Genomic DNA, 48521 nt, shown 5'->3' with positions numbered 1-48521 from the left:
CCCGCCTCAGCCGAGACGGGCCGAGCGTTACCGTCCGGCTTCACCGTCCACGATGACGAGACGGTCTACGTCGTCGCCGATGCGAGTGGGGTGCCGCGCGAAACGGTCGTGATCGACTGGTTGCGCGTCGATGGCGACGGAACGGTGGAGGTTTTCGATCCTGGCACCGTCACGTCACCGGAAGCGCTCGAAGACTCGCTCGAGCCGCGCGTGTCCACAGACGGCGTCACCTGGACCCTCGACGTCAACAGCCGCCGTGACTTCTTCTACCGCGCAACGACCCAAGAGCAACTCCCCATCGAGATCGACGCCGTCTACTACCTCGATGGCCGACGCACAACACCAGGAGATCTTGCGGGCGCGAGCGGACGGGTCCGCATCGAGGTGACGGTCACCAACCGTCTTCGGGTGGAAGAAGAAGTCACCTACACCGGTGCCGACGGCCTCATCCGCTCAGGACAAGCCGAGTACTGGGTGCCAATGCTCGCGCCGGTCATGATCGAAGTTGACGGCACGCGCTTTACAGATATCGTCGCTGACGCGGAGATCGTAAGTGTCTCCGGCTCCACGGTGAGCCACACATTCATGGCGTTCCCGCAGCCCGAAACCACCGTGGTGATCGAGATGACCGGTGATGACATCGAAATCGAACCGATAGTCGTATCCGTGTTCCCGAAGATGGCAGGTTCACCCGATTTCTCGGTGACCGATCAACTTGCCGAGTTGCGTGACGGACTCGGCGGCCTCAAGCAGCTGTCGGAAGGACATCACCACATCCTCGGTGGTATGGCAGATGGGATCGATCCCGCCCAGTATGCCGGAATCGGAGACGCGGCGGCTGGTTTCGAACGGCTCGCCGCGGGATCGCGCGATCTTGGCGCCGGCGTTTCCGGACTCGCCAACCTGCTCGACGCACAGATCGCGTACCTCAACTCTGTCATCGCTCAACTGCGCGGACACGACCACCGGCCTATAGCCGAGATTCCCGCCGCGATTAAGGCGCTCGGCGGTGATGTCCGGGAGACGAAGGCGGACGTGGACGGCATGGTAGAACTCCTCGACGGGCAAATCGCGTACCTAGACGCCATCGCCGCATCGAACGCCGGACTTGAGACAAGCGCGTGGGCGCTCGCCGACGCGTCCGCAGACACAACCCACACCGCGGCGGCGGTCGAGATAGCAACCGGGCTATCCGCACAGTCGCAGATGCTCACCGCGTTGCGCGACGGCGACGACGCGATGGGCATGCCGCTTGGCCTGACTGGAACCCGTAGCGCGCTCACTGAGCTTTCCTCAAGCCTCACCCGGATCGCTGACTCGCTCGACGCGCTCGCTGCGGGCACCGCTCCGCTTATCGCGTTGCCGGGTCAGTTCAACTCACTTGCGGTCGCGCTTGAGACTCTGCGCGATGGAGGCCCCGTGCCCGGTGGGCAGCGCATGCCCGGCCTGACGGCAAGCCGCGACGGCCTGGCAGACGCAGCGCGCGGTCTCGAGGGCGTAAGCTCCGGGATAGTGCTGGCAGCGGACGCGCTTGAGCCGCTCGAAGAGCTGCCCGGAATGCTCGGCCAGCTCCGCGACGCACTCCTCGCGGTGCGTGACGGAGGCACGCTTGCGGGCGCCAAGGTCCCTGGCGTCTCGACCACCACGCTTGCGCTGAGCGAAATCTCCACCAAACTCGGAGAAGGGATCGACGAGTCGAACCTTGGGGAGGTGGTCGTCTCACGGATGGAAGAAGCGGCGGAGGCGTACGACACGTTCCTCGGCAAGCCGGACGGCGCGACAGGCGACGTGCGCTTCATCTTCAAGCTCGATGGGATCGCGGCTGACGGGGAGTAAGCCCGCACGATAGGTACGTCTGGACTGCGCGGCTGATTCTGAGCCGGTCTCGCCGAGACTACCGGCCGCCGCGCCTCCCCGCACGTCCCTTGCCGCCCCGGCGACCGCTGCGGCCACTGTGCGCCACGGCGCGGGCCTCATGCCTGCGCGGATCGGGAAGCGTTCGCTCCTTGTACTCGAATCCCGCAAGATCCTCACACGCAAGCACGGTATCGAGGTGCCGCTCGATCGCGAGCAACGTGTCATGTTCCTCGGCGGCAAGGAAGCTCACAGCCAAACCGCTCGCCCCCGCGCGCGCGGTACGGCCGATGCGGTGAATGTAGTCTTCCGTGGTGTTGGGCATGTCGTAATTGATGACCCGGCCGATGCCATCGATATCGATGCCGCGGGAGACGACATCCGTTGCGACGAGCACCTTCGAGCGCCCCGAACGGAACGCCTCGAGGGCGCGTTCGCGCTGCCCCTGCGAGCGGTCACCGTGAATCGCCTCGCTCATGATTCCACGGCGGATCAGTTGTCTGCTCAGACGGTCAGCCCGGTGCTTCGTGCGGGTGAAGACGAGCGTGCGTGTGCGATCGCGCTCAGCGGCGAGCAATTCAACGAGCAGATCGGTCTTCTGCGTCCCGCACACGGGATACACCGATTGCCCGATCCGCTCGACCGGGGTGCTCGGCGGAGCCACCTCGACGCGTACCGGGTCGGTAAGCACCGAATCGACAACCTTGACTACCTCGGCGGCCATCGTCGCGCTAAAGAGCAGGTTCTGACGGCGCGCCGGAAGCAGTGCGAGGATGCGCCGTACATCGGGCCAGAATCCCATGTCGAGCATGCGATCCGCCTCATCGAGAACCACGATCTCGACGCCAGACAGATCGACAGCTCTGCGAGAGTGCAAGTCGAGCAACCGGCCTGGGCACGCGATGACGACGTCGACTCCTCGACGCAACGTAGATACCTGGGCCTGGATCCCCACACCGCCAAATACGACCGCCGTCCGGTGCCCTGTCGTGCGTGCAACCGTACGTGTCACGTCCGCGATCTGAGAAGCGAGCTCACGGGTAGGTGTTACCACGAGCGCGCGCACGCCTCGCTTCACGGGCGTGCGCTGCAACATCGGCAGCACGAAAGCGGCGGTCTTTCCGGTCCCTGTTTGAGCGACGCCGACTACATCACGCCCGGCAAGAACGTGCGGAATCGCCTGGGACTGAATGGGCGTGGGCACCGTGTACCCCATGCGAGTCACGGCGGCAAGAAGGCGCGGCTCTAAGCCGAGCGGTTCGAACGACATATTGGTTGTCTCCTTCGGGCGTGCCTGCCCAATCCGGGCGGCACCGCGTTGCAGACGCAGTTGATCCGAAGGCGATCGCGCAGGTTAGCGCATCGAGGACAACCGGGTCTTAGGTACTAAGCCTGCGGAGTGTAGCACGCCGCGTAGCGGAATGCACGCCGGCCTCCTCGCGCGCCGTCCACCCCGCACGCCACGACCGCCGAGAAACCCAGCGACCGCTACCGCTGCTCGAGCGGGATGTACTCCCGCCTTGGACCGACCGCCTTGTATGCGGGCCGGATGATCTTGCCGCCGGTGGCGATCTCCTCGATACGATGCGCGCACCACCCCGCAACACGGGAGATCGCGAAGAGTGGGGTGAAGAGCTCCTTGGGTATCCCAAGCATCTCGCAGACGAAGCCGGAGTAGAAATCGACGTTGGCGCTCACGCCCTTCTGCATCGTCCTGACCTTCGCGATGACCTCGGGCGCGAGACGCTCGATCCGCTCGTAGAAGCGGAACTCCATCTCTCGGCCCTTCTCGACGGCGAGCATCTCGGCGTAACGCTTCAGGATGAGGGCGCGCGGGTCCGATATCGAGTAGACGGGGTGCCCCATCCCGTAGATGAGCCCAGAGCGATCGAACTCCTGCTTGTCGAGAATCCGGTCGAGATAGGCGGCGATCTCGTCCTCGTCTTCCCAGTCACGAACACGCTCCTCGGCGTCTGCGAGCATCTCCAGCGCCTTGATGTTCGCACCTCCGTGACGCGGTCCTTTCAGCGAACCGAGCGCGGCAGCGATGACTGAGTACGTGTCGGTCATTGTCGACGTGACCACGTGCGTCGTGAACGTTGAGTTGTTTCCGCCCCCGTGCTCGGCGTGCACAACAAGCGAAAGATCGAGCAGCGTCGCCTCAAGCTGGGTGTACTTTGAGTCAGAGCGGAGCATGTGCAAGAAGTTCTCAGCGGTTGAAAGCTCGCGCACCGGCCGGTGGATGACAAGACTCTTGCCGAGGGAATCATCGAGATGCGCCTGATAGGCATAGACGGACAGCATCGGAAGCTTGGCGATCAGATGGAGACTCTGTCGCAAGACATTCGCGATGGAAGTATCGTCCGCTCGATCGTCGAGCGTGTATAGCGACAGCACCGTACGCGCGAGCGCGTTCATGATGTCCCGGCTCGGCATGTCCAAGATGCCGTGGTGCACAAACTGTCGCGGCAGTTTGCGGTACGAAGCGAGCACGTCCTCGAACTCGGCAAGCTCATCGGCGTTTGGCAATTCGCCAAAGAGAAGCAGGTACGCAGTCTCCTCGTACCCCCGACGGCCTGCCGAAGTGAAGCCTTCCACAATTTCGTTGATGTCGATGCCGCGGTAGATGAGTTCCCCAGGAGACGGATGGCTCGTGCCTGTGTCGGTGTAGTAGCCGATGACATCACCCACCTGCGTCAGACCGGCGACCACACCTCGACCGGACTCATCACGCAGACCCCGCTTGACGTCGTACTTCTCGAAGAGTTCCGGCGCGAATACGCTGTTCGCCTCTGCGAGCTTGCTCCACCGTGTGAGATTCACGTCGTTCTTGGGCATCGATTTTCCCCGTCGTGTCAGCGCGCGCGAATTGAGGACGTACCGAAGACCGTTGCCGAGCAGCCTGGGGTGAACCGGAGCGTTCGCGCCTGAGCACTGCGACGGCACTCTCACGATACGTAACGTCTCGTGGCCTTTCGGGACGATAGTATACCCGAGCCTTACTGATGACGCTTCAGCCCTGGGCGAAGAGTGCGATCTCCACACTCGTCAGCCAAGCAGGAACTACCCGCTCATTACAGCAGGCTGGGAAGCTCGAGCTTGAATACTGTGCCCTTACCAGGCTGGCTCGCCACCGTGATTCGCCCTCCGAGAAGCGCCGCGTTTTCCTGGGACAGGGCCAGCCCCAGGCCGGTGCCTTTTGCCTTAGCTTCACCGGATTGTTCAAGCTGCACGAAGGGCTCGAAGATGTGCTCGAGGTCTTCCGCCGAGATTCCCGGTCCGGTGTCTTCGACCTCGATCCAGATACCTCCGTACGGCCGACCTCCGAACCGTACCTCCACATGCCCTTCAGAAGTGAACTTGACGGCGTTTCCCACAAGGTTTAAGAGAATTTGCCTGAACTTCCCGAGATCCGTTGAGGCCTCGATAGGGATCGTTGGTCCGACATGCCGCAACTCGATGGCCTTCTGTTTGGCAATCGGAGCCATCATCTCGATGATCCCTGACACGGCATCATGAAGGCCGAATCGCTCAGGAGTCACATCGAATCCGCCAGCTTCGATTCTCGCAATATCGAGAACATCATCGATGAGCGCGAGTAGATGCCGCCCCGACGTGTGCACCATCTCAACCTGCTTCATCTGCTCCGGATTGAGAGGGCCCGCCAACTCCTGCTTGAGCACGCCGGAGAATCCGATGATCGCGTTGAGCGGCGTCCGTAGCTCGTGACTCATGCTGGCAAGGAATGCATTCTTGACCGAGTTCGCCTGCTCCAGTTCGCGGTTGAGATACTCAAGCGTCTCGGCCTTGGAATCAGCATGCTTGATAGTTGCCAATGCGATTTCATGCTTGTGCCTACTTGAGCGCCAGAGTAAGTGCATACCGAGCGAGACAGCTACCACCCACGCCGCCATGGAAGCCGCAACGGTGAGAAGGTGGTTCCTAACAGGTGCGTAGACCTCTGATCTATCGAGTTTCGCCTGTATGTACCAGGGTGTCCCAGCAACCGGAGCGAGTGCCGCCTCGACCTCGACGCCCCGATAGTCTCTGACAGAGAACGGTCTCCTGTCCCCGAAGTCATCACCTGTGACGCCTTCGCCGGATGCGACCTGAAGTAGAGGGCCGGTATCTTCCACCGTGCCAAACCGCCGTGGGCTGAGTATCGTGTATCCGGCATGTGCTGGCGAGACGAGCAGGATCTCCCCGCTCTGGTTGACCCCGGGCCACCTCTCCAGCTGCGTGAAGACCGTCTGTTCCATGTCGAGGTGGAACACACAGACCGCGATCACTTCCAAACCGTCAACGCCCGGTGCCGAAAGCGGCGCGGTGACGGCCAACTCAACCTCACCTTCGGGTGTCACCCGTACGTCACCCAGCTCGACCGCGCCCGGTGAACGGAGCGCCCGGCTCACGGCATCGGTATCGACGGCACGGGGTGTAGCCGTGTCAGGCACACCCATCCGTTGCGTCAGGTCGGAAGCGACAAGCTGAAGGTATGCGTAGTTGCGATGCTTGTGCTCGGCGAGAAGCCGCGAGCTCACCGCCATAGCATTGACAGCATCCCCAGGATCGTCGAAGAAGTCTCTCACGCGAAGGGCGTACCCGAAGTTCTCCGACATCAGGCGCGCGTCACTTATCCGGTCCGTGATTACTTTTTCAACCCGATTCGCAGCCAGCTCAGCAACGACCAGTATGGCTACACGCTGCTCGTTGATGTGGGCTTGACGGAATCGGTAGTGTGTAACGCTTCCCGCCACTACGGCGACAGCCAGAAGCGCCACCCACGCCACGATGAAGCCGCGCCGCCTCGGTGGCCGCAGGTCACCGCCGCTTCTGCGCGTTTCAGACTCACCCGCTGATGACTCCCGCACGGTCGGCCTGTTCCATCCGGGGCACCCTACGGCCTGGGACTCTCACGACCTTCCCATCCACGTGTCCATTCTGCCACGAAATGTCGCCGCGGTGGACGGAGCACGTGAATCGTCGGATTGAAACCGCCGCCCTCACACCGTACCCGTCGTGAACCCGTCACGGATGAGCGCAGCGACCTCATGCGGCGGAAGCGCACGACTGAATACGTGACCCTGGACACCGCCACTGCGCCCCCTCGCCGCCTCGCGCAGCTGCCTCTCGTCTTCGACACACTCGACGACGGTGTTGAGCGCAAGCCCGTCGGCAAGCGCAAGTATCGCCGAGGAGACCTTCGACCCCGCTTCAGCGTCGAGCTCCGAACCCTGACACCGGTGAATCTTCAGGGTATCAACCGGCACCCCGTGCACGTAGCCCCGGACCAAGTAGCCCTCACCGAATCCGCTAACCGCGAGCCTCACTCCTCGCTCACGCAGCGCTCCGAGGGTACGCCGGACCGTCTCGTTTGCCCGCACGATGTCCATCTCATTGAGCTCGAGCTCGAGGTAGCGAGCGTCCATGCCCGTCTCGGCAAGCGCGGCTTCAACCACGTCAACGAGCCCGGGCTGCAGCATTTGACGATAGGAGATGTTCACCGCGATGCGAACCGCCGGAAGTCCCGAATCGAGCCACTCACTATGTTGCCTACACGCCGTGCGAATCACCCACCGGCCGAGGGCGCCGCTCTGTCCGGACTCCTCTGCGAGTGCAACAAAACGGTCGGGCATGATCAAGCCGCGAACAGGATGATCCCACCTGATGAGCGCTTCAACGCACTCGACACGGCCATCAGAGAGAATGACTTGCGGCTGGTAGTAGAGGACGAGTTCGTCGCGATTGATCGCTCGAGCGATCTGGCCTTCGAGCTCGTAGCCGTCCAAAGGGCTCTCGGCCCGTTTGGGCACGTGGAGTGCGTATGCGTTTCGCGATCCGGACTTGACCGCGTACATCGCCCCGTCGGCACGCGCGAGCATCTCTTCGACCCCGATCTCCCGCGGGTCGTTGAGCGCGACACCTATCGACGCGGTCACCGATAATGCGGTTCCGTCCAGATCGAGCGGCTCCTTCAGGCCCGCGAGAATCTTCGACGCGACCTCCTCGGCGGTCGTCGCGTCTCTGATGCCGGGCATGAGCACCACGAACTCGTCACCCGATAGGCGTGCGACAGTGTCGGCCGTACGAACGAGATCGGACAGCCGCATGCCCACGAGCGACAGGAGACGATCTCCCGCCCGGTGTCCAAGCTGATCGTTCACCCGCTTGAGGTAGTCGATGTCGAGAAAGAGCAGAGCGACGTTCTCTCCTGTGCGGCGAGCGTTCGAAAGCGTCATCCGCGCCCGGTCCATGAACATCCTGCGATTGGGAAGCCCGGTGAGAGTGTCGCGGAACGCGAGTGATTCGATCTCGGCCTGGGCGCGCTTACGCTCGCTGATGTCCCGGATGATGCTGATGATGATCTGTACGCCCGCTACCTCGGCGATCCGGGCGTGCACCTCGATGGGAATCGCGCTTCCGTCCCGTGTGACGTCCTCAGACTCAAATACCATCGACCCCTCGCGCAGCAACGTCTCGACGCGCTCAGCCACCCGCTCACTCTCCTTGACGCTCACAACATCGCCAAGGCGCATGCCGATGAACTCCTCGCACGTGTAGCCACGTTGCATGCACGCGGCTTCATTGGCGTAGACGATGCATCCGTCGAGGGTGTGGCAGATGATCGCGTCGCTGACGAGATCGAGAAGCAGTGAGCGCAACTCCGGTTCGCTCACGACGAAATCGTGCGCGCAACTGCCTGGGCCGGTGGATTGCCCGGCATCGGCAGGAAGCGCGCCGCCATCCTTAGGGGGCATGCAGCGTCCTTCCCCGCATCAAGACATGCACTGGAGCTCAGTATCTGTATCGGCGTGACGTTAAGGAGTCTTTATGCACACAAATTCCCGGGCGGGTAGCGTCGCCCGCTCTTCACAAACGCGTGATCGCGACACGTAGCCGCCACGCGCCGAGCGCGAAGACGACGAGCGCGAACGCGGCCAGGACCCCGAGCTCCGGCACGATATCAGCGGTCGTCCCGCCACCGAGGATGAGCTCCTCGAACGCGCGGATGCCCCATGCGTGCGGCGTGACGTGCGCGACGCGGTAGAGGGCGGGCGAGAGAGTCTCCATCACCATGAGCGGCACCATTGCCCCGCCAAGAGCGCCGAGCCCTATTCCGAGCACCACACCGACGCCGCCGGCCTGCTCAACACTGTTCAACACCGAGCCAATGAGCATCGCGACGCCCGACGCCCCTAGCGAGAAAAGGAACAGAACCGCGGCGGCGCCGAACGGATCGCCCCACTCCACTCCAAACATCAGCGCCGTGCCGGCCATGATGAAGCCCCCTTGCACCAGGGCGACCGCCAACCGGCCGAGAGCTTCCCCAGCAATCACGGTACGCGCCGATGTTGGAGTCGCAAGCATCCGGGCCGACACCCCGATCCGGCGTGACTCGATGAGCGCTGTCGATCCCGTCATGGACGTGAGGAACACGAAAAGCAGGAGCTGCGAGTACGCTCCCAGCTGAAACTGACCGATCTGCTCGAACGGAGAGATCTCACCTAGAACCTCGGTGTTCACGCCGATCGCAGCTTTCTCGGCTACCACCTGGCGTGCCGTCGCAATCGCGTCGGCGTGCCCGACGCCGGAGCGGGCAACCGCGAACGCGGCCGCCCGCAGCAGCGCTCCCTGTTCGACGATCACCGGCTCGATAGTGCTGCGCAACGCCATCGCCGATGCGTCCGGACGGGCGACGTACTCGATCGCCACCTCCTCGCCGACGGCGAGGCGCGAGTCGTAGCCGGCGGGGATCAACACGGCGGCCTGCACCACACCGCGCTCCACCGCGAGTACGATCTCGTCGCGATCCTCGTACTCGATGACCTCAACCCCATCGAGCGCGGCGATGCCGCCGACAATCTCCCGGCTAAGCGCCCCTTCTCCTTCCGCAAGCACGCCTACCTTCGCGTCGAAGCCGCTGCCAAAAGCGGTACCGAGCACGAGGATGATCATCATGGGCAACATGAAGACGAAGAAGATGTTCGAGCGGTCACGCAGCAAACGGGTGACCGCCATGCGTGCGATAACGAGCGCCTTCACCGCTCCACCGCCTTTCTCATGAACGGCCACGCGACCCCGCCGGTGACAAGCCCAAAGAGCAGGAGCGCGGCCACCGGCTCGTATACCGCTGACACGTCCCCGGCGGCGAGGTCGTTCAGTCCCCGCAAAAACCATGCGTGCGGCGTTACGAGACTCAAGGCCTGCAGCACGCCCCCCGTCTGCGCCACCGAGAAGAACGTCCCGCCGAGAAACGCGAGCGTGAGAGAGATGATGGCCTGGAAGTTCTCGGCTTGCGCTTGCGTCTTGGCGGTCGCCGCGACCACGCCGAGTATCCCCATCGCCGCAAAGACGACCGCAAAGACGAGCATCGCGACGCCCACCGGATCGCCCCACTTAGCGCCGAGCAGCAGCGACGTCGCGACCACCAGCACCGTCATGCTCACAATACCGAGCCCGAAGGACGTCAGGGCCTTGCCGAGGATGATCTGCCGACGGTCGATGGGTGCGGCGAGAAGACGATCCATCGTGCCTACCCGACGCTCTTCGAGCAGACCGCTCACTCCAAAAGCGACGGTGAAGAAGAGAAAGAACACCGACATGCCAGCGGCCATGTGCGTCGTTTGCGAAAGCTGACGCGTGGCCGCGGTAACGTCGTCTAGTGACACCGGGGGCGGGGTGTTGGCGACCTCCTCGGCCAGGCGTCCGGCGTTCTCGGCCGTGTGAAGCTGCCCGTCTGATGGATCGGCATGCTCAAGCACGGTGCGCACGGCGACTTCGACGGCACCGACCTCCGTTGAGAATCCGTGCGCGATGGAGTATGCGACCTGACTGGCGAGGTGCGAGGTTGCACTGCCGATGACGGTGATCTCGCCGCCCTTACCGGAGGCGATACCCTCCGAGAATCCTGCCGGGATCACGAACGCGGCACTTGCCGTCTCACCTTCCTCGCCTGAGAACTCAGCAGAGGCGCGCTCGACACGCGTGCGGGCTTCTGCTGCCGAGCCGACCTCGACGATTGTCGCGATGCCGTCTTCTTCAAGCGCGGCGAGCACCTCGATGAACGCCTCGGCGATAGGACCCTCATCCTCGTTGACGAGCGCGTAGGTCGCGTGGAAGCGGGCGGAGTCGATCGGCCCAAACACGAAACTGAAGATAACGGAAAGGCCGAGCGGCGCGAGTATGCCGTAGATGAACACCGACTTGTCGCGCATCTTCCGCGTGAGGTCTTTCCTTGCGATGAGCAGCGCGGTTCTCATCGTCATCAGTCCCTGAGCGCACGGCCGGTGAGGTGCAGGAAGACCGCCTCCAGATCGGGCTGATCGACATCAACGCTGGTGACCGCAACGCCAGCCGCGGCAAGCGTTCCGAGCAGCCGCGGCAGAGCGTCAGCCGCGTTCTCAACGATGAGTTCCAGGCCGTGATCTGCGACATCGGCCTCGCGAACGGCGGGTATCCCGGCAAGCGAGCGCGCCGCCGAGTCGAGATCGCCTGTCGCGATAAGCCTCACGCGGTCGTGCTCTCCCACAAGGCGCACAAGCTCAGTGCGGGTTCCCTCGGCCACTATGGCCCCGTGGTCGATGATGCCCACGCGATCGCAAAGACGCTCGGCCTCCTCCATGTAGTGGGTTGTATAAAGGACCGCCATTCCCTCCTCGCCAAGACGCTCGACACTCGCCAGAATCGCGTTGCGGCTCTGCGGGTCCACGCCCACGGTGGGCTCGTCGAGCACGAGGAGTCTGGGGCTGTGCAAGAGGCCGATGCCGATGTTGAGGCGCCGCTTCATCCCGCCCGAGTACTCACCAGCCTTGTCGCCGGCGCGATCAGCCAGACCGATGATCTCGAGGACCTCGACGATGCGGGCGGCAAGCTCGCCCCGGGAAAGCCCGTACAGACGCCCGAAAAACGCAAGGTTCTCGCGGGCGGTCAGATCAGGATAGATCGCGAGATCTTGCGGCACGTACCCGATCGCACGCTTGGCGGCCACACTGCGCGGCGTGAAGGGCTCACCAAGCAGTCTCACATCGCCCGCGTCGCGCTCGAGCAGTCCACAGATCATCGCGATACTCGTCGTCTTGCCAGCCCCGTTGGGTCCGAGCAATCCGTACGTCTCGCCAGCGGCGATCTCGAAGCTCACGCCGTCTACCGCGACAAGCTCGCCGAAACGTTTCCGCAATCCCGAACACGACAGCACGGAAATCGGCCCTTCGAACATGGTGGATCCCCTTCTCGCAGCCGGACGATCCCGCATGATGATACCCCGCCGACATGCAGCCCGCTCCATCGACTCGGCACCCCGCTCGAAGGGCGGATTGGCGCCTTCTGTGTCGGCAGAACGCGCCGATGTATCGACTGCACGAGCGTGCCGAGGTGACGGCGGAGAGTTAAGCGAATCCCCCTCTTGACCGTGCGCTGCGCTGGTCCCTACTCCCCCGCGAACCGACGCGCTGTGGCCCACGTCAAAGCGGGTAGGAACTCCAACGACGAAGGGAGGCGCACCATGTTCACACGGATACTCGCACTCGTGCTAGCCCTATCGCTCGCGCTCGTGTTAGTCGGGTGCGCAGCGGCAGACCGTTCGTCCGATGTTCAGAACGGGGCTGTCGATACGCCCGGAACAGAACTCCGGCTTGCGCCCGGCCTCTACGATCTGGAAGGTGGCACCGTGCAGGCGATCGGTACGCTCACATGGGTCGATCTCGAAGGCGGTTTCTGGGCGGTTGTCGACACGACCGGTGCCGAGGACACGAACGTTGCTGTCATCGCCAACGCCGATGAGGTCGCCAATGTTCTCGCCCCCTTGGAGGGCCGTCAGGTCAGCGTCGTAGGCGAGCGGTTCGAAGGGATGTCGATCCGTATGGCCGGGCCTGAGGTCATCGCAGAGACGATCGAGGAGATCGACGACACAACCGGCGCTGCCGAGTAGGGATGCGCGGCGCGAACCCGCAGGTCTCACCGCGCGAACCGGTGCAACCCCGCCGCTCGCGCCGCAGCGACCGCATCGGCGTACTCCTCGGCGGTGATGCGCCGTCTGAGCTCCGGATGCTCGCCCGCCCGGTGGCACGGCCGATACTGGTCCATGACGTTCACGTACGTGTCGCGCGATATCTCCTCGGCAAGGAACGCCATCACCTCCGGGGTGCCGGCGAGCCCCGCGGGCAGCGCGAGGTGACGTACGAGGAGCCCTCGGCGGGCGATGCCGCGCTCGTCGAGTGTGAGGTCGCCGACCTGCCGGTGCATCTCGCGCAGCGCGGCGAACGCGCGCTCGGGGTAGTCGGCGGCACCGGAGAGACGTGCGGCTGTGGCGGGATCGGCGTACTTGAGATCGGGCATGTAGACGTCGACCACACCGTCGAGCAGCGCGAGGGTCGCGAGCGACTCGTAGCCGCCGGTGTTCCACACGAGGGGCAGGTCGAGACCGCGGGAGGCCGCGACATCGAGCGCCTCGAGGATCTGCGGCGCGAAGTGCGTGGGGCTCACGAGGTTGACGTTCTCGCACCCGGCCCGCTGCACGCCGAGGAAGATGTCCGCAAGCTCGCTCGCGGTCACGTCTTCCCCGTGCCCGAGCTGCGAGATGTCGTAGTTCTGGCAGAAGACGCAGTGCAGGTTGCACCACGCGAAGAACACCGTGCCCGACCCGCCCCTGCCCACGAGCGGCCCCTCCTCGCCGAAGTGCGGTCCGGCGCTCGACACGCACGCGAGCGCGCCCGCCCGGCACACGCCGCGCTCGCCAGCCGTGCGGTCGACCGCGCACTCGTGGGGGCACGCGCGGCACTCCCGGAGCCCGGCGAGGGCCTCGGCCGCCCGCATCAGTACGGCCAGCGCCAGTCGCGGATCTCCGGCATGTCCTCGCCGTACGTCGTGATGTACTCGCGGTGCTCGAACAGCTTGTCGCGCACGAACTGCCCGGCGTAAGCGACCATGTGGTGCAGCTGCGGCACGCGCATGACCGCGTCGTAGAACAGGTGGAACCGGTCGAGATCGTTCAAGACGACCATGTCGAAGGGCGTGGTCGTGGTCCCCTCCTCTTTGAACCCGCGCACGTGCAGGTTGCGATGGTTGGTGCGCCGGTACGCGAGACGATGGATGAGCCATGGGTAACCGTGGAACGCGAACACGATCGGCTTGTCGACTGTGAAGATCGCGTCGAACTCACGGTCGGTGAGGCCGTGCGGGTGTTCCTCGGCAGGCTGGAGCTTCATGAGGTTGACGACGTTGACGACGCGGACCTTCAGGTCGGGGAAGTGCTGACGCAGCAGGTCGACCGCAGCGAGCGTCTCGACCGTGGGCACGTCGCCGGCGCACGCCATCACGATGTCCGGCTCGCTGCCCTTGTCGTTGCTCGCCCACTCCCAGATGCCCAGACCGCTCGCGCAGTGCCGGGCGGCCTCGTCGATGCCGAGGAACTGCGGGGAGGGCTGCTTGCCGGCGACGACGACGTTGACGTAGTCCTTGCTGCGCAGGCAGTGGTCGGCCACGGACAGGAGCGTGTTGGCGTCCGGCGGCAGGTAGACGCGCACCACGTCGCCCTTCTTGTTGACGACGTTGTCGATGAACCCGGGGTCTTGGTGGGTGAACCCGTTGTGGTCCTGGCGCCACACGTGCGACGACAGCAAGATGTTGCACGAGGCGATGGGCGCGCGCCACTCGACCTCGTTCTTGGCGACTTTGAGCCACTTGGCGTGCTGGTTGAACATCGAGTCGATGATATGGGCGAACGCCTCGTACGTGCTGATGAGCCCGTGACGACCGGTCAGCAGGTAGCCCTCGAGCCACCCCAGACACGTGTGCTCGCTCAAGATCTCCATCACCCGCCCGTCAGGCGCGAGCTCGCCGCCATCGGCGTCTGCGGGCAGGTACTCGGCGAGCCACGTCTTTTTGCTCACCTCGTAGACGGCGTCGAGGCGGTTCGAGGCGGTCTCGTCAGGGCCGAAGAGCCGGAAGTTGCGCATGTTGGCGGCCATGATGTCGCGCAGGAAGGTGCCGAGCACCCGCGTGGCCTCGGCGAACTCGTGGCCGGGCTCGTCGACCGTGACCGCGTAGTCGCGGTAGTCGGGCATGCGGAGGTCGTGGCGCAGCAACCCGCCGTTGGTATGCGGGTTGTCCCCCATCCGCCGTTTGCCCTGGGGTACGAAGCGCAGTATCTCCGGCCGAGGAGCCCCATCCTCGTCGAACAGCTCCTCGGGCCGATAGCTGCGCAGCCACTCCTCGAGCATCGCGAGGCGGTCGGGCCGGTGCGCGACGTCGGCGAGCGGGACCTGGTGCGAACGCCAGTTGCCCTCAACCTTCTTCCCGTCGACCTCGGCCGGGCCGGTCCACCCCTTAGGCGAGCGGAGCACGATCATCGGCCAGGTGGGGCGCGTCATGCAGCCGGTCGCGCGGCACTCCTCCTGGAGGGCGCGTATCTCGGCGATGACCGTATCGAGCGTGGCGGCCATCGCCTGGTGCATCGCCTCGGGCTCGCTCCCCTCCACGAAGTACGGCTTCCATCCGTTGCCGACGAAGTACGCCTCGAGCTCGGCGTGGGGGATGCGCGCGAGCACGGTAGGGTTGGCGATCTTGTAGCCGTTGAGGTGGAGGATGGGCAGCACGGCGCCGTCGGTCACCGGGTTCAAGAACTTGTTCGAGTGCCACGCGGCGGCGAGCGGCCCCGTCTCGGCCTCGCCATCGCCGATGACGCACGCCACGATGAGGTCGGGGTTATCGAACGCCGCGCCGAACGCGTGCGAGAGCGCGTAGCCCAGTTCGCCCCCCTCGTGGATCGAACCGGGCGTCTCGGGAGCGGCGTGACTCGGCACGCCACCCGGGAAGGAGAACTGCTTGAAGAGCTTCTGCATCCCCTCTTCGTCACGGGTCACGTCGGGATAGTACTTGCTGTAGGAGCCTTCGAGCCACGTGTTGGCGCAGTTGGCCGGCCCGCCGTGCCCCGGGCCCGTGATGAAGATCATGTCGAGGTCGTCGCGGGTGATGACGCGATTGAGGTGCGCGTAGCAGAAGTTGAGCCCCGGCGTGGTCCCCCAGTGCCCGAGCAAGCGCGGCTTGATGTGGTGCATGCCGAGCGGCTCGCGCAGCAGCGGGTCGTCGAGCAGGTAGATCTGCCCCACCGAAAGGTAGTTGGCGGCCCTCCAGTAGGCATGCATCGCGGCAAGGTCCTCGGCGGGAAGGGGTGCCGACTGCTGCGTCCCGGCCGGCTCGACCGTGCCAGTGGCTCTGTCTTCCATGACTGCTCACTCCTCGTGACTGGGTGTCCCGTGTCCCGACGTGTTCGGGCACTCGACGCGGCTACGGACTCGACGCGTTCACGCACTCGACCGTGCGCCGTGCTATCTCCAGCTCCTCGTCGGTGGGGATGACCAGCACCGCCACGCGCGACGCGTCGCTGCTGATGCGCCGCTCACCCCCGACCTTCGCGCGATTGCGCGCCTCGTCGATCTCGATGCCGAGCACGTCAAGACCGCCACACACACGGGAGCGCACCTCGGCGTCGTTCTCGCCAATACCGGCGGTGAACACGATCGCATCGGCCCCGCCGAGAGCTGCGACGTACGCGCCCACATACTTCTTGACGCGGTAGCAGAACATCTCGAGCGCGAGCGCGGCATCCGCGTCGCCCTCCTCGGCCAGCCGGTGGACCTCGCGCATGTCGCCTGCCCCGCACACGCCGAGAAGACCGCTCTCGTTGTTGAGCAGGCGGTGGACGTCCTCGCGCGAGCGCCCGGTGAGGCGCGCGAGAAGCATCGGCACCGCCGGGTCGACGTCGCCGCACCGGGTTCCCATCATGAGGCCTTCGAGCGGCGTCATCCCCATCGACGTGTCGACGCTCTCGCCGCCGCGTATGGCCGTGGCCGAGGCGCCTGCCCCGAGGTGCAGCGTGATGAGCGCGAGCTCTTCGAGCGGCCTGCCGAGGAACGCCGCCGCCCGCTTCGCGACGTACGCGTGCGACGTGCCGTGGAATCCGTACCGGCGGATGCCGTGCTCGCGGCAGAGCTCGCGCGGGAGTGCGTAGACGCACGCATGCGCGGGCATCGTGCGGTGGAACGCGGTGTCGAACACGGCGACGTGGGGAACGTCGGGCAGGTGGATGCGGGCGGCCTCGATGCCCGCGAGGTTCGCGCCGGTGTGCAGCGGGGCGAGGAGCGCGAGCCGCTCGATCGCGGCGATGGCGTCGCCGTCGAGCACGACCGGGTCGGCGAAGCGCTCGCCTCCATGGACGACACGGTGTCCCACAGCCTGGAGCGGTCCTGCGCCGGTCGCATCGGCAGCGCCGTCGAGCGCCTCCAGCACGCAGTCGAGGGCCTCGCTGTGATCGCTCGCGCGCACGTCCCGGCAGTCACGGTACGTTGCACCGTCCTCGGTACGCACCTCTTGCCACAGGGACGCTTCCGGCGACCCGATGCGCTCGACCTCGCCGTTGAGCATGGAGTGCTCGGCGTCGGCGCCCATTGCGAACAGCTCGTACTTGACCGACGAGCTTCCCGAGTTGATGACAAGCACGTTCAACAGGCACCCCTCCCGCGGCCGGATGAGCCGACTCACAGAGTTGGTACCCACTACTACGTAGCGAGCCCGCCGAGCTACCCGTCGGCTTCTACATGCCTACGGGTAGAGTCTCCATGAAGGTTACAGGTGATTGGTCCAGCAATTCTCGGGCGGACGCGACCAACGCATGGCAGAGGGGATGGGAGTTCATGCGGCTCATAGTCAGCGGCGTGTTTTGGTTCGGGCTCTATCTGGCCCTCATCCTCTTCCCGCTTATCGCCGGCGCTGTCCTCTTCGACGCCGAACAAGGGGCGGGGCCATTCGTCTACCTCTCTATCGCGACTGGCTACATCGCGCTCGCACTCATGGCGACCGAGCTTGCGCTTGTCTCGCGCTTCGGAGGTGTCGCCGGCGCCTTCGGACTTGACTCGCTTCTGCAGTTCCACCGGCAGATCGGCATCGCCGCCTTCGCACTCGCGGTGATCCACCCTCTCCTGCTCCTCGTGAACAGCGCCTACCCGCCGAGCGTCCTCATCCCGTCAGCTACATCACCGTGGCCTGTCATCGCCGGGATGGCCGCGCTCGCGTTGGCGATGCTCGTGGTGGGACTGTCCGTGTTCCGGCGGCAGATCCGCCTTTCCTACGAGGTATGGCAGGTCTCGCACGGACTGCTCTCCATAGCGCTCATCGGGTTTGCTGGAGCGCACGTCTTGGGCCTGGGACGGCTCGCCGCTCACCCGGCGATGCGTGTCCTTTGGACCGCGTATCTCATCACTTTTGTGCTCATGTTCTTGCGCTACCGACTCATCCGCCCGATCCAGCTGCTCAGACACCCCTGGGAGGTAGTCGAGAACCGGGCCGAGCACGGACGCTCCACGACGCTCGTCCTTCGCCCTATCGGACACGAGGGCTTCCTGTTCGAGCCCGGGCAGTTCGCGTGGCTGGGGTTCGGGCGCAACCCGTTCGTGCCCACCCAGCATCCCATCTCGTTCTCTTCAAACGGGGACGTGCCGAGCCACGACGGCACCATCGCCTTCACGATCAAACAGCTCGGCGACTGGTCTACCGATGTCGTCCCCACCATCGAACCGGGCACCCGGGCGTGGGTTGATGGTCCGCACGGCGTATTCACCATCGACCGCGAAGAAGGCGCCGGGTTCGTCCTTATCGGCGGCGGGGTGGGCATTACGCCTCTCTACGCGATGATTCAAGCGCTCGAGACGCGCGGTGACGTGAGGCCTGTCTACCTCTTTCACGCCGCGAACGACTACGACGACCTCACCTTCCGAGAGGAGCTTGCCGAGATGGCGGACCGGATGGAGAACTTCACGCTCGTGAACGTGGTGCTCAGCGCCGATGAAGGATGGACCGGGGAGCGCGGCTTCGTCACCGCCGAGATACTCTGCCGTCACCTGCCCCCCAACCTGTACCGGCGCTTTCAGTACTTCATCTGCGGACCCACCCCGCTCATGGATGCGATGGAAAAGGTGTTGCCCCAGATCGGCGTTCCGGGACATCGCGTCCACACCGAACGCTTCGACATGGTGTAGGTGATCTGTCGTGAACCACCGTATCGTCTCCACGGCCGTGCTGCTACTCATCGGGCTGTTCGCGAGCGCGTCTGTGCTCTTCGCTCTGGCGGCTGCGGCACTCACCCCCAGCGAAGTAGGCACGGCCCCCGTGCCGAGAAATCCGCACGCGGGTCTCGAGCGCACGGAACCCTGCCTCGAGTGTCATGCTGTCGCCCTCGGCACTATCCCGGTCACACACCGCAACTACGCTGTCCCCACGTGCGGCTCGTGCCACCGTCAGGCACCCCGTGTCCTCGTGCCGCACTCAGTCGCGATGGGTGACGAACGGTGCCTGCACTGCCACGGCGATCCCGGGCGGGATCTCGGGATGCCCGCCGGGCATCTCGCTTTCGAGACGTACGAATGCCTGCTCTGCCACCCCGTCGACCCGCGCTCCGCGTCGCGCGAGCCCGCGCCGGCGGGACTTACGCGAGCTTACGCCGGACCGGTCCCTCATCCGCTCGACGGCTACTTCAGGGAGTGTCTCTTCTGTCACCAGTCCGGAGAGCGCAACTCACTCCCCGACAACCATCGGCGTTTCGAGGAAGACGGCTGCACCGAGTGTCATGAACCCACCGTTCCGTTGCAGTGAGGCGCGGGAAGCGGCTAGTGCGATCTGACGGAGCTCATGCAACGTCGAAGCGATCGAGGTTCATCACCTTGTCCCACGCGGCTACGAAGTCGTGTACGAACTTCTCAGCGGCGTCATCGCACGCGTAGACCTCGGCAAGGGCGCGAAGCTGGGAGTCCGAGCCAAAGATGAGGTCGACGCGGGTACCTATCCACTTGGGGGCGCCGGTCATCCGGTCAACGCCCTCAAACTCCTCGCCGAACTCCGAAACTGGCTTCCACACCGTGGCCATGTCAAGCAAGTTGACAAAGAAGTCGCTAGTGAGCACTCCGGGACGATCTGTGAACACGCCGTGCTGGGATTTTCCCGCATTGGCCCCGAGGACACGCAACCCGCCCACCAGAACCGTCATCTCGGGAGCGGTGAGTGTCAGCAGCTGCGCACGATCAAGCAGAAGCTCTTCCGCGGAAACGGAAAAAGTAGTCTTCAGGTAGTTGCGGAATCCGTCCGCGACCGGCTCAAGGACAGAAAATGAGCGCACGTCCGTCTGTTCTTGAGACGCGTCGGTGCGCCCGGGAGTGAACGGGACCGTCACGTCGTGACCGCCCGCCTTCGCGGCTTGCTCGACACCCGCGCACCCTGCGAGCACGATCAGGTCGGCGAGCGAAACCTTCTTGCCGTCGGCGTGGGCTGCGTTGAACTCGCGCTGAATCGCCTCGAGCGCGCTCACTACGTTTGCCAACCGTGCGGGATCGTTGACCTCCCAACCCTTCTGCGGCTCTAGCCGGATACGAGCGCCGTTCGCGCCGCCGCGCTTGTCCGACCCCCGAAACGTCGAAGCGGAAGCCCACGCGGTCGAGACAAGCTCCGAAACCGGCAGACCGGATGACAGGATCTTCTCCTTGAGGGCGGCGACATCGTGCTCGTCGATGAGCTCGTGTCCAACCGCTGGCAGTGGATCTTGCCAGATAAGGTCCTCTGCGGGCACCTCTGAGCCGAGGTAGCGCGAACGCGGTCCCATGTCACGATGGGTCAGTTTGAACCACGCACGGGCGAAGGCATCCGCGAATTCATCGGGGTTTTCGGCGAAGCGCCGGGCGATCGGCTCGTATACGGAATCAAAACGAAGCGACAGGTCGGCGGTGGTCATCATGGGGCGGTGCTTCTTTGACGGGTCGAACGCGTCTACAACCATGTCTTCTTCGGCAACGTCCGTCGCAACCCACTGGTACGCGCCTGCGGGACTCTTCACGAGCGCCCATTCGTACTTGAACAACACCTTGAGGTAGCCCATGTCCCACTTCACGGGATCGGGCTTCCACGCGCCTTCGATGCCGCTTGTTATCGTGTCGCCCGCCTTGCCGCTTCCAAAACTGCTCTTCCAGCCAAGTCCCTGTTCCTCGATTGGCGCCGCCTCTGGATCAGGCCCGACGTGCGAATCGGGAGCCGCGCCGTGCGCCTTGCCAAACGTGTGCCCACCGGCGATGAGCGCGACTGTCTCCTCGTCGTTCATGCCCATACGTCCGAAGGTCTCCCGGACGTCGCGCCCGGAAGCCACCGGATCCGGATTGCCATTAGGACCTTGCGGGTTCACGTAGATGAGGCCCATCTGCACCGCCGCGAGCGGAGTCTCGAGCTTGCGGTCACCGGAGTAGCGTTGATCGCCGAGCCACTCCCTCTCGGAACCCCAGTAGATGTCCTGCTCGGGCTCCCAAATGTCCTCTCGGCCCCCGCCAAAACCGAACGTCTTGAACCCCATCGACTCAAGCGCGCAGTTGCCAGCGAGTATCATGAGATCCGCCCACGAGATCGCGCGACCGTACTTCTGTTTGATGGGCCAGAGCAGACGGCGCGCCTTGTCGAGGTTCGCGTTGTCGGGCCAGCTGTTAAGTGGCGCGAAGCGCTGCGTCCCTGATCCGCCGCCGCCTCGGCCGTCGCCCGTGCGGTACGTGCCCGCGCTGTGCCACGCCATCCGGATGAACAACCCGCCGTAGTGGCCGTAATCCGCCGGCCACCACTCTTGCGAGTCGGTCATGAGCGCGTACAGATCGTTCTTGACGGCCCCTAAGTCGAGTGCGGCGAACGCCTCGGCGTAATCGAACTCCTCGCCCATCGGGTCACCCGCGGACGGGTTCTGGTGGAGGATTCCAAGGTCGAGGCTATTGGGCCACCACTCCTTGTTCGAGGTGCCGCGGGCACCCGGATGTCCGTGGCCAGCTCCTGCCGCAAGGCCTGTGTTGTGCTGACTCATTTCGCCCGCTCCTCCCAGCAACTCTTCGCAAACATTCCTTACCGCTATCATTCTTATATGATAATAGTTCCTACTACGTCAACTATCTTGGCGCCCCGCCCCCCCGCGATCACGGCCCCCCGCCCATGAGCACTAGGGCGATGTCCGCGCCTTCAGCACCTTCGGTGATACTCATCGTGGCGCTGAGCTGATCCTTCTCCGCCTGCAGCGTCGCCTCGTTACCGGCTCCCTGAGATGCCGCTACCTCAAGCGCAATCGTCCACCCGGCCGCTGGAAGCTCGGTCTTGTACCACTCAAAGGCGTCTGTGACGGTACCTGGCCTGGTCAGATTCACCCAAAATGCGCTCTCCCCTTGGCTCGAGGTGCCCGTCGAACTCGTGATGACCGCATCGCCTGGGATCGGAAAATCCGCTGGGAAACCATCCGGGAGTGTCGCGGAATCGCCTACCGCGACCTGCCCCTCCGGAGTCTCGATGGTGACGCCATCACCGCTGATTTCCACGTTGCCCCCGACCACCTCGCCCGCAATCCCCTCCGTTACCTCTTCCGCTACCTGTTCTTGAACAGCCGTGCAACCCGCTATCCCCACAGCGAGTATCGCCACCGCCATCAAGGTCACTGTCCTTCTCACAACACGCCACCCCTTCCTATCCCGCCGTAGCGATGTCTAGCAAAAGCCAGCCGATCCGCCGCGCGAATTCAGCTGACAGCGAGTACGTACCCGCTACTGGCCCCACTGAGCCGCTTCATCACGAGCCTTGGCGACAGCCGCGCCAGACTGGCGGCGAGCCATGCGGCGAACCACCCGCGGGGCTATCGACAGGCCAGCTGCGGCCCATACGCCAAGCACCAGCGCGGTCTCGACCGGACGCCACGCGCCTCCCAGTTCGATCACCGCCGCCTCGGCAGGCAAGAACGCCGAGCGCAGTCCCAGACCGATCCAGTACATCGGGAACATCTGCGCGACAACCTGCACCCACTCCCACAAGCGCGTCATGGGGAAGAAGATCCCGGATATCACGGTAAGCGCCATGAGGGGAAGCATCGCCCACGTGACCGTGGCGCGAGAGCTCGGGACAACCGATCCGATCACGATGCCGATCGGCATTGTCGCGAGCAGGCCGAGCCAGACCACCCACGAAAACGTGATCCATCCATCCATCCCTCGGGCACCAAACGCGTCGAAGACGATCGCGCTCGGAACCATGATCACCACGAGGATCAGCACCGTATTGAGGGAGTGATAGACGACCTGGCCGGTAACGTAGCCGGTGGTCCCGTGCGGGGCGCACTTGGCGCGCAGCAGCGTCCCATCCTCGCGATCCATCGCCAGCTGAAACGCCGGACCGGTGACCAGTCCGAACACTATCAGTGCCGCAAGGATGCTCGGCAGGGCGACGGCGGGGAGCATGAGTGTCGTGCCCTCGACAGGAGTATCACGCTGGTAGTACAGGTATCCGATCGTCACAAGCGGCATGATCGCCGTTGAGACTTGATCCTGCACGCTCCTGATGCTGAGCGAGAAGTCCGTCCAACCGCGGGCAAGACCGATCCTGATCGCATGCGCCATGGCGCTCACGCTCTCGCCTCCTCAAACAGCGCGCCACTTTTCAGTTGGTGGCCTCCCTCGTGTTCATGGACGAGGGCGAGGTAGGTCTCCTCAAGAGAGGGCCTTCTGACTTCGAGGTCACTGACATGGCGGCTATCGCAAGTGAGCAGCTCTCGCACGAACGCCGTGGGATCTGAAGTCGCGCGCTCGCGCTCGACACCATCCTCCCGCCAGCGGACCAGCGCTTCACGCCCGATCTGGCGGGCGAGAGCCTCGGCGCTTCCATTCGCGATGATGCGCCCGGCGGCCAGCACCATGATCCGGTCTGCGAGCCGCTCCGCCTCGGCAAGATCGTGTGTCGTGAGCAGGATGGTCGTATCGTCTCTCTCGCTCAACGCTTTCACGAGGTCGTGAAATTCCCTGCGCCCGTGAGGGTCGAGTCCCGCTGTTGGCTCGTCGAGGAACAACAGCTCCGGATTGCCGATGAGACCGATAGCCACGTCGAGCCTACGACGCTGGCCTCCTGAGAGCGTTCGAATCTTATGGTCCGCCTTATCATCAAGACCGACCGCCGCAAGCAGCCGGTCGGCGTCGCGCGGGCGCCGCCGCTGTGGCGTCGAGTACGGCTCGTAGTAGCGGCCGATGTGCGCAAGAAGCATCCTCGGCGTCCACCGCGCGTGATCGCGCCACGACTGGAGGACTACCCCCGTGCGCGACCGCCAGTCTTCACCAGCGCTGGCCGGGTCCTCGCCGAGCACCGCGACATCCCCGGCCGACCGCACCCTGAGCCCTTCGAGTATCTCGATCATGGTCGTCTTGCCCGCGCCGTTAGGTCCGAGCAACGCGACGACCTCTCCCTGATCGACATCGAAGGAGACCCCGTGCAGCACATCGTTGGCACCGTAGCGCATCCGTACATCGCGCGCCTGGATGATATTATCGCCCCCGCGTGCCGGATCAACGGCGTTGATCATGCACGCTCCAATCGCCGGCGCAACGATTTCTCGATCGTGATCACCGGGAGGATGATCGCGCCGGCGGCAACGGTCATGAGGACGTCAACCGGACTCAGCGGAGCTGAACCGAAAAGCGACTGCATGAACGGCGCGTAGATGAAGAGCGCCTGAAACACGACGACCGCACCGATCCCGATGAAGACCTGGCGGTTTGAGAACACTCCGATATCGAGGACCGAATCACGGAGCGACCGGCAGTTGAACAGGTAGAAGATCTGGAACATGATGACGGTCGTCACCGCCATCGTCTGCGCGTTGGCCAGCGCGCTCTCCTGACCAGGCGCCGCTTCGCGAAACGCCACCGTAAACAGCGCGAGCGCCCCGGCGGTCATGAGAATCGCCACAACAATCACGCGCATGATCACAAAGCCGCTGAGCACCGGGGCTTTGGGATCGCGCGGCGGGCGCCGCATGACACCGGGCTCTTTAGCCTCGAAGGCGAGCGGCAGCGCGAGCGCGACAGCGGCCACGAGATTGATCCACAGTAGCTGTACCGGCGCCATCGGCAGCAACAACTCGCGCACCGTCTGCAATTCACCGTCGACAATCCTCGTAACTTCACCAAAGGGAAAGAACACAACCGCACACGCGAGGATTAGCGCAAGCCCGAGATTGGTGGGCAACACAAAGACGAGCGACTTGATGAGGTTGTCGTACACGCGCCTGCCTTCTTCGACCGCCGCTGAGATCGACGCGAAGTTGTCATCGGCAAGAACGATCTCGGCAGCCTCTTTGGACGCTGCGGTGCCGGTGATTCCCATCGCGACCCCGATGTCGGCCTGCTTGAGCGCCGGTGCGTCGTTCACGCCGTCACCGGTCATCGCAACGACCTCACCGCGGCGCTGCAATGCGTTCACGAGCTTGAGCTTGTGTTCCGGGGCCACCCGGGCGAACACGTTGCACGTATGGGCGACCTCGTACAGCTCGTCATCTGACATCACAGCGAGATCGACACCCGTGGTCACCTTCGCACCGGCCGCGTCGTCCAGTATGCCTATCTCCGCGGCTATCGCTCGAGCGGTCGCCTTATGGTCACCGGTGATCATCTTCACGGTTATACCTGCCGCATGGCACCGCTCGATCGCTCGAATCGCTTCCGGCCGAGGAGGGTCGATCATCCCCTGGAGGCCGAGGAGTTCAAACCCGTCCTCCATGTCATGCATGTCCACTGCGGCACGCCCCTGCGCCGGTTTCGACGCGAACGCGAGAACCCGCATGCCTCGAGCCGCTAGAGACTCCACTTCGCCAAGCACGTCACCCTCGACGCGGCAGCGACGCAGCACGACTTCGGGAGCGCCCTTGAGCAGGATCGTGCCGCCGTCCTGATCGTGAAGGGTCGCCATGAACTGGTTCTCGGACTCGAAGGGGATTACGTCGAGCCGGCGGTGATCGGCCCTGAGCCGCTCAGAGCTGATACCAAGTTTTTCCGCGGCGACTACCAAAGCGCCCTCAGTGGGATCTCCATGCAGCTTCCACTGACCTTCCTCCTGGGCTAAAGACGCGTCGTTGCACAGCGCGCCGGCACGCAACAGCGCGGCGACGTCGTCCGGCACATGCTCGAGGACCGCCCCGTCGCGCACGAGTTCACCCGTTGGCTCGTACCCGACCCCCGAGACACTGTACGCGCCGAAACCCGGGGTCCAGAGTTCCTGCACAGTCATCTCGTTGCGCGTGAGCGTCCCGGTCTTGTCGGTGCAGATGACAGTCGTCGAGCCAAGCGTCTCGACAGCCGGCAGCTTGCGTACGACCGCGTTTCGCGCGGCCATGCGCTGGACACCGATCGCGAGCGCGATCGTCACGATCGCTGGCAGACCCTCGGGAATCGCTCCCACAGCGAGCGCGATCGCAAAGATCACCGTCTCTCGCAGCGCCGGGAACCACTCGATCCCCGTCTCCGCCATCGTCCGCCACGTGCCCGCGAAAAGCATCGCCACGGCAAGCGCGACGATCCCGACAGAAATCCATTTCCCAATCGTCGCGAGATCCTTCGTGAGGGGAGTCAGCAGGCTCGTAGTCTCCTTGAGCATCGTCGATATCCGCCCGAGCTCCGTGTCCGCGGCGGTAGCCACCACGACCGCGGATCCCGTCCCGTACGTGACCACCGTCCCCGCGTACGCCATGCTGTCGCGATCGCCGATTCCCGCCGCCTCATCCACGGGCTGGAGGTCTTTGGCCGAGGGGACGGACTCCCCCGTGAGCGCCGCTTCCTCGATCCGAAGGTTGCGCAGTTCGATGAGGCGCACGTCAGCTGGGACCCGGTCTCCACTGGCGAGCACGACCACGTCACCCGGGACGATCTCGGACGCCGCAAGCGTGATCTTCCTGCCGTCCCTCATGACCGCGACGTTTTCTGGCACCATTTGAGTGAGCGCTTCGATGGCTTTGCTCGCCTTGTACTCCTGACCGAAGCCGATGAGAGTGTTGAGCACGACGACACCCAGGATGACAAGGCCGTTCTTCATGCCGTCGACCGGATCAGCTAACATCGCGACGGCCGCCGAGGCGATCAGCACCCATATGAGTGGGTTGTTGATCTGCCGCCACAAGAGATCGAGCACCGAGTCGCCCTTGCCGCGAGGGATGAGGTTGCGTCCATGCTCGGCAAGTCGTTCAGCCGCCTCAGTCGAGGTCAAACCGGTTGAAGTCGTCCCGAAGGCGTCAGTCACCTCCTCGGTTGTCAACGCGTGCCACGGGCGCGTGGCTTCGGTCCGCCCGGTTGTGACAGCGTGCTCGGCTTCTCGTCTCGTCATCCGCGATTCCTCTCTTCGCCGGGATCGGTGACACGGACCGCCACGCTCGGCGGACCGCCTGTCATCCACTACAAGATACCCATCGACCGATTTGACCCGGAGTACAGTATTTCATCTTGCCACAGTGACGTACCATTACGAGAAACGAGAGGAGTCTCACTGTGCCCAAAAAGCGTCTCATCTCCAGCAAGATGATGGCCGCGGTGTGTGTTATCGGGTGCGGTGCCTCACTGGCCGCCTCGGCCGGATCCTGGGCCATGGGCGGAAGCGAGGCCGCTACGGACGTCTTCGGCCAAGTCATCGCAACCATCGGCGTGCTCGCGTGGTTCGTCGGCATGGCCGCCGGCGTGCTAACCCTATCGACGCGATACGCCCGGTGGGGGATACTCGGCCTGTCTTTGGGTGGACTCACCGCTGCGGCAGTGCTCTGGACCGCCTTGCTCTAGCCTTGGCGGAGCCTTGGATGGCAACTACAATCACGCAGACCGCGCACGTCGCACGTGGCGTATCAACAGTTGCGGATCGGGGACGAACTTGTTCTTTCGCATCATGGAAAAGGACCGCATCGCCGAACTCATTCGAGGGCTATCGACAGACTTCGAGGTGATTGGCCCTGTAGCGAAGGGTGACGACTTCGTCTTCGCCTCGATTGCGGACCCGGAAGACCTCCGGCTCGACTACGACACCACGCTGCTGCCAGCCAAGAAGTACTTCCTGCCACCCTCCGAGGAGCTCATGTCGTTCTCGGTCACCGACGGCGAAGCTTCCGCGACAGCTGTTCCAGCCGGACGCCGTGTGCTCTTTGGACTGCATTCGTGCGACCTCAACGCGCTTATGCTGATGGACAACGTCTTTCTCGGCGGGTATGAGGATCCGTACTACCGCTCCCGGAGGGAAAGCACCCTCATCGTGGGCATCGGCTGTACGCCGAGCGGCACCTGTTTTTGCAACGCGTGGGGCACCGACGAGGTCCACTGGGGTTTCGACATCTTCCTCACCGACCTGGAGGACCGGTACTTCGTGTCCGTGCGCTCGGTGGAAGGCGCTGAACTGTTGGACAGCCACGTCGAGACGCGTGCGATCAACGACGCCGACACCGCCGATTACCAGCGCGTCATCCGCGCGTTCAAGGCGTCCTTCACGCAACAGCTCGACACCGCGCAGTTGCCGCTGTTGCTCGATGCGAAGTTTGACGACCCCGTATGGGAAGAGCTTGGCGAGCGTTGCCTCAGCTGTGGCGCGTGCTCAATGGTATGTCCAACGTGCTACTGCTTCGACGTGAAAGACCGCCTCTCGCCGGACGGAACAGAAGGATCACGTGTCCGGTCGTGGGACAGCTGCCAGTTCTCCGAGTTCGCCGAGGTCGCTCACGGACACAACTTCCGAGGGTCACGCCCGAGCCGAGTGAAGTACCGCTACTACCACAAGCAGTGGGGCTACCTGTCGAAGTTCGAGCGAGTGCTTTGCGTCGGGTGCGCTCGTTGCGAGCGCGCGTGCAAGGCAGGCATCGATCCGCGGACCGTGATCGCGGCCCTGCAATCTGGAGGAGATGAATGAGGGACACCGCGCAGGCCTACCGCAAACTCAAAGCCAACCCGTACCTGCCTTGGTCCGCTCGGATCACCTCGATCACCGAACTCACTGATACCGAGAAGCTCTTCGAATTCCGGCTCATCGACGACGACGTCCGTGACGCCTTCGACTTTGACGCGGGACAATTCGTTGAGCTCTCGATATTCGGTGTAGGTGAGGCGCCGATCTCGATATCCTCGGCACCCTCGAAACAGGGCTTCATCGAATTGTGCGTCCGGGATTCGGGCGACGTGACCGGCGCGCTCCACGCCATGCACTGCGGCGACATCGTGGGCCTGCGCGGGCCGTTTGGACGGGGCTTTCCCTTCGACGAGATGAAAGGGCACGACGTGCTCCTGGTAGCCGGCGGCCTGGGAATTGCGCCTCTGAAGTCGCTCATCAATCACATCCATGACGAACGGCACAGCTTTGGCAAGGTGACGATCCTCTACGGTTCGCGCAACCCTGGCGAGGTACTTTTCCGTCGTCAGTTTGACATGTGGCGGCACCGTGAGGACTTCGAGCTGATCATGACGGTCGACCATCCGGACGAAACGTGGGACGGCGAAGTCGGACTCGTCACGGGCCTCTTCGGCCGCATCGAAGTCGACTCCCAACGCACGTACGGCGCGATCTGCGGTCCGCCGGTGATGTACCGCTACGTCATCGACGAAATGCGCAAGAAGCAGATGGACGTCGACCGCATCTATGTGAGCTTCGAGCGGCGGATGAAGTGCGGGATCGGCAAGTGCGGACACTGCGGGGTAGGGCACCAGTACGCGTGCGTGGACGGCCCAGTATTCAACTACTGGGAAGCGATGAACCTGCAGGAGGCGATCTAGGTGCCCGCCCGTGTCGTGGTAATCGGCCTTGCGAGCGACTACGGGTGTCAGGTACAGATGACCAATATGGAAGACCACCTCCTCGACGTGTTAGGCACGATCGATCTTTCCTACTGGCAGCTTGCATCGAGCGGGCGCATGCCGGATGAGTACGACGTCGCCATAGTCGAAGGCGCGGTCACGACCAGGGACCACGTAGAGCTGCTACGCAAGGTGCGGGCGACCGCAGGCGGCATCATCGCGATCGGCGCGTGCGCCACCGGCGGCGGGCTGCCCGCGCTCGTCACGCACGGCGACCTCGAGGGACACGCCGATCGCGTCTACGGAGAGCGCAGCTCTGATGTCGCGTGTGGGCGAATCTCTCCGATGCCCGTAAGCGCGGTCATCCAAGTCGATTACCACGTGCCCGGATGTCCGATCGATCCCGCGGAGTTCGTCACGGTCATGCAGCGAGCGTTGCGGGGAATGGCGAACCGTCCGCCACGCGAGCCACTGTGCGCGGCATGCAAGATCGCTGAGAACACCTGCATGTACGAGGCCGGCATCGTATGTCTGGGACTCGTCACGCGCACCGGATGCGGCGCAAAATGCGTCTCCCTCGGCAGGCCTTGTACCGGTTGTCGCGGAGTAGCAAAGGACGCAAACATGGCAGCGGCCCGGTTGATCGTGGCGGAACACGGGGTGGATCCCGAGGCATTCGAGTCCGTTCTTGACCTGTACAACTCGGCTTCGGAGGATCGATGACCACTCTGACAGTCGAGCATGTGGCGCGGATCGAAGGGCACGGCACCATCTCCGTCGACGTCACGAGCGGAATGGTCGAACGGATTCAGATGGACATCGTCGAGCCCGCACGGTTGTTCGAGTCGATGATCATCGGCAGACGGTTCGATGAAGCGCCTCTCATCACAAGCCGCATCTGCGGCATTTGTTCGCCAAACCACACCTTAACGAGCATCAAGGCGGTGGAATCAGCTCTCGGCATCGAAGTGAGTCCGCGTACAAGGATGTTGCGCGAGCTTCTCGTCTACGGATCGTACCTGCAAAATCACGCTACGCATCTCTACCTGTTCGCCGCGCCGGACTATGTGGGCCTTCCGAGCGTCTTCCCGCTCGCACGGACTCGGCCCGATATCGTCGCTCGCGCCCTCACTCTGAAAAAGCTCGGAAACGATCTCACTACGCTCATCGGAGGCCGCGCCGTCCACCCGGTCACCGCCGCCATCGGAGGATTCACCGCCGAGCCGAGCACGACGGATCTCGCGGATTTCTCTGAGCGGCTGCACGCCGCGGCGAGAGACGCCGCCGACACGGTGGAGCTGTTCGCGGGTTTCACCGTTCCGGAGTTTGAAACCTCCGGCGACATGCTCGGCCTGTCTTCACCGGATACTTACGCCATCTACGACGGCGACGTATGTGCGATGGATGCTGGATGGCGCCGTCCAGTCTCCGAGTATCCCGAGTTCCTCAGCGAGTCGGTTGTTAGCCACAGCAACGCGAAGCACACAACTGTCGATGGGCGGACGTTTCTCGTTGGCGCGCTCGCCCGCGTCAACCTTTCGTGGAAGCGACTCATGCCAGCAGCGCAGCTTGTCGCCGAGAAGGCGGGTTTCAGCCGTCCATCCCGCAACACCTTCCACAACAACCTCTGCCAAGCGATCGAACTCGTCGACTGCGCCCAGCGATGTGCGCACCTGTGCGAGGCTCTCATCGAGAACACAGGCTCGAGCGCTCCGGTCTCCTTCGAGATCCGCGTCGGCAGCGGCCGTGGCGCGACCGAGGCGCCGCGCGGCACCCTGTACCATGGCATCTCGATAGACGACAGCGGGGTCATCACCGCAGGCGACGTGATCACCCCAACAGCGCAAAACCTCGCAAACCTCGAGGCTGACATGCGCGCGTTCGCTCCTACAGTCGCTGGACTTCCCGAAACCGAATTCGTGCAGCAGATCGAACAACTCGTGCGCGCGTACGACCCCTGCTTGTCATGCGCGGTGCACTAAGGTGCGGCACCGTACGCGGGCAGGGCGTGCGTCTTTAAGATGCGTGCGTTACCCTACGCGAGTACCCGCGAACGATCGGAGGCTCACGTGCTCAGAAGATCAGCGCTCATCGTGCTCTGCGTCATCACCGCGCTTGCCGTTGCTGTCACCACCGGATGTGGCCGCACTCCAGCCGACGAGGTGGAAACGCCGCCAACCGACGCCGGGCAAGTCACAACCCCGCCTGAAGAGACAGTCCCGGAGACACCCGCCGCGGCTGACGTCACCGAACTCGTGATCGAAGACATCACCGCAGGAACGGGCGCGGTGGCCACGGCCGGCAACAACGTGACCGTACACTACACCGGCTGGCTCACCGACGGGACCAAGTTCGACTCCTCGCTCGATTCAGGACAACCATTCCAGTTCGCTCTTGGACAAGGCCAGGTCATCGCCGGTTGGGACCAGGGAGTCGAGGGCATGAAGGTGGGCGGGAAGCGTAAGCTCACGATCCCGCCGGATCTCGGCTATGGCGCGAGTGGAGCAGGCGGCGTAATTCCGCCAAACGCGACCCTCATCTTCGAGGTCGAGCTGCTCTCCATCCCGTAGCCAACGCTACTCCACAAAGTCCGCCGAGCCTCCGGACACGCCACGGACGGCTGGCCGAACCCCGGCGGTTATACTTGATGCATGAGGATCGCGGCTGGAATTCGTCCGCTTGCCCTGCGACTGCTCCCGCTCCTCCTGGCGGGACTCGCCCTCGTCGGCTGCACAGCGGACGCGACGTTCACGCCTGCGCCGGTCGCAGATTCCGAGGACGCCACGCTTGCGCCCACGCCCACGCCTACACCTGCACCCCCGCCCGCTCCGACGCCCCCGCCTGCACCTGCGCCTGCGCCTTCGCCCGAACCGCCTGCCACCGCTCCGAAGGTCATCGCCGCCGCCGTAACGGGCCACACCGACGGCGACACCGCACGCTTCCGACTGGAAAACGGCGTCGAGGAGCGGGTGCGCTTCATCGGCGTCGACACACCGGAAACCCACGGAGGGGTCGAGCCATACGGCCGGGAGTCGTCCGCATACACCGCACGCGCCCTCCCAATCGGCGCGCGTGTGTGGCTCGAGACCGACATCGAACCGCGCGACCGCTACGGGCGAATGCTCGCCTACATCTGGCTTGAACAGCCATCCGCGGCCACGGACGCCGAGATCCGCGCGAAGATGCTCAACGCCCGTCTCCTGCTGGACGGCTTCGCGCAGCTGTCGACCTTTCCGCCCAACGTCCGCTACGTTGACCGTTTCACCCGCTACCAGGTCGAAGCGCGCGAAGCCGGGCGCGGCCTTTGGAGTGTGGGCGGCGAGGCACCGGCCGCACCAAGCGGCACCGGCGTGCGCGGCGACCCCCCAGGCGGCACTACCGTCTACATCACGAGAACCGGCGAACGATACCATACCGGCGAGTGCCGGCACCTAGCCAGGAGCAAAATCCCCGTGACACTCGACGAGGCCAAGGCTCGCGGGTTCACTCCGTGCCAGACGTGTCAACCGCCGCAGTAGGCCAAAGAGCCCTCTTGACGAGGGCGGCTATCCGCTTCTCTTCGTCGTCGCCCAGCGAAGTCAGGGCAAACGCCGTCGGCCACATGGCGCCGTCATCGAGCGCGGCTTCCGGCTCGAATCCAAATGTCGCGTACCTTACCTTGAACTTCGACGCGCTCTGGAAGAAGCACAGCACCTTGCCGTCTTTCGCGTACGCCGGCATCCCGTACCACATCCTGGGCGTGAGCGAGGGCGCTGTTCTCTCGATGATCGAGTGAAATCTCTCGGCCATCATCCGGTCAGGCTCGGGCATTTCGGCGATGTTCGCACGAACTTCGGCGAGTCCGTCGGCCTTCTTCGACGCAGACTTACGCGCTGGCTTCGCGCGCGCTTTGTCATCAGTCATCTGTCCGTCCACCTTTCTCGTCGGTCCTCCCACGACGATTCCCGGCGTACCGCTGGGCGTAACCGCGCACAGGGCGTCATGGTCCGCCGAAGCACGCGGCAATAAAGGAATGTCCCCGTGCGCTCGCCCTCATGTGGAAGCCATTTCGGGTCGCGGGCCGCCACGTGCTCCCCCGGTAGCACGCGCACATACACCCTGAGTGGCTATCGGAGCGCCCCGCGTCGCATTACGATGACTACATGCTTGCCTTACTTCGACAGCGCATCGAGAACGCGTCCCCGCTCGCGGTAGACACCGCGATGGCGGTGGGTCTTGCGATGCTGACCATGTTGCAAGTCTGGACCGTTGACTCATTACTCGCAGGCAAGGCTCCCTTGCCTCCTGGCACCCCGCCGATAGGAACGCAAGTTACGGACGCGTTCACGTACCTGCTCGTCGCGGGCTGTTTCCTCCCCCTCGCTCTACGGCGCACTAACCCGCTAATAGCGCTCGCGCTTTCAACCGGTTTCGCCCTCGCTTATGCGTTGGAGCCTCGTCCGCCCGCGTTCGCGCTACTCGGCCCCATGATCGCGCTCTATACCACGGCCTCGATGGCCACACGTAGGCGCCCCCGGTGGATTGCGGCGCTCGTGCTGGCCGCGGTGCTCGCCATCCCGCTGTTAACCGCTTCGCAGGACATGCGCTGGCTACGCGAGTCGGTTTCCGCTGTGGTGCTCATGTCCGCATCCGCGTTCCTGGGCGACAGCGTCCGTAGCCGACGAGAGTACATCGAAGCGCTCAAGCAACGAGCCACAGACGCTGAGCGCACACGCGAAGAGGAAGCGTCCCGCCGCGTTAGCGAAGAGCGTATCCGGATAGCACGTGAGCTGCATGACGTCCTCGCACACAGTCTTTCGATTGTCACAGTGCAAGCCGCGGCGGCTGAGACACTCGTGAGACGAGATCCCGAGAAAGCAAGCGAGTCTATCCGTCACATTCGCTTGACCGGCAAGCAGGCGCTCGCCGAAGTGCGTTCCGTGCTCGGCGTGATGCGCACTGACGAGGGCGGCGCGCGACTGGAGCCGACCCCGGGTATCACCGATGTTGAACGTCTGGTCACCCAGGTCCGAGACGCCGGATACCGGGTTAGCCTGGTGTTGAACGGCAACCTCGAAGCCATACCCGCATTCGCTTCAGTCTCGGCCTACCGCATCGTGCAAGAGGCGCTCACAAACGCGGTGCGCCATGCATCACCTCGGCATATCGAGGTTCACATAGACGCCTCTGATGCGCTCAGACTACGCATAAGCGATGACGGCCAGAATACCGCCGCCATTCTTGACGGCCATGGGATACGCGGCATGCGCGAGCGGATCGAGGCTCTTGGCGGCACGTTTGCGGCAAGTCCGCGCGATAGTGGAGGATTCGAGGTCACCGCGACCATCCCGCTTGGAGGAACCTCATGACGATCAAGGTCCTTATCGCCGATGATCAAGCGCTTGTGCGCGCCGGCTTCCGAGTGCTCGTGGACGCGGCCGACGGCCTGGAGGTTGTAGGTGAAGCCGAGGATGGCGAGAGCGCCGTCGCCATGACGGCACTACTCTCACCCGACGTGGTGCTGATGGACGTGCGCATGCCGGGTACCGACGGGCTCGAAGCGACGCGGCGCATACTCGATGAGAAGCGAGAAGACGGTCCGCGTGTGCTCGTGCTCACGACTTTCGACGCGGACGACTATGTCTACCAGGCACTGCGGGCGGGAGCGAGCGGGTTCCTGCTCAAAGACACAGAGCCCGATCAGCTCATCGAAGCGATTCGGGTGATTGCGCAGGGTGATGCGCTCCTCGCCCCAAGCATCACTCGGCGCCTCGTGCGTGAGTTCGCCTCGCGCCCCAGCATCTCCCGCCTGAACCCGACAGCCCTGCACGTGCTCACCGAGCGCGAGCGCGAGATCCTGGGCCTAGTCGCCCATGGGCTCAGTAATGGCGAGATCGCCGAGAGGCTATTCATCAGCCCCATGACCGCGAAGACGCACGTCTCGCGCATCCTGACGAAGCTCGCCGCCCGTGACAGGGCGCAGCTCGTGGTGATCGCCTACGAAAGCGGACTCGTAACTCCCGGCGGCGCCTGACTGACCGCTTGGGCGCCGTAGTCCGCAGGGAGCACCCTTTCGTCCGCTTGCTTCCTGCGGTGTATGCGAAACAGCCATCCACAGCACGACGTAACTCCTCATCGTGGCCGCTACTGTAAAAGCGACCTCTATCGCGATAAGGAGTGCAACACGATGAAGCTTCGGAAAACGATCCGCCGGTATCGCGGCTGGATAGGCGTGGCGCTACTGCTGGTAACCGCGGGAGCGGTCTGGGCGGTGACGCGGGCGGCCGCGCCACCGGGCGACATGGTGACCTTTCAGACCGCTCAAGTGCGCCGCGACTCTATCTCGGTGACAATCTCGGGCACGGGCAACCTCGAGTATTCCGAGCCTGTAGAGGCGTGGCCGAGCTCTTCTGGGAAAGTCGCCTCCATAGCAGTCGAGGAAGGCCAAGAGGTCTCAGCAGGCGATACGCTCTACACGATGGACTCCGCGACAGCCGACGCGACAGCCGAAAGAGCGCTCGTGACCTACCGTCAGGCCCAAGAGAGCGTCGCACGGGCAGAAGCGGCCCTCTCGCGCGCCCGCTTGGCGCTTGCTGATCTGAGGGAGCGTCGCGAACAGCAACAAGCGACCGTCGCGTCTAGCCAACCCGCGACGCAAACCGCCACAAACCAGACGGCGACCGTAACCGACGCTGACATCTCGGCGGCCACAACCGACGTCACAGTGGCCGAAGCGGGACTCGCCACGGCGAAAGCCTCGCGTACCAGCGCCAAGCGCTCATATGACGAAGCGGTTGAGGCCAAAAACGACCTCTCGGTCACAGCGCCCGCGGCGGGCATCGTCTGGTCGATCACAATCGAGGAGGGCGATGCGATCAACGGCAGCGGCACCTCGTCGGTCACGAGCGCTTCGATCGAGACGGCAAGCACGGGAGGCGCAACATCCGGGACGGGCTCGTCGGTCCCGATGACACTCGTTGGGCAGGGAGCGCTGGGACTCAAGCTAGCCGTGAACGAAGTTGATCTGCCCACGCTCGCGGTAGGGCAACCCGCCGAGATGGAGATTGACGCACTGCCCGGCCTTATCGCTACCGGTCGCGTGCAAGAGATTGCTCGCGACGGCGCCGTTACGAATGGCGTCGTGACATTCGACGTCTGGATCAAGTTTGACTCCACAGAAAGCGCGCTCAGGCCGGGGATGTCCGCAACCGTGGAAATCGTGACCGCGGTGACAGACAGCTCGTTGATCGTCCCGAATGCCGCCGTCGAAAGCGACGACTACGGCTACCACGTCCTTGTGCTGAACAACGCTGGCGCCGCGCCAAGCCGCGTCGCCATCGAACCAGGACTCTCGAATGACACGCACACGCAGGTGCTCTCGGGCCTCTCTGAGGGCGACACCGTCGTGACCGGAACGGTGAACGCCGCCACCGAAGGCGGCAACGGCATGCTGCTCATGCCCGGCGGCGCTTCGGGCGGCGGCGCTTCGGGCGGCGGTGCTCCGGGCGGCGGTGCCCCAAGGGGACCCCAATGACGGCGATAATCGACGCGCGCGATTTGACGAAGGTCTACGGCTCGGTGAGCAGCGAGGTGCATGCGCTGCGCGGCGTCTCGCTGACGGTGGAACCAGGTGAGTTCTTGGCGGTCATGGGTCCCAGCGGTTCAGGCAAGTCGACGCTAATGCACATCATTGGCTGCCTCGACACACCAACGGGCGGAGTCTTCCGACTGAACGGACGTGACGTGGCCGGGCTCGACACGCACGAGTTGGCCAGAGTGCGCCGGGAGACCATCGGATTCGTCTTCCAGTCGTTCAATCTCCTTCCCCGAGCGACCGTGATGCGCAATGTAGTACTGCCGATGCTGTATGGACGAGTCGACCCGGATGAACGCGAAGACCGTGCGGCGGCTGCGCTTCGCTCGGTGGGGCTTGACGAACCGCTGTGGACGCACCGGTCTAACGAACTTTCGGGCGGACAGATGCAGCGTGTGGCGGTAGCACGCGCCCTCGTAACCGACCCCTCACTCATTCTCGCCGATGAGCCGACCGGCAACCTTGACTCAGTCACCGGCACCGCAGTGATGGACCTGCTTGCCCGCCTAAACGGCGAAGGTCGCACGATTCTGCTCATCACGCACGAAGCTCAGGTCGCAGCGCGCGCAAAACGCACTGTCCACATCCGTGACGGATTGCTCTTTGAGGAGGTTGACGCCGGATGAGACTTTCCGACCTCATCTCGGAAACACTGCGCTCCCTGACCGCCAACAAGCTTCGCAGCGGGCTCACAATATTGGGCATCGTCGTGGGCATTGCCTCTGTCATCGCGCTGCTGGCAATCGGGCGCGGCGCACAGGCGAGCATCGAAGAGAGCATCTCCGGTATCGGCTCAAACCTGCTCGTCGTCCAGCCGGGAGCATCGGGTGGCGACGGTTTCGGAACTCAAAGCGTCTCGGCATCCTCGAAGGCGCTTACTTTGGAAGACGCCGAGGCCCTCGCTGCCCTCGACCTGATCTCCGGTGTCGATCCCTACGTGCAAAGCGCGGGGCAGCTCGTGAGCCCCGAGTCTGCCGCCAGTGCGCAAATCATCGGCGTCACACCCGCTCACGCCAGCGTGCAAAACCTTGAGATCGCCATAGGCGCCTTCTTGAGCGAGCGTGACGTGCGGGCGAGTTCTCAGGTCGTCGTATTGGGATCACAGCTCGCCGAAGACCTCTTCGGGGAAGGGGTCAACCCCGTGGGCGAACACGTGCGGCACGGAGACATGCGTCTGCGCGTGATCGGCGTGTTCGCCGAGAAGGGCCTCGGACTCTCCAACACGGATTCCTCGGCGTTCATCCCGCTAACAACCCATCAGCGCCGCGTGTCCGGCGGAGAAGAGCTTTCGTCCATCACTCTCGCGGTAAGCGACGTCGAACGTATGGCCGAAGCCGAGGCCTCTGTCGAGTCGAAGCTGCTCGAAGTGCGCGGCATCGACGACCCTGAAGACGCTGACTTCCAGATTCGGAACATGACGGAGCTGCTCGATACCGTAACGCAAGTGACCTCGATGCTCACAGGGCTCCTCGCCGCTATCGCAGGCATCTCACTGCTGGTGGGAGGGATCGGCATCATGAACATGATGCTCACCACCGTGACCGAGCGCACGCGTGAGATCGGGCTTAGGAAGGCTATCGGCGCTGACGAGGGCGTGATCGCAACGCAGTTCCTCACCGAATCCGTTGTGCTGACATTGTTAGGCGGGGTGATCGGGATCGTAGTGGGCTGGGCGATCTCGAGTGTGGCCGGCTCCCTCATCTCAATCGTCCCAATTGTGTCGCTCAACGCGATCGCCCTTGCGGTCGGCATCTGCGCGTTCGTAGGTGTGGTCTTTGGCTTCTACCCCGCCCGCCGAGCGGCGCGCCTAAGTCCCATCGAGGCACTCAGATACCAGTAGCGACCGAGTACTCGATGGCGCTAGAAGCAAGAAGGAACACGAGGGCGACCGTACCGGCTAGGTAGGTCGCCCTCGTTCTCAAGCTTCCTAGCGGAGAGGGAGGGATTCGACTCGGTACGGGGGATCCTCATCAACGGAACTACGCGCTTTTTGCGAGTTCCTGAAAGGCAGCACACGAGGGGCCCTCGGCGTGGTTCTGAACGTCGCAGGTGCCGTCGGCCCTGCAGAAAGGCCAGGTCTTCTACCCCCGAGTGTACGTCACGCATACTATCCAAATCACTCTGACGAGCCTTGTGTTCCTTGAGTGCGTCGACTACGGTCGGCGGCAGAAGAACACGCGCAGCCCCTTGCGCGTCTTGTGCACCTTGGAGACGAGCCCGGCCCGCAAGTGGCGCTTGCCAGAGTAGGAGCCGTGTCACACATCATCCAGCTGCGGTGTCTATATCACATGAGCGGATGACCGGTTCGGGCATCCCAGTGGCCACGGCAGCAGGAGGTTCTCGATGCGAGGAGGAGGAGTGGCGCTCTCGATGGACGCGCGCGCAGCATCCGGCCCGCACGATTTCGAATCCTTGTTCTCTTCCGAGCGAACAAGGATCGTACGGCACCTCCGGTACCTCACAGGAGATCTGCAGATCGCGGAAGATTTGGCGCAAGAGGCGTTCGTGCGGCTATGGGAGCGTGCGACCGCCGAGGGATCAGGAGCTGTGCGCGACCCCGGTCCTTGGCTACAACGCGTAGCGTCCAACCTCGCCTACAACCACTTCCGAGCCGAGGAGCGGCGCAGGGCGCGCGAAGGCCGGGCCGGTGTGAGGGACGCGCTATGCCAGCACGCTGGCGAGTGCGGGAGCTCTTCTCTGGAAGAGGCCATCGACGTGCGCGACGCCTTGACCAGAATGGGCGCGCGTGACCGCACTGTTCTCCTGCTGCGCCACTCGGGATCCACATACGCCGAGATAGCCGAAGTGATAGGGATCGCCCCCGGCTCTGTAGGCACCACGCTGGCAAGGGCGCAAAGCCGATTCCGTGAGGCGTACGAGGGCTATTCCGCCGAGTCCTCGAGAGAAAAGAGGAAGTGAGTGCTATGCATTACGAAGATGGCGAGTTGATGGAGTACGTCGACGACGAGTTGAGTTCGGAGGCGCGAGCACAGATAGAGGCGCATCTGAGCACATGTGAACGGTGTGACCGCACGGTCGGGCGTCTGCGGGAGGACCGTCTGTTCGCGGCGAATGCACTCGGGCGACTGCGAATCGCAGAATCAGTCGCGGGAGAGACGCCAAAGGCGCCGATCGCATCCGTGTCCTCGCTTCGCAGCCCGGCGCCTGCGCGGCGGTGGAGCTGGAGAGCGCGCGTGGCTGAGTTTGGCTGGGGCAGAGCGGCCTCCATCGCCGTGGCCGTGCTCGCACTCTCATCTCTAGGATTCCCGCAGGTTCGCAGCGCCGCAGCGGATATGTTGAACGTCTTTCGCGTCGAACAAATACGAACCATCGCGCTTACCCAGTCCGATCTGCAGCGTATCGCTCTTGAGTTGGAGGGTGCCCCCGGGCACGTGGACATGGGGACTCTCGGTGAAGTGTGGATCGAAGGCGATCAAGAATCGCGAGGGGTGACTCTGGAGGAAGCCCAGGCTGCTGTCGACTTCCCGGTCGTACTTCCCGACACAGGCGTCGCGGGCACTCCGATACTGTCGCTTCAGAGCGGTCTTATCATGAAGTTCAAGCTCGATGTGGATGAGGTCAACGATCTGCTCGCTTACTACGGAAGCGAGCAGGAGCTACCAAGATCGCTCGACGGTGAGGCTTTTGAGATCCGAATACCTTCCATGGTGGCCGCGACCTACGGGGCGGATTCGGAGCAGTATATCGCCGAGTATGCCAACATAGGTCAGGCGCGCAGTCCACAGCTTATCGTGCCGGAAGGCGTGAATCCGCTCGAGCTTCGCGATGTGCTGATAAGTCTGCCGCTCTTGCCTGAGCACGTACGGCGGCAGCTCGAATCCATCGACGATTGGCAACACACACTGATCGTCCCCAACATCGATGGCAGTGCGCGCGAGATTTCGATTGGCGGGATACCCGCGGTACTGGTATACCCGGAGGTGACCAGCGAGGCCCTTGACGCGGCGACGCAGGATTCCAGTGACCCCTCGAGCGCTGAGGGGGCTTCCCCAGAGGAGACTGAGCCCGTGACCATAGTGTCGGTCATCTGGCAGCAGGATGGCATCTTGCGTGCCGTATTGGCTTTTGGTGATGAGAGGGCGATCGCGATCGCGGAGTCTATGATCCGATGACTGCCACGTCGCTTGTCATAGATGCCGACGGCCTGACGAAGCACTACGGTCGCAAGGTCGGATGCGAGGAGGTGTGCCTCCGGGTTCGCAGGGGGCACATCTTCGGGTTCCTCGGCCCGAACGGGGCCGGGAAGAGCACATTCGTGAAACTGATGGTCGGCCTGATCGCACCAACCAGCGGCCGCGCCGAGGTGCTGGGGAGACCGTTAGGCGACCTGGGTGCGAGGACCGGCATCGGGTTTCTGCCCGAGGTCTTCCGCTACCAGGATTGGCTGACCGCCTCTGAGCTGCTCAGGCTCCACGGCCGTCTTGCCGGGATGGAGTCGGGGGCGATTACCGAAAGCTCCAAGCGTGTGCTCGATCTGGTGGGTCTCAAATCCCAGGACAGCGGCAAGATCCGCTCCTTCAGTAAAGGCATGACGCAACGTCTTGGACTCGCGTGCGCGCTGTTGGCCGATCCGGACCTGATCATCCTTGACGAGCCGACGTCCGCGCTCGACCCTCTTGGCCGGCACGAGGTGAGGGAGATACTCTTAACCGCGCGTGAGCGTGGCGTGACGGTCTTCCTCAACAGTCATCTGCTCACTGAAGTCGAATCCGTCTGCGACGAGGTGGCGGTGATCGATCACGGAAGGGTGATCGAGTCCGGACCGCTCTCGGCGTTACTGTCCGGACCGTGTGAGGTGGAGGTCGCCCTCGCTGAGCCGTTCGCGGGCGCGGCTGTGCGGCTGCGTCCCCTGGAGGCCAGCGTCCTTGTCGACGAACCGCTCCGCCTCGTGGCCGGTCTTCCGGATGAGAGTCGCATCCCAGGGCTGGTGGAGCGCTTGGTCTCGGAAGGAGCACAGGTGACTGGTGTGGTCAGGCGGAGGCGGACCCTCGAAGCGCTGTTCCTCGATGCCGTCAAGGAGGCGCAACATGCGCGGCGAAGCTAGCGTCGCGTCAGCGCCGCCGCACAAAGCGTCAGTGACCGCCGGCGGGATAGCCGGATCGGCGCGGCGGATTGCGGTCGTCGCCGGGCTCACCTTTCGGGAAGCGTGGCAGCGCAAGATGATCATCGCCGCGGTCGTGATGTCAGCTGGGTACCTTGCGCTGTACGGACTAGCGCTGCACTTCGCATCACGGGATCTGGCAGTCAGCGGCCACGCTGCTACCCCTGCGTTCATGGAAAACGTGATGGCGGCTCAGTTGCTGTATGTGGGTCTGTTTCCGGCAAGCCTCATCGTCGGCCTGACGGCAGTGTTCGCTTCCGTGGCGGCAATCTCGAGTGAGCTCGATACGGGCTTGCTCCATGGGGTGCTCGTCCGTCCTATTCGCAGGACAGAGTTACTCGTAGGAAAAACGCTCGGCATCGGCCTGATGCTGGCCCTCCACAATCTTGCCTTCATGAGTGCACTGATAGGGCTTGCCCTATGGTTGATCGAAGCGCCCGTGGCAAACGTGCCGACTGCACTGGCGCTTCTGACACTCGCTCCGCTCGCGCTCCTCGGATTGGCGATGCTCGGCACCACCAGGTTACCGACCCTGGCCAACGGAGTGCTGTGCGCGGCGGCGTACGGCATCTCGTTCGTCGGCGGGTTCATCGAACAGATCGGGAGCGCGATCAGGAACGAAACGATGGTCAACCTCGGAATCATATCGAGCTTGCTTCTCCCGGCCGACGCGATGTACAGGAAGGCGATCGAATACCTCTTGCCTGGGGGACTGCTACTGCTGGGCGGAGGCGGGGGTTCCATCCTGACCCCGGCAGAGTCGCCGAGTGCATGGATGGTGATCTACGCCGCCGCCTATCCTGTGATCCTTATCGCCATCGGAGCGCGTCTGTTCGCCAAGCGCGATCTCTGAGCGGGTCGATGGTGAGCATATGGGTGCGCTTGGCACGGAATCGAGACCCCCGCCCGGTTCGCCAGTCCGCCCTCTGAGTCCAAAACAGTGGAATGGTACGATGAGTGAGACCGTTCCAAGGAGAAGCCCATGGCAGGACATGGCTGGAGGGCGAAGCGAGGCCGCAAGGCCGTCGCCGCCCTCGTGCTGTGGCTCCTCGGCCGGGGACTCATCGCATCAGCGCGGCTGGACGATCGTGTGCGCCGAGAGGTTGCTTCCTGGCCCGACCCGTCCGTCGTCACGTTGCTGATCGCGCCGTGGGGACCGCGCGTGTCATGGCGCCGCGAAGGCAACTCACTTACCGCGCTAGGCTACGCCGAGGCCGATCCGGACCTGCTCGTCACCTTCAAGAGCGTGGACGTTGCGCTGCCCTGCCTGCTGGGCGTCAAGGGCGTGCTCGACGCATTCGCCGAGCACCGCTCCACCGTAAGCGGCGATCTCAGGCATGCGATGTCGATCCTGCGATGCCTGCACATCGTCGAGGGCTACCTCTTCCCCGACATCATGACCCGTCGCATCCTCCCCCGCCCTGCGAAACGCAGCCGGGGGCATCTGGTCGCCTATGCGAACCTACTGCACTCGAACGTGACAATCGATTCAGGAGAGCGCCCGTGATTCCTGCCTACTACGAGTTCCAGAACTCGGCAAAGATCCTCTCGGGAAGCCGAGCGATCGAGCACATCGGCTTCGAGCTCCTCTCACTCGGCGTGTCGCGTCCGCTGCTGATCACGAACGAACAGCTCCTCGACCTCAAGATCGCCACCGTCGTGATCGACGCGCTGGCGGACACCGAGGCGACCGTCGCGACCATCTTCGCAGACGTGCCGGTGGACTCCTCGGTGGCCGTGGTCAACGAGGTGGCCCGGGTCTTCCGAGAGACGCAAGCGGACGCGATCATCGCGGTAGGCGGCGGCTCCGTACTGGACACCGCAAAGGGAGCGGCGATCGTGCTCACCCACGGCGCAACCGACCTGATGCACTACCGCGGCGCCGAGAGCCTTCGGGGCCGACGGAGTGTTGCGTTCATCGCCATCCCGACCACAGCGGGTACTGGATCTGAGGCGACCTCGGCAGCGGTCATCAAAGACACCGAGCGGCATCTCAAACTGATCTTCCAGTCGCTCTCGCTCCTGCCCGACGTGGCCATCCTCGACCCGCGCATGACGCTCAAGCTCCCGCCCCGGTTGACCGCATCGACGGCGATGGACGCGCTCACCCACGCTGTGGAGTCGGTGAGCTGCCGACAGGCCAACCCTCTCTCCGAGAACTACGCGCGCTCCGCGCTCGACCTCATACGCGAGTACCTTCCGCAGGCCCTCGACCGCCCCGACGACGAGCGCGCACGCCTGGCGCTCGCCAACGCGGCACTTATGGCCGGCGTGGCCTTCAGCAACTCGATGGTCGGCATCGTGCACGCACTGGGGCATGCGGTAGGAGCCGTCGCCGGGGTGGCGCACGGGGACGCCATGGCGCTGCTGCTCCCGCACGGGATGGCGTACAACAGCGATGCCGTGTGCGACCGCTACGGTGCGATCCTGCCGAACCTCGCCGGAATCGATGTCTACGCCGCCACGCCCCCCGCCGAGCGCGGGCAGGCCGCGATAGATGCTGTGCGAGCACTGCTCGTGCAGCTGCACGAGCGCACCGGCCTGCCGCTGACGCTTACGCAAGCAGGCGTGAGCATCGAGCAGCTTCCCGAGATCGCGTCTGTGGCGCTCGATGACGCGGCGCTCTTGATGAACATCAAACAACCGACCTACGAGGAGCTCGTCGCGATCCTTGAAGGTGCGCTGTGACGCTGCGGGGCGGCTGGATGGGCCGCGTGCTCGCTGTCGACCTGAGCAGCGGGGAGATTCGCGATTACCCCTGGAGCGATGAGGAGTACCGGACCTGGCTCGGCGGAAAGGCGATGGCGGCACGCATACTCGCGGACATCCTGCCCACAGATGCCGGCCCGCTCGAACCGGGGAACGTACTGGTCATCTCAACGGGGCCGCTTACCGGCACCGGCGCGCCGTCGTCATCCCGCTTCAGCGTTGCGGCTCGCTCGCCGCTCACCGGCCTGCCCGCCACCTCGAACTGCGGGGGCTCGTTCGGCACGCACCTCAAACGTGCGGGCTACGATGCACTGATCGTGACAGGCGCTGCCGCACAGCCTGTCTGGCTCGAGATCGCCGAGGAAGGCGTGACCGTTCACGACGCCAAAGATGTCTGGGGACTCAGGACAACCGCAGCCCAGGACGCGCTCCGCAAGGGCGTCGGGAAACGCTGCGGGACCATCGTCGCCGGGCCTGCCGGCGAGAACCTCGTCGCGTACGCGTGTCTTCTCTCAGACGACCGCGCCGCCGGCCGCGCCGGCATGGGTGCGGTGTTCGGCTCGAAGAACCTCAAAGGCATCGCCGCCTGGGGCACCCGGAGGACTCCCGTCGCCGAGCCCGAACGCTATAGCAAGCACATCAAGGAGTGGAGCGCGGCGCTCAAAGCCCATCCGATCGCCGGCGGCTCACTTCCGCGCCTAGGAACCGCGGGGTTCCTCAAGCCGATGCAAGATCTCGGAATTGTCGCAACCCGTAACTTCAAACACGGACGTTTCGATGGCGCGGGGCAGATCGATGGGGAGGCCCTCGCGGCACGGCGCCTCGTGGATACGGCCGGCTGCACAAGCTGCCCTATCCGCTGCGGAAGAGTGGTTGAACTCGATGGTCGGCGCATCAAGGGACCCGAGCTCGAAACGCTCGTGTTGCTCGGCGCCAACCTCGACAACCCTGACCTCGACCGGATCATCGAATGGAACGAGATACTCGACGAGCTTGGCCTGGACACAATGAGCACGGGCGGGACGATCTCGTTTGCCATGGAAGCCGCCGAGCGGGGGCTGTGGGACAACGGACTGGAGTTCGGCAGAACCGACGGGCTGGCGGCGACCTTCGAAGACATCGCGTACCGTCGCGGCCTGGGCGATGAGCTTGCCGACGGAAGCCGGGCGCTGGCCGAGCGCTACGGTGGGGCCGATTTCGCCATGAACGTGAAGGGTCTGGAAATCGCGGCGTACGAGCCACGCCGGGCTGTGGGTCAGGGTCTCGGGTACGCAGTCGCCAACCGCGGCGGGTGTCATCTTGGCGGCGGCTACGGCGTGGCCCTCGAAGGGCTCGCTCTGCGGATGGACGGCCGTTCACCGAAGGGCAAGGCGGCGCTGGTGGTGCTCTTCCAGGACCTCATGGAGGCGATTTCCTCGGCGGGGAGCTGTCTTTTCACCACGCTCGGCGTCCTGCCCGGCTCGCTCGTTGCGACGCCCAAGAGCGCCTGGGGCCGCTCGGCTGCGATCCTCTTCCGGCATGCGGCCGTTGTGCTGCGGCTGATGCGCATCGCGCCACGGGGCCTTCTCCGCATCCCCATGCCTCTTATCCCGCATATCAGGGCGATCGAACTCGCGACCGGTGAGCGGTATGGCTTCGGCGGTTTTTGGGCGGTCGGTGAACGCGCCTACAATCTCGAGCGGGCGCTGCAGGCACGTTTTGGCGTCGACAGTTCGGCCGACACCCTGCCGGAGCGGCTGACACGTGAGCAAGAGCCGGACGGCGGCGGGAGGGGCGCTGTGCCGCTCGAGTCGCTCAAGCGCGACTACTACCGTCAGCGCGGCTGGAGTAAGAACGGGCTGCCTGACGACGCCCTCATGAGTCGCCTTGGGACCGGGGGAAGGAAGTCCCGCGCGCGCTGAGCGGGGATCTGCACCTGATTCCGCCGATAGGCACGTACCGGTCAGCGTACGCACTGAAGTGGTCACGGAACCGCGTCATTCCTCCTACCACGAACATTCCTGCTCCTTCGACTCGCTCGTCCACATCCTCGCGGTGAGAGGCACGGTAAGAGCGAATCTACAATGTTGGCGACAGCCAGTGGACGCGGGTCATATGTCCTGACTTCGATGAGAGCCATCCCCGGCTCATTCACCACCGCAATCACACCCAGGCTGGCCCAGGTGTGATTGCGGGCTCGCGCCCACCTGGGTATACTCACCGTGAAAAGGTTCCACCCTGGTGACAAGAGCTCATGGAGCTCTTCCGCGCAAGCGGATAGCCGGGGTGGTCGCATGTCTGAGGCCGCTAGTAGTACTCCTCGGCATGCCCCTCAAGCGGATCCGCCTCGGACCGGATGCACTGCTCGATGATCCGGTACGACCGCAGGTCACCAGAGTTCCACTTGCGGTAAACCGCCCACGAGATGTAGTCGGCGACCTGCAGATTGAGGTCCGACTTCGACCACCCCACCGACGCCTGTACCGTCGCGCGTAGAGCCCGTGTGTTTCCGGGACCACGCCGACGGCAGGAGGAAGCGAGTGCTCGGGATGGTCGACGTCGAACTGATCAAGAAGATGCGCGAGCGGGGCCGCGACCCTGCTCGCGCCAGTGAAGTAGACTTCAGGGATTGAAGGGTCTCGCGGGAGTCACGCCACTCCACGGGACGCGGCCGTCGAAGGAGTCGATCAGGTGGTAGAAGAGGGCACATATAGGAATCTTCATAGACCGGAGAGTTCATTCGCGACGAGGGATGAATACCTGGAGAATGAACTGAAGACAATGAGACCCAAGCGATGGGCTCTCAACCTTCCGATGCGAGACTTCAATTTCGAAGTCGAGGATATCGTCCCTGCGATATCCGGGACGATCGGGAAGATCGTCATGGTGACGGCGATCGTCTCAGCATTCGCAGCCGGCTTTGGTCTTACGCCGGAGTTCGTGGTGGAGAACGTAAGATTCGAGATGCTGATCGCGGCGCTGCTCTTCGTCATTCCCGTCAGCGGATTTCTGAATCCACGGGTGAATCTTCCGGGAAGCCATGGACCGATGCTCCCACTGATCGGACTCATCGCTCTTGCCGGGGGCCATCCTCTTGCTCTTGGTGTGATGGTCGGGGTATTCGGGCTGATGCTTGGATTGATGAAGGGTGGGTCAAGACTAGTAAACCTGACTGGAATCGGCGTGCGTGGGGGGCTGCTTGTGTTCTTGGGATTGACAGGGTTGCTAGGACAGATAGACGCGTTGAGGGCATGGGCAAAACCACTCGGCCTTGAGCTGGTATTTCTCGTCGTCATATTCGTGACGATCATCCTATACACGTACCTGGCAAGAATAGGTAAGAGATGGATGGCGATACCCTTGTGCTCGTTCTTTGCGGTCACTGTCGCACTGTCTATGGGTGCGCCCTTTGAATTCAAGACCTCGCCAGGCATTCCGAACCTGAATCCGTTCTACTGGTGGGGAGAGGGTACCGGATGGATGCTGGGGATGCCGGACCTTGGACATTTCATCGCAGTATTGCCGTTTGCCATACTTGCGATCGCCATGTGGCCCCCGGACTTCCTGAGTCACCGCATCTTCCAGGAAGTGAACTATCCAAAGGGATCAGAGAAAGTGTTCATGCACGTCGACGACACGATGGTCGTCTGCTCTGTGCGGC

At 63.9% G+C, this 48521-nt stretch carries 41 protein-coding genes; 24 read left to right on the top strand and 17 right to left on the bottom strand.

Annotation, left to right across the window (positions count from 1 at the left end; all coding sequences use genetic code 11):
- On the top strand, positions 1-1836 hold a 1836-nt coding region (locus KGZ40_08725; GenBank protein ID MBS3957588.1), incomplete at its 5' end, for a hypothetical protein.
- 58 nt (positions 1837-1894) lie between these two features.
- Here KGZ40_08725 and KGZ40_08720 read toward each other — a convergent pair.
- The 7 genes from KGZ40_08720 to KGZ40_08690 form a co-directional block, all read right to left on the bottom strand.
- Positions 1895-3124, bottom strand: a complete 1230-nt coding sequence (locus KGZ40_08720; GenBank protein ID MBS3957587.1) for a DEAD/DEAH box helicase — start codon at positions 3122-3124, stop codon at positions 1895-1897.
- Positions 3125-3342: 218 nt separating this feature from the next.
- On the bottom strand, positions 3343-4692 hold the full coding sequence (locus KGZ40_08715; GenBank protein MBS3957586.1) for a citrate/2-methylcitrate synthase: 1350 nt from the start codon (positions 4690-4692) through the stop codon (positions 3343-3345).
- A gap of 236 nt (positions 4693-4928) precedes the next feature.
- Positions 4929-6725: a hypothetical protein gene (locus KGZ40_08710; protein MBS3957585.1), complete on the bottom strand. Its 1797-nt coding sequence runs from the start codon at positions 6723-6725 to the stop codon at positions 4929-4931.
- Positions 6726-6857: 132 nt separating this feature from the next.
- Positions 6858-8612 (bottom strand): EAL domain-containing protein, encoded by a 1755-nt coding sequence (locus KGZ40_08705; protein MBS3957584.1) that lies wholly within the window; start codon positions 8610-8612, stop codon positions 6858-6860.
- A gap of 112 nt (positions 8613-8724) precedes the next feature.
- Positions 8725-9897: an ABC transporter permease gene (locus tag KGZ40_08700; GenBank protein ID MBS3957583.1), complete on the bottom strand. Its 1173-nt coding sequence runs from the start codon at positions 9895-9897 to the stop codon at positions 8725-8727.
- A complete protein-coding gene (locus KGZ40_08695) occupies positions 9894-11120 on the bottom strand; it encodes an ABC transporter permease (GenBank protein MBS3957582.1) in 1227 nt (408 codons plus the stop codon). Before KGZ40_08695 ends, KGZ40_08700 begins: the two co-directional genes overlap by 4 nt.
- Positions 11120-12070: an ABC transporter ATP-binding protein gene (locus tag KGZ40_08690; GenBank protein MBS3957581.1), complete on the bottom strand. Its 951-nt coding sequence runs from the start codon at positions 12068-12070 to the stop codon at positions 11120-11122. Before KGZ40_08690 ends, KGZ40_08695 begins: the two co-directional genes overlap by 1 nt.
- Before the next feature lie 285 nt (positions 12071-12355).
- Between KGZ40_08690 and KGZ40_08685 the strand changes: the two genes are divergently transcribed.
- Positions 12356-12781 (top strand): hypothetical protein, encoded by a 426-nt coding sequence (locus KGZ40_08685; GenBank protein ID MBS3957580.1) that lies wholly within the window; start codon positions 12356-12358, stop codon positions 12779-12781.
- A gap of 26 nt (positions 12782-12807) precedes the next feature.
- On the opposite strand, the gene KGZ40_08680 is transcribed toward KGZ40_08685, so the two are convergent.
- From KGZ40_08680 to KGZ40_08670, 3 genes are all read right to left on the bottom strand, one after another.
- The gene (locus KGZ40_08680) at positions 12808-13665 is read right to left on the bottom strand and encodes a radical SAM protein (GenBank protein ID MBS3957579.1); all 858 of its coding nucleotides are present in this window, start codon (positions 13663-13665) and stop codon (positions 12808-12810) included.
- Positions 13665-16076, bottom strand: coding sequence for a phosphoketolase family protein (locus tag KGZ40_08675; protein MBS3957578.1), 2412 nt, complete (start codon positions 16074-16076; stop codon positions 13665-13667). The genes KGZ40_08680 and KGZ40_08675 overlap by 1 nt, the downstream gene beginning before the upstream one ends.
- A 61-nt stretch (positions 16077-16137) precedes the next feature.
- Positions 16138-17355, bottom strand: a complete 1218-nt coding sequence (locus KGZ40_08670; protein MBS3957577.1) for an acetate kinase — start codon at positions 17353-17355, stop codon at positions 16138-16140.
- Between the two features lie 188 nt (positions 17356-17543).
- Between KGZ40_08670 and KGZ40_08665 the strand changes: the two genes are divergently transcribed.
- Positions 17544-18884 (top strand): ferredoxin reductase family protein, encoded by a 1341-nt coding sequence (locus KGZ40_08665; GenBank protein MBS3957576.1) that lies wholly within the window; start codon positions 17544-17546, stop codon positions 18882-18884.
- A gap of 10 nt (positions 18885-18894) precedes the next feature.
- Positions 18895-19497 (top strand): hypothetical protein, encoded by a 603-nt coding sequence (locus tag KGZ40_08660; GenBank protein MBS3957575.1) that lies wholly within the window; start codon positions 18895-18897, stop codon positions 19495-19497.
- A gap of 34 nt (positions 19498-19531) precedes the next feature.
- On the opposite strand, the gene katG is transcribed toward KGZ40_08660, so the two are convergent.
- The 5 genes from katG to KGZ40_08635 all read right to left on the bottom strand — a co-directional run bounded on the left by katG (position 19532) and on the right by KGZ40_08635 (position 27042).
- Complete coding sequence (gene katG / locus KGZ40_08655; GenBank protein MBS3957574.1) at positions 19532-21727, bottom strand: catalase/peroxidase HPI; 2196 nt, start codon at positions 21725-21727, stop codon at positions 19532-19534.
- A gap of 109 nt (positions 21728-21836) precedes the next feature.
- Positions 21837-22337 carry a hypothetical protein gene (locus KGZ40_08650; protein MBS3957573.1) on the bottom strand — a complete coding sequence of 167 codons (501 nt, stop codon included), beginning with the start codon at positions 22335-22337 and terminating at the stop codon, positions 21837-21839.
- 114 nt (positions 22338-22451) lie between these two features.
- Positions 22452-23306: an ABC transporter permease gene (locus tag KGZ40_08645; protein MBS3957572.1), complete on the bottom strand. Its 855-nt coding sequence runs from the start codon at positions 23304-23306 to the stop codon at positions 22452-22454.
- On the bottom strand, positions 23303-24250 hold the full coding sequence (locus KGZ40_08640; protein ID MBS3957571.1) for an ABC transporter ATP-binding protein: 948 nt from the start codon (positions 24248-24250) through the stop codon (positions 23303-23305). Before KGZ40_08640 ends, KGZ40_08645 begins: the two co-directional genes overlap by 4 nt.
- On the bottom strand, positions 24247-27042 hold the full coding sequence (locus KGZ40_08635) for an HAD-IC family P-type ATPase (protein ID MBS3957570.1): 2796 nt from the start codon (positions 27040-27042) through the stop codon (positions 24247-24249). The genes KGZ40_08640 and KGZ40_08635 overlap by 4 nt, the downstream gene beginning before the upstream one ends.
- Before the next feature lie 161 nt (positions 27043-27203).
- Between KGZ40_08635 and KGZ40_08630 the strand changes: the two genes are divergently transcribed.
- The 7 genes from KGZ40_08630 to KGZ40_08600 all read left to right on the top strand — a co-directional run bounded on the left by KGZ40_08630 (position 27204) and on the right by KGZ40_08600 (position 32995).
- The gene (locus tag KGZ40_08630) at positions 27204-27488 is read left to right on the top strand and encodes a hypothetical protein (protein MBS3957569.1); all 285 of its coding nucleotides are present in this window, start codon (positions 27204-27206) and stop codon (positions 27486-27488) included.
- Between the two features lie 88 nt (positions 27489-27576).
- Positions 27577-28599: a 4Fe-4S dicluster domain-containing protein gene (locus KGZ40_08625; protein MBS3957568.1), complete on the top strand. Its 1023-nt coding sequence runs from the start codon at positions 27577-27579 to the stop codon at positions 28597-28599.
- Positions 28596-29456, top strand: coding sequence for an FAD/NAD(P)-binding protein (locus tag KGZ40_08620; protein ID MBS3957567.1), 861 nt, complete (start codon positions 28596-28598; stop codon positions 29454-29456). The genes KGZ40_08625 and KGZ40_08620 overlap by 4 nt, the downstream gene beginning before the upstream one ends.
- A 57-nt stretch (positions 29457-29513) precedes the next feature.
- Positions 29514-30200 (top strand): NADH:ubiquinone oxidoreductase, encoded by a 687-nt coding sequence (locus KGZ40_08615; protein ID MBS3957566.1) that lies wholly within the window; start codon positions 29514-29516, stop codon positions 30198-30200.
- Positions 30197-31459 (top strand): Ni/Fe hydrogenase subunit alpha, encoded by a 1263-nt coding sequence (locus KGZ40_08610; GenBank protein ID MBS3957565.1) that lies wholly within the window; start codon positions 30197-30199, stop codon positions 31457-31459. The genes KGZ40_08615 and KGZ40_08610 overlap by 4 nt, the downstream gene beginning before the upstream one ends.
- Before the next feature lie 39 nt (positions 31460-31498).
- Complete coding sequence (locus KGZ40_08605) at positions 31499-32047, top strand: FKBP-type peptidyl-prolyl cis-trans isomerase (protein MBS3957564.1); 549 nt, start codon at positions 31499-31501, stop codon at positions 32045-32047.
- 81 nt (positions 32048-32128) lie between these two features.
- A complete protein-coding gene (locus KGZ40_08600) occupies positions 32129-32995 on the top strand; it encodes a thermonuclease family protein (protein ID MBS3957563.1) in 867 nt (288 codons plus the stop codon).
- On the opposite strand, the gene KGZ40_08595 is transcribed toward KGZ40_08600, so the two are convergent.
- Positions 32961-33380 (bottom strand): DUF1801 domain-containing protein, encoded by a 420-nt coding sequence (locus KGZ40_08595; GenBank protein MBS3957562.1) that lies wholly within the window; start codon positions 33378-33380, stop codon positions 32961-32963. The genes KGZ40_08600 and KGZ40_08595 overlap by 35 nt on opposite strands.
- Positions 33381-33619: 239 nt before the next feature.
- On the opposite strand from KGZ40_08595, the gene KGZ40_08590 reads away from it, so the two are divergent.
- The 12 genes from KGZ40_08590 to KGZ40_08535 all read left to right on the top strand — a co-directional run bounded on the left by KGZ40_08590 (position 33620) and on the right by KGZ40_08535 (position 46782).
- Positions 33620-34825 (top strand): sensor histidine kinase, encoded by a 1206-nt coding sequence (locus KGZ40_08590; protein MBS3957561.1) that lies wholly within the window; start codon positions 33620-33622, stop codon positions 34823-34825.
- Positions 34822-35490, top strand: coding sequence for a response regulator transcription factor (locus KGZ40_08585; GenBank protein ID MBS3957560.1), 669 nt, complete (start codon positions 34822-34824; stop codon positions 35488-35490). The genes KGZ40_08590 and KGZ40_08585 overlap by 4 nt, the downstream gene beginning before the upstream one ends.
- A 153-nt stretch (positions 35491-35643) precedes the next feature.
- Positions 35644-36990 (top strand): biotin/lipoyl-binding protein, encoded by a 1347-nt coding sequence (locus tag KGZ40_08580; protein ID MBS3957559.1) that lies wholly within the window; start codon positions 35644-35646, stop codon positions 36988-36990.
- On the top strand, positions 36987-37676 hold the full coding sequence (locus KGZ40_08575) for an ABC transporter ATP-binding protein (GenBank protein MBS3957558.1): 690 nt from the start codon (positions 36987-36989) through the stop codon (positions 37674-37676). The genes KGZ40_08580 and KGZ40_08575 overlap by 4 nt, the downstream gene beginning before the upstream one ends.
- Positions 37673-38890: an ABC transporter permease gene (locus KGZ40_08570; GenBank protein MBS3957557.1), complete on the top strand. Its 1218-nt coding sequence runs from the start codon at positions 37673-37675 to the stop codon at positions 38888-38890. The genes KGZ40_08575 and KGZ40_08570 overlap by 4 nt, the downstream gene beginning before the upstream one ends.
- Positions 38891-39393: 503 nt before the next feature.
- Entirely contained in the window at positions 39394-39969 is a 576-nt protein-coding gene (locus tag KGZ40_08565; GenBank protein MBS3957556.1) for a sigma-70 family RNA polymerase sigma factor, read from the top strand.
- 5 nt (positions 39970-39974) lie between these two features.
- Complete coding sequence (locus KGZ40_08560; protein MBS3957555.1) at positions 39975-41183, top strand: zf-HC2 domain-containing protein; 1209 nt, start codon at positions 39975-39977, stop codon at positions 41181-41183.
- Positions 41180-42115, top strand: a complete 936-nt coding sequence (locus tag KGZ40_08555) for an ABC transporter ATP-binding protein (protein MBS3957554.1) — start codon at positions 41180-41182, stop codon at positions 42113-42115. The genes KGZ40_08560 and KGZ40_08555 overlap by 4 nt, the downstream gene beginning before the upstream one ends.
- Positions 42099-43025, top strand: a complete 927-nt coding sequence (locus KGZ40_08550; GenBank protein MBS3957553.1) for an ABC transporter permease — start codon at positions 42099-42101, stop codon at positions 43023-43025. The genes KGZ40_08555 and KGZ40_08550 overlap by 17 nt, the downstream gene beginning before the upstream one ends.
- 129 nt (positions 43026-43154) lie before the next feature.
- Positions 43155-43679, top strand: a complete 525-nt coding sequence (locus KGZ40_08545; GenBank protein ID MBS3957552.1) for a hypothetical protein — start codon at positions 43155-43157, stop codon at positions 43677-43679.
- Positions 43676-44860 (top strand): iron-containing alcohol dehydrogenase, encoded by a 1185-nt coding sequence (locus KGZ40_08540; GenBank protein ID MBS3957551.1) that lies wholly within the window; start codon positions 43676-43678, stop codon positions 44858-44860. Before KGZ40_08545 ends, KGZ40_08540 begins: the two co-directional genes overlap by 4 nt.
- Before the next feature lie 17 nt (positions 44861-44877).
- Positions 44878-46782 (top strand): aldehyde ferredoxin oxidoreductase family protein, encoded by a 1905-nt coding sequence (locus KGZ40_08535; protein MBS3957550.1) that lies wholly within the window; start codon positions 44878-44880, stop codon positions 46780-46782.
- A 385-nt stretch (positions 46783-47167) separates the two neighbouring features.
- Here KGZ40_08535 and KGZ40_08530 read toward each other — a convergent pair whose 3' ends face one another.
- Positions 47168-47332 (bottom strand): hypothetical protein, encoded by a 165-nt coding sequence (locus KGZ40_08530; protein MBS3957549.1) that lies wholly within the window; start codon positions 47330-47332, stop codon positions 47168-47170.
- 219 nt (positions 47333-47551) lie between these two features.
- On the opposite strand from KGZ40_08530, the gene KGZ40_08525 reads away from it, so the two are divergent.
- Positions 47552-48521: DUF3360 family protein (locus KGZ40_08525; protein ID MBS3957548.1), on the top strand; the 970-nt coding region annotated here is incomplete at its 3' end.

The organism is Clostridiales bacterium, assembly GCA_018333995.1.
GTDB lineage: Bacteria > Actinomycetota > Coriobacteriia > Anaerosomatales > SLCP01 > JAGXSG01.
This window is presented reverse-complemented; position numbering and strand designations above follow the sequence as displayed.

Coding starts and splice junctions, on each gene's coding strand:
- KGZ40_08720 (MBS3957587.1), bottom strand. CDS start 3,124: ATGTCGTTCGAACCGCTCGGCTTAGAGCCGCGCCTTCTTGCCGCCGTG.
- KGZ40_08715 (MBS3957586.1), bottom strand. CDS start 4,692: ATGCCCAAGAACGACGTGAATCTCACACGGTGGAGCAAGCTCGCAGAG.
- KGZ40_08705 (MBS3957584.1), bottom strand. CDS start 8,612: ATGCCCCCTAAGGATGGCGGCGCGCTTCCTGCCGATGCCGGGCAATCC.
- KGZ40_08695 (MBS3957582.1), bottom strand. CDS start 11,120: ATGACGATGAGAACCGCGCTGCTCATCGCAAGGAAAGACCTCACGCGG.
- KGZ40_08690 (MBS3957581.1), bottom strand. CDS start 12,070: ATGTTCGAAGGGCCGATTTCCGTGCTGTCGTGTTCGGGATTGCGGAAA.
- KGZ40_08685 (MBS3957580.1), top strand. CDS start 12,356: ATGTTCACACGGATACTCGCACTCGTGCTAGCCCTATCGCTCGCGCTC.
- KGZ40_08680 (MBS3957579.1), bottom strand. CDS start 13,665: ATGCGGGCGGCCGAGGCCCTCGCCGGGCTCCGGGAGTGCCGCGCGTGC.
- KGZ40_08675 (MBS3957578.1), bottom strand. CDS start 16,076: ATGGAAGACAGAGCCACTGGCACGGTCGAGCCGGCCGGGACGCAGCAG.
- KGZ40_08665 (MBS3957576.1), top strand. CDS start 17,544: ATGCGGCTCATAGTCAGCGGCGTGTTTTGGTTCGGGCTCTATCTGGCC.
- katG (MBS3957574.1), bottom strand. CDS start 21,727: ATGAGTCAGCACAACACAGGCCTTGCGGCAGGAGCTGGCCACGGACAT.
- KGZ40_08650 (MBS3957573.1), bottom strand. CDS start 22,337: ATGGCGGTGGCGATACTCGCTGTGGGGATAGCGGGTTGCACGGCTGTT.
- KGZ40_08640 (MBS3957571.1), bottom strand. CDS start 24,250: ATGATCAACGCCGTTGATCCGGCACGCGGGGGCGATAATATCATCCAG.
- KGZ40_08635 (MBS3957570.1), bottom strand. CDS start 27,042: ATGACGAGACGAGAAGCCGAGCACGCTGTCACAACCGGGCGGACCGAA.
- KGZ40_08620 (MBS3957567.1), top strand. CDS start 28,596: ATGAGGGACACCGCGCAGGCCTACCGCAAACTCAAAGCCAACCCGTAC.
- KGZ40_08615 (MBS3957566.1), top strand. CDS start 29,514: ATGACCAATATGGAAGACCACCTCCTCGACGTGTTAGGCACGATCGAT.
- KGZ40_08610 (MBS3957565.1), top strand. CDS start 30,197: ATGACCACTCTGACAGTCGAGCATGTGGCGCGGATCGAAGGGCACGGC.
- KGZ40_08605 (MBS3957564.1), top strand. CDS start 31,499: ATGCGTGCGTTACCCTACGCGAGTACCCGCGAACGATCGGAGGCTCAC.
- KGZ40_08600 (MBS3957563.1), top strand. CDS start 32,129: ATGAGGATCGCGGCTGGAATTCGTCCGCTTGCCCTGCGACTGCTCCCG.
- KGZ40_08595 (MBS3957562.1), bottom strand. CDS start 33,380: ATGACTGATGACAAAGCGCGCGCGAAGCCAGCGCGTAAGTCTGCGTCG.
- KGZ40_08590 (MBS3957561.1), top strand. CDS start 33,620: ATGCTTGCCTTACTTCGACAGCGCATCGAGAACGCGTCCCCGCTCGCG.
- KGZ40_08585 (MBS3957560.1), top strand. CDS start 34,822: ATGACGATCAAGGTCCTTATCGCCGATGATCAAGCGCTTGTGCGCGCC.
- KGZ40_08580 (MBS3957559.1), top strand. CDS start 35,644: ATGAAGCTTCGGAAAACGATCCGCCGGTATCGCGGCTGGATAGGCGTG.
- KGZ40_08575 (MBS3957558.1), top strand. CDS start 36,987: ATGACGGCGATAATCGACGCGCGCGATTTGACGAAGGTCTACGGCTCG.
- KGZ40_08570 (MBS3957557.1), top strand. CDS start 37,673: ATGAGACTTTCCGACCTCATCTCGGAAACACTGCGCTCCCTGACCGCC.
- KGZ40_08565 (MBS3957556.1), top strand. CDS start 39,394: ATGCGAGGAGGAGGAGTGGCGCTCTCGATGGACGCGCGCGCAGCATCC.
- KGZ40_08560 (MBS3957555.1), top strand. CDS start 39,975: ATGCATTACGAAGATGGCGAGTTGATGGAGTACGTCGACGACGAGTTG.
- KGZ40_08555 (MBS3957554.1), top strand. CDS start 41,180: ATGACTGCCACGTCGCTTGTCATAGATGCCGACGGCCTGACGAAGCAC.
- KGZ40_08550 (MBS3957553.1), top strand. CDS start 42,099: ATGCGCGGCGAAGCTAGCGTCGCGTCAGCGCCGCCGCACAAAGCGTCA.
- KGZ40_08545 (MBS3957552.1), top strand. CDS start 43,155: ATGGCAGGACATGGCTGGAGGGCGAAGCGAGGCCGCAAGGCCGTCGCC.
- KGZ40_08535 (MBS3957550.1), top strand. CDS start 44,878: ATGGGCCGCGTGCTCGCTGTCGACCTGAGCAGCGGGGAGATTCGCGAT.